Genomic DNA, 57,671 nt, shown 5'->3' with positions numbered 1-57,671 from the left:
AATTATACCTTCCTAGCACTTTGGATCATATCAATCGCTTTGATTATTTCTTTGTCTATCAAACAAGCTACACAATTTGCGTTTGAAGGAAAATCAGTAAAAAAAGAAGTTTTGCAACTGAATCCGACCGATACTTTACAGATAAAATTCAAATACAACGAAAGTTTTGCAAATGATATTCACGACTATGACAACTACAGATTGGTTCAGGATTCTACCAATACAGAGATGATTTTTTCAAGCGATGTAAGAATCAGAATCATGAAAACGGATGAAAAGCAACCTTACATTCAAATTGTAAAAGAAGCCGATGGGGAATCATTGTCAGCTGCAAAGCAATCAGCAGAAAAAATTCAATACGGTTATAAATTACAAGGGAATCAATTAATTTTAGACAATTATTTATTGACCGAAGCATCAAACAAATTCCGTAATCAGGAAGTAGAAATCAACTTATATTTGCCAGTAGGCATATTGTTTAAAGCAGATGAAGCTTTTAGAGACCGAGACAATTCAGACGATGAGTTTTTTAATTTGCACCATAGTTCTGCTGATTATCTTTACAGAGTCGATAGTTCAAAGGTAAAATGTCTAACTTGTCCTGCTGATGAAAATGAATTTCAAGATGTAGAAAATGAAGATCTTGAAACTACTTCTGATACCATCAAAAAAGTAATATTGGAAGTAAACGGAAAAGAAATTATCCGAACCGAAACCGTAACATCCAAAAAGAAAGGATTAAGAATTGATGAAAATGGCGTAATCATTAAAAACAAATAATCATGAAACAAAGCATTTCAACTTGGACAAAAGCAACCTTAGTACTTGCAACTGTATTTTTATTTACTTCTTGTCGTCACAACATTAGTTTTGGAAATGGCAGAGAAGGAAGCGGAAACATCGTTGAGCAAACGCGAAACATAACAGAGGATTTTAAATTCATTGAAGTAAGTACGGGAATTGAAGTTATTGTAGAACAATCCGACACAAAATCGGTTGTGGTAGAAGCCGATGATAATTTGCAGGAACTCATCATTACAAAAGTTGAAAATGGTGTTTTATATGTAAACTCAAGCGAAGGATATAATTCAACTGAAACTCCAAAAATTAAAGTAAAGATGCCTGTCATTGCCGGGCTTTCAACAACCAGCGGTTCTACTATAAAGAGCAAGAACAAATTGGTTACCGAAAACATTGCCGTAAAATCAAGCAGTGGCAGTCAAATAGACATAGAGGTTGAAGCCGATCACATCACAATTGAAACCACCAGCGGAAGCACTGCCGAAGTTTCTGGAAAAGCAATTAAACTGGAAACTTCATCGTCAAGCGGTAGTAGCTTGGATGCTTCTGATTTGTTGGCGAATGACGTCATATCGCAATCGACAAGCGGAAGTAGCACGACTGTCAGTCCAATTTTAACTCTTGACGGAAAAGCATCAAGCGGTAGTTCGATCGTTTACAAAAACACACCTAAAACACTAACCAAAGAAGAAACTTCGGGTGGAGGTGTTTCTAAAGAATAATTTAATCAAACATCAGCCGTGGCTGATGTTTTTTTTTATATTTGTGGCTAAATCCAATACAAAACATGAAAAAAATTGCTTTTATAGTTGTCGCCGTTTTCATTTCTACTTTGACTTTTAGCCAGAAAAAAGAACGGGTCAAAGGTTCTAAGATTGTTACCATCGCACAAAAAGAAGTACAAGATTTTACGGCTATAGAAGTGCAAGATAATTTGGAAATCTTCTTGATCAAAGGCGATAAAAATGGCGTTGAGCTAGAAGCCGATGACAATCTTCACGATGCAATTGATTTAAAATACAACGGCGGAACGCTCATTCTTTCCTCTGCACAAGATATTTTAGGGTTTAAAAAATTTACAATCAGAGTCATCTATACAGATGAATTGAAAACTGTTGAAGCCAAGAACAAAGCAAAGATACACGGTCCTGAAGAAATCAATTTAGAAGAAGTGACTTTTAAAAGTTTCGAAAATTCGAAAATGTTTCTTAATGTAAATGTAAAAGCTCTTACAATTGTTGGTAATGATAAATCTGAAATTCAGTTGAATGCAAAATCAGAATCCGTAAAAATTGAATTGAGCAAGAATTCCGAAATGAAAGCCTTGATTTCATCAACAGAAATAAAGTTTGATATGTATCAAAAATCAAAAGCAACGATTGAAGGCGACGTTATAGATTTGAAACTTCGTTTTGACAACAATTCGAATTTTATAGGAAAGAACCTGAATGCTAAAAACTGTGAGCTTGTTGCCGAAGGTTATTCGAATGCAACACTTTTAGTCGAAACATCCTTAAACTTGGATGCTACGGGAAGCTCGGAAATCTATTTGTATGGAGAACCTAAAATAGAATTAGCGAAATTTACAGATAATGCGACACTTTACAAGAAGAGTTTGAAATAAAAATCCCTATTATTAGGGATTTTTTTTATACTTTAATATCCGAATTTTACCCTATTAACCTTAAACAAAAACAATCATGAAAATTTATCAATCTTGTGGAGAGCTAAAAATTGATTCTTCATATAACGAAAAAATTTTAACCCCAAGAGTCATGCTTCCAAATTTAAAGCACAACGGAAGTTACGAATTCACTGGTGTATATAATATTTCTAATGGCAAACATTATGGTGTTTTAGGTGTTCTTAAAATCAATGGCGAACCAAACATTGACCTAAGAGAATACAAAACTGATAAAATAGAATTAACCCAAATCGGAGGAGATATCGACTTAAATCGTTTTTCCAGTTTTAATGGAGGTTTAAATTTTTCTAATTTAGATATTAATAAAAAAGTAACTTTTGTCTGTTATCATGATGATAACTTTGATTACAACAATCCAGATGATTATGCAATTCTTATATATTTTCAAAAAAAGATTGATGATACTGATAACCATTTACAATATGAAAAGACAAAAATCGATTCTAAAATGTGGAAAATACCAGATCCAAAAATAGGAAATGGTGGTGTTTTAACTGTAGATGGATGTCGCTTTTAATGGTCAAATATTTGAAAATTGCATTTCAAGCAGCAATATTTTGTATTGCTGCTTTTTCTTATGCTCAAAATGCTCCTTTAAACAAATTTGAAAAACTCGTCAACGAAAAGAAAGTTTTAGAATCAAGTTTGGCACTTTCTAAAATAAATAAAAACAGCCTTGATCCTGCTGAAATAGCGAAATATAATTATCTGAAAGCCAATTATTACCTGCTTGAAAACAAAGACAATTTGGCCTTCAGCCACTATATCATTTCAAAACAACAATATAAAAAACTCGACAGCCTCGATAAAGTTGCCCAAATCAATATTGATGTGGTGTCGCTTTTGGTATCCATCGAAAAAAACGAGATCAACCACGAAGTTTATTTGAATGAATACCTTGATTATGCCCGTAAAAAGAACAATCCCACTTATTTGAGCCAGGCCTATATGCAAATTGGCAAATCGCTCTATGTCTCTAATACGCAAACTGCACTCGATTATTTCAAGAAAGCACTTTCTGAAAATTTAAAAACGAATGATGAAGTATATACCGCAAGGATCTATCAGAATATTGGGGCAACCTATGCCAGCGACAATATAAACAAACTCGATTCGGCATTATACGTATATGAAAAAGCTTTGAGGATTTATAAACAAAAAAATCTCACCGAATACATTTTTTACATTTATACCAATAAAGGTGTAGCCTACAGCAAAAAGAAAGACTACAATAAAGCTTTTGACTTTTTTTTCAAGGCCGATTCCATCACATTAGGAGCTTTCAGTACAAAGAAGAAAATAGCACTTTACGGTTACATCGCAGATACTTATGAAAAAAAAGGCGATTACAAAAATGCCTTGATATACATGAATCGGCTGAATGCCTACAAGGAAATCCTCAACGAGAACGAACAGAAAAAAGCAATCAAGGAAATTGACACCAAATATAAAACACAGGAAAAGGAAATTGAAAACCTCAACCTGAAAAATAAATTGCAAACCAATCGGATTATTGTCTATTCAATAGTTGGGCTCCTACTTGTGACCTTGACCATCGGAATCTTGGCACTTAAAAACATCTCCAAGAAGAAAAAAATTGCCGAACAGGAGAAGCAAATTGAAACCCAAAAGCTTGAAAAAACATTAAAAGAACAGGAACTTCATGATATTGATTTGATATTAGAAAGTCAGGAAAAAGAACGACAACAGATTGCAAATGAACTGCATGACGATTTGGGAAGTATGCTAGCGACCTTAAAATTGAATTTTCAAAACCTGAAACGCAACGAAAATTCAGCCAAAAGTGAAATTAACCTCTACGAAAAAACCGATGATTTGATTGAAGAAGCTTATCAAAAAGTTCGAAACATCTCGCATCTAAAAAATCTTGGCGTGGTGGGAAGTCAAGGTTTGCTCGTTGCAGTTAAAAAAATGGCAGAGAAAATGAGTGTCCTCGAACGCTTGAAGATCAACGTAATTCCTTTCGGCTTGACCGAAAGACTAGACAATCAAACCGAAGTTTCGCTTTTTAGGATGATACAGGAATTGTGCACCAACATCATCAAGCATTCAGGAGCAAAGGAAGTCAACATCTATCTGACACAGCACAATCCAAAAGAAATCAACATCATTATTGAAGATAACGGAACTGGTTTTGACCCTAAAAAAACAACCCAAAATGCGGGAATCGGACTCAAAAGCATCGAGAAAAAAGTAGAGCAAATGGGTGGCACTTTCACCATCGACTCGATTCTCACAAAAGGAACAACAATCATTATAGACCTACCCTTATGATAACAGTAATTATCGCCGAAGACCATCAGGCATTGATAGACGGCATCAAACTTTCGATTGAATATGAAAACGACATTCAGGTTATTGGAGAAGCCAACGACGGCGAAATGCTGGTAGAACTGGTCCGAAAAAAACAACCAAATGTGGTCATCACCGATATAAGGATGCCAAAATCCGATGGCATTTCGGCAACCAAAATCATTAAAAAGGAGTTTCCCCTGATAAAAGTAATCGCATTTAGCATGTTCGATCAGGCTGAAGCAGTCGATCAGATGAAAAAAGCAGGAGCTTCTGGCTATATCATGAAAAATTCTTCGCTAAAAAAAGTATTAGAAGCGATACGGATTGTAGCCCAAAATGGTGTTTTTTATGATGATGCCATTACCTCTATAGACAGCCATACCAAGGAAGAAATTGTTTTAAGCACCCGCGAAAAGGAAATTCTTCGGCTAATTGGCGAAGGAAAATCTTCCCTCGAAATTTCAGAAATGTTATTCATAGGAAAAACCACGGTGGACACCCATCGAAAAAACATCCTCCGAAAACTCAACATCCATGGAAAAACAGATCTTATCCGATTTGCAGTTGAACGAAAGTATGATTTCTAAAGTAGATTTTCAGGTTAAAAAAAGTGTAATTGCTAAATTTAAAATCGTACTTTTGAATCGGAAAACCCCTCCTAAATTTCGATTCTATGAACAAAAGCTTTACCCTTTTTTATGCAGATGATGATGCCGATGATCTTGATTTTTTTAGAGATGTCACAACTGCTATCGATAAAAATATCGAGCTTTTTACACACGAAAACGGAAACCAATTGCTTGTTGCAGTCCGGAATCCTCCGCCTTCTCCACACATCATTTTCTTGGATTTGAACATGCCCGGAAAAGATGGTTTTGAGGTTTTAAAAGAATTGAAAAGTTCGGATGAATACAAAAATATTCCCGTTGTGATATTCTCAACTTCAAACGACAAGAACAATATTTTAAGGACACGGGAACTTGGAGCCAATCTTTATATTACAAAGCCCAATTCATTTGCCAAATTTCAAAAATCCATCGAGCATACTTTGAGCATCAATTGGGAAGCATTCAATCCAACGTTAGAAAATTTCTGCTATAGCTGTTAGAGTATTTGCTGGGTTTGTTTCACCGGCAATTCAATCATGAAAGTCGCACCCTTCCCTATTTCGCCTTCGGCAATGATGGTTCCGTGATGGCGTTCCACGATTTTCTTGCACAAAGCCAGTCCCAAACCTGTCCCTTCATATTTGTCCTTGGTATTGAGTCGGGTAAAGGCGTCAAAAATTCTATGGCAGTAATCAGGATCAATACCAATACCATTATCGGCAACAATAATCTTGATGAAATCGGTCTTGTCTTTCTTAATCATCGAGGATGAAATCGTTATAACAGAAGCTACATCCGCCTTGGCAAATTTCAAGGAATTATTGATCAAATTATAAAACAATTGATACAACAAAACCGAGGCACCTTGAAGCTTTGGAAGTTTTTCCCTTATTATGATGGCATTTTTCTGACTCATTATAATTTCAAGATCGGTTTCAATATGGTCGATGGCGGTATTCAAGTTGACATTTTCTATAGGCCTTTCGGCAGAATTGATAGTAGAATAGGCCAAAACACCCTCTACCATCGAGAACATCCTGTCGGTAGCATTTTGCACTTTTGCCAAATAGGTCATGCCTCGTTCCGGAAGAATTTCGGCATAATCACTCTCAATCATATTGGTAAAAATCTTGATTTTCCGGATGGGTTCCTTTAAATCATGGCTTGCCACATGGGCAAATTGTAACAAATCGTCGTTGGAGCGTTGAAGTTGGATGGTTCTTTCGTGTACTTGTCGGGTAAGTTCTTCGGCAAAGCGTTTCTGCTCGGTAATATCCTGTATCACACCCAATAAAGTAACAGGCAGATTATTTTCGTCGTGTATAATTTTACCCTTTATCTTCACCCAATGCACGGAATTGTCTGGCTTGATGATTCTGGTTTCATAATGGAGATTTCCCGTTTTTAGAGAATCTGCATGAGCCATTTCCCTAATATGTAGATCGTCGGGATGAATAAAATCTATCAGTTTTTGGCGTGTTACTTCGCCTTTTATCCCCCAAATTTCATTGAACCGAACACTTGTATTGATTTCATTCGTATTCATATCAACCTCATAAGGACCCAAATCTGCTGATTCAATTGCCAGACGGGCTTTTTCCTGAGCTTCTTCAATTTCTTTCCGGTTTAAAACCTGTTCCGTAGCATCAATCACTAAAGCCATAACTCCAGTAATGTTGCCATGATCGTCCCTAAAAGCTTCATATACAAAATCGATGTAAAGCGTTTCCAGACTGCCATCACGAGGAACCGTTACCGGAACTTCCAAAGCCCGATGGGTTTCTCCAGTGGTATAAACCTTGTTCAGCAAATCTTCAAAACCTTGATCCTTCACCTCCGGAAGACCCTCAAAAATAGGTTTTCCGAGGACTTTATCAGAAGAGGTTCCCCAAAAATCCAACATCATGTCATTGGCAATTTCTACGGTAAAATCGGCACCTTTAAAAATACACATTGCCACTGGAGCTTGAAGGATTACATTCCGCAAATTCTGTTCGCTTTTTTCAAGTTTATGCTTCGCGATATTGAGTTCGGTAACATCGGCAGCCGTGTTCATCACGCCATACACTTTTCCTTCTGCATCAAAAAGTGGTGTGAAACTGTAGTTGAAATAATAGGCTTTTCTTTTTCCGTTAACAATCAGATTAATCTTAGTATTCTTTGCATGAAAGGCAATTCCAGTATCATAAACGCTTTTAAGTTGTTCGAATACCTTTTGGTTTTCCAGTTCAGGCAAAACTTCCGAATACAGTTTCCCTGCAATATCATTCCCTTTTCCCCAAATATCCATAATCGACTGGTTGACCAATTGGATCCTCATTTCAGGACCAACATAAACACCAATCGGGAAAGGAGCACTTTCTACAACGCTTCTCATTTTTCGCTGGCTTTGCTCGATTCGCTGTTGGGCTACAATTTTTTCAGTAACATCAACCGCCGTCGATAAAACGCCATAAACTTGGCCTTCATTATTAAGCATTGGCTTGTACCACAAATCATAATAATACTGGGTTAACGCTCCATTTATGTTATATTTAACTGGAGTTCCTTTCATGGTAACAGGATTTCCAGTTGTATAAACTTCCTCTAAAACCTGAAGGAAAACCTGACTTTCAAGTTCTGGAATTACCTCTTTTAAAGGTTTTCCAATTATAGATTTATCCTTATTCCAGTTTTTCAGCACAACATCATTGGCAAGTTCTATTCTCATTTCTTTTCCGGTCAGGAATATGATCCTTACTGGAGATTCATCAATCAGGAGATGGAGTCGGTTTTTACTGTTTTCCAACTCAACCCTGCTTCTATATTGTTCGGTAACGTCCTGCAAGGTCCCGTTGAATCTATAAGGAGTTTTTGCTTCATCAAACCAAGCTTTGCCCTTGGCCCTAACCACTCTTTTTATTTTTGTTTCTGGGTTCACTATCGTATATTCAATATCATAATTACCACCCGACTCATATTCTAAAGCGTCCTTTATGGCTTTCGTGACCCTTTCCTTGTCGGAATCTATCATTACATCGATGGCGGAAGTAAGCTCTATTTCGGCAAATGGCGGTAGCCCAAACCAATCCTTGAGCCGTTCATTTCCAAAAAAAGTATTGGTTTTCGGGTTATAATCCCATGTTCCCAACTCTGTAGCTTCAACCGCAAATCGCAATAAATTTTCGCTGTCCTTCAGTTTTTGGAGATTCTTTACTTTATCGGTCGTTTCTGTACAGGCCACAAAAACACCCCCAACTTTTCCGGTTTCAATCTTTACAGGACTATAACTGTAGGTCCAATAAACATCCTCCAATTTTCCGTTTCTATAAATAGGAAGCAATTGATCCTCACTCCAAGTTGCCTTTCCTCCTGCCATGACTTCATCAATTTGTGGCTTGATTTTATTCCATATTTCCGGCCAAACTTCTTCAGCCGATTTTCCAATGGCAAAAGGATGCTTTCCATCATTTCCAAGACTAGGCCTGTAAGCATCGTTATAGAAACAAATACAATCATCTCCCCAAAAAAGAAACATGGGGAAATTTGAATTCAAGATGATACTCAAGGTCGTCAGCAAACTTTGAGGCCAACTGTCTATTGGTCCGATTGAAGTTGAAGACCAGTCATGGGATCGAATGATACTGCCCATTTCTCCGCCATCTGATAAAAAATCTGAAGTTTTCATGTATGGAAATTAGAGTTGAAAGTTAATAATTTTTGATTATAAAAATCTGCCGAAATGTTATAATATTTAACAGCTTTGTTTTTGTTAATTTTATGATGTTGGAAATGTATCTAGAATTTATTTCGATTAAATCTTGACATCTTCACCTATTACAATATGATTGATTTGTTTATATAAATTGAATTCTTATGGCAAAGAAGAAATCCATAAATTCGGAAAAAGAAAATTTTTTATTTCCGAAAACACCAACAGGAATTGATGGTCTTGATGAAATTACAGAAGGTGGTTTTCCAAAAGGAAGGCCTACTTTGGTATGTGGTGGAGCAGGATGCGGAAAAACACTCATGGCGATGCAATTTCTCTTTAAAGGAGCTACAGACTTTGATGAAAATGGTGTTTTTATGTCGTTTGAAGAACCTTCCAAAGACCTTTCCTTAAACGTAAAATCATTGGGATTTGATTTGGAGAAATTAAAATCAGATAAAAAACTTGTTGTTGATTATGTAAGAGTAGAACGTTCCGAAATAGAAGAAGCTGGCGAATATGACTTGGATGGATTGTTTGTGAGGTTGTCCTATGCGATTGATAAAGTAAATGCAAAAAGAGTGGTCCTCGACACCATTGAATCCTTGTTTTCAGGTTTAGACAATCAGGCAATTTTAAGGGCCGAGTTAAGAAGACTGTTTCATTGGCTGAAAGAAAAAGGTGTTACGGCAGTTATAACCGGCGAACGTGGCGAGGCAACTTTAACACGCCAAGGTTTAGAAGAATATGTTTCGGATTGTGTTATCCTTCTCGATCACAGGGTAATCCAGCAGGTTTCTACTCGAAGGTTGAGGATTATAAAATACAGAGGTTCCACCCACGGAACGAACGAATATCCTTTCCTTATTGATGAGGATGGAATTTCGGTTTTGCCTATCACTTCATTGAAATTAAACAATGATGTTTCTTCAGACATAGTTTCAACCGGAGTTCCTGGCTTGGACGAAATGTTTTCGGGCGGAGGAATTTATCGTGGTAGCAACATTTTAGTTTCGGGAACGGCAGGAACAGCAAAAACAACCGTGGCCTCTTATTTTGCCCATAAACAGTGTTCAAAAAAAGAAAAGACTTTGTATTTTGCTTTCGAGGAATCACCACAGCAACTCATCAGGAACATGCAATCGATAGGAATCAATTTGGAACAATTCATCAAAAATGGAATTTTGCAGATACATTCTTCCCGACCTTCCTTAAACGGATTAGAATTGCATCTGCTGAAATTAAAAAAATTAATTAGGGATTTCCAACCAACAACTGTCATCATTGATCCCATCAGTAATTTAATCAGTGTTGGTAGTGATCACGAAGTCCGTTCAATGTTGGTGCGATTGATTGATATGCTGAAATTAAATAACATAACAGCTCTGTTTACTTCTTTAAACAAACACGAATTGATTACAAGACCAGAATTGGCCGAAGATTCGGTTACCTCATTGGTGGATACTTGGATAACCGTCCGTGATTTGGAAGGAATGGGAGAAAGAAACCGGGGAATCTTTATCGTGAAATCCAGAGGAATGGGACATTCCAATCAGGTTAGAGAATTCATCATCACCGGAAAAGGAATAGAACTGCTCGAAATTGAGCTTGGACCAAATGGAATTTTAACGGGTACTGCTCGAAAATCCAACGCTCTAAATAAAAAGGTTTCGCAACTGAAACTTCAAAATGAATTAGATAGAAAAGACCGAGAGATAACCAGGATGCAACAAGTTCTTGACGCAAATATTGCTTCCTTGAAAAACAAGTTTGAATCGGCTGTGGAGGAATTGAGCATACTTAAATCTACCGAAGATTTGTATCTAAAGGCTTCCGCAGATAACGCTAAAAAATGAAACCATGAAAAAGGCACCAGCAGAATGGCAATTGATGCTTTATATAGCAGGTCAGACGCCAAAATCGATAAAGGCTTTGAATAATATTAAAAAATATGCCGAGGAGCACCTTGCGGGAAAATACTCTATTGAAATTATAGATCTACTGGTGAATCCTCAATTGGCAGAAGGCGATCAGATCTTGGCCGTTCCAACATTGGTTAGGAAATTTCCCGAACCAATTCGCAAGATAATTGGCGACCTCTCGAATGAAGAACGCGTGCTTGTTGGACTCAACATCAAACCTTTAAAATAATTTAAAGTGATAGAAAGCCAAGGTTTTGACCTCCAGTCAGAAAAACACAAGTTTCTCCTGTTTGTTTCGGGCATGTCTGTAAAATCCAGCTATGCCATCGAAAACATCAGGAAAATCTGTGACCATTATCTCCAAGATTGTTCCGAAATTGAAATAATAGACATCAATAGGGAACAACAATTGGCAATTGACTATCAGATAATTGCCATCCCTACCTTGATTAAGATAAATCCAAAACCTGTTAAAGTAATATTAGGCGATTTATCGGATATAGAAAAAGTAGTACGTTTACTCGAAATTGAATCCTAGACATTGAAAGACACCATCAAAAATATAAAAGATCTTCTTTCCGAAAACGAGGAATTAAAGAACAAGCTTTTCGAGGCCAATAGTATCATTGAAGCCATCCGAGAAGGCGAAGTGGATGCTCTTGTGGTTACCAAAGATGGCAAACCAAGGGTTTATTCCATAGAAAGTGCCGATTATACCTATAGAATATTAATTGAAAAATTTGGCGAAGGAGCCTTGAGTATTTCCGAAGACGGACTTATTTTATACTGCAACGATTATTTTTCAAAGCTTATAGATACTCCTTCCAATAAGATAACGGGGACTTTTTTTGATACTTATGTAGAAAGTCCGGATGAATTTGAGCTCTTGAAATCGGCTCTTGTAAACGGCCCAAGTAAGGGCGAAATTGTTTTAAAAGTAAACGGCAAAAAAGTACCCGTTTATGTTTCCCTGACCGACTTGCATCCAAATGTTCCTGCAATTGGGGTTGTCGTTACTGATTTGACCGAAAAAAGAAAACACGAGGAAGCACTGGTTCAATACCAGCAAAAACTGGAACTTAAAGTAAACGAGCTGAACCTCACCAATACTAATTTGGAACAATTCATTCACGTGATTTCCCACGATTTGAAAGAACCTATGCGAAAAATCATTAGCTATACTTCGCATCTAACGGATTCTAAATCAGATTTGTTTACAGATAGTGAATTGAACAATCTCAAAGTAATTAAATCTTCAGTCTTGCGACTCAATTCTCTTGTTGATGATTTGGTGAAATATGCCTTCATAGCAACAAAAGCCGAAGATTTTGATATTGATTTGGATGCGATTATTAAGGAAGTTCTCGACGATCTTGAGTTATTAATCAAAGAATATGATGCTGAAATTATTCTGGATACTTTGCCTAAAATTTCAGGTTCGAAGGTTCAGATGCGTCAACTGTTTTCGAATCTTATCTCCAATGCAATCAAGTACAGCAAGAAGGATGTAAAGCCCAAAATTGTCATCACTTCAGAAATTTTCACCACAACAGTCAATTTGCAGGAAAATGAATTTTATAAAATAACCGTGCAGGACAACGGGATTGGCATGGATAAGATGCACCTGGACAAGATATTCACTATGTTTTTAAGACTTCACATGCGAAACGAATATTCCGGGAACGGGATTGGCCTAGCCATTTGCAAAAAGATCATGGAAAACCATAACGGAAAAATTGAGGTTGAAAGTTCAAAAGAAGGTAGTATCTTTAAACTTTTTTTCCCTATAATCAAGCAATAGATGGCGCTACTAGAAAATTTACATATAATCATCGCTGAAGATGATATTGATGATGGAGAAATAATTGAACAAAGTTTTTTAAAACATCCTTCATTCAACAAAATAAGCATTGTGAAAAATGGGAAGGAACTGTTGGAGTTTTTAAAAACTGCTAATCATAAACCAGATGTCATTTTAACCGACATCAATATGCCAATTATAAATGGCATTGAAGCATTGGCTGAAATTTCTAATGATTTAGAATTGAACCATATAACAACTTTTGCCTATTCTACTTCCATCAACCCTATTTATGAATCAAAATGCTTGCAGTATGGTGTCAAGGGTTTCCTTATAAAACCTTTTGTCTTGGAAGAATTTGATGAAATTCCGCATAAAATCATAAACACAATCAACAGCTTATCTGAATAATTCTACTCAATAATCCACAACAAAACTGGTTTTTGGGTTTGCTGTAATTTAGCATCCAAAAATTCCATAAACGCATCTGAAACAGCAGGACAACCCCAACTTAACGGACTATAATCAGGAAAAATTTCCTGATTACTTACAGCGTTCCAGGAATGCAAGACCACAACTCTTTCCTGGGCATTTGAATTGCTGGATTCCAATCCGTGAAGCCAGTATTTCACCTTGATTCCCCACGAACTGTAATCCCTTTTCCCAATTTTAAATTTGCCTTTTGAGGAACAATGACTGTTATTTCTATTGCTGAATTTCACCTTTTCCCATTTGGTCAGATTGGTATCAAATTGGTCACAACTTCCATGCGTTGCGAGGTTTTGATTGCTGATTGTATTGGTTTTAAAATCATAAACAAAGAAACGATTCTTGCCCGAATGAATGCTCAAATCAACCAAAAAATAATAGTCTTCATTGAAATTTTGAGCTTTGCAATAGGCTTTTGCTTCATTATGAAATTTCAGATAATCCCTTTTTTCAACTGCTTCATCGGGTTTATCTGGTTTATCTGATTCATCTTGTTTATCACTGAATGAATTACAGCCTAAAAAAATCAAGCCAAAGAGAAGAATGGTCTTTTGAAACATTTCATAAAAGTATAAAGTTGGATAAAATATTTTTGCTTTCTGATATAACTATAATCGTGTTAAAAAAAGTATGACTAGCATCAAAAAAATTAAAATTATCACTTTCATCATCATTAAGAAACAACAAAATCCTATCTTTGCCGGCTTTTTAAAATTGAAAAATGACACAGAATAATATATTAAAGGGAGTGGTTTTGGTTGGTCTTGGTGCTACGAGCTATGGAATGCTGGCCACTTTTGTGAAAATGGCCTATGGCGAAGGCTTTACAACAGCCGAGGTAACCTCTTCTCAATTTTTTTTTGGTATAATCGGAATACTGATCATCAATGCTTTTCAAAGAAAAAGAAACAACAATACTGCAATAAAAGCTTCCCGCAAAAACATCACACAATTGATGGTTGCCGGAACCTCAACCGGATTGACAAGTATTTTTTATTATTTGGCAGTGAAGTTTGACATTCCAGTTTCCATCGCAATCGTCCTTTTGATGCAAACGGTTTGGATGGGAGTCTTGCTCGAAATGTTTTTGGAGAAAAAACTGCCTTCTTTAATCAAGGTTATAGCCGTGGTAATTGTCTTGGTTGGAACTGCACTTGCTACTAATTTAATCAATTCAGAAGCGACCCTAAATCCGTTAGGAATATTCTTTGGAATGTTGGCTGCCGCTTCTTTCACCACTACAATGTTTACTGCAAATAGTGTCGCAACCGAGATTTCTTCGGCTCAAAGAAGCTTGTATATGCTTTTGGGAGGAGGAATTGTAGTTTTGCTTTTTGCATTAATAACACAGATACTTCCCAACCAATCTGAAGCCATGTCCGACGTTTTAGGTGCATTTTCAACTGCTCAAGATTTCAATTATGCGATATTTTTAAAGTGGGGAATTGTCCTTTCGCTTTTCGGAACCATCATTCCGCCAATGCTTCTGAATGCTGGATTTCCTCATACAGGAATCGGTTTGGGAAGTATTGTTTCGTCACTGGAGCTTCCGGTTTCAGTACTGATGGCCTACTTCCTTTTGAACGAAAAAGTAGTTTTAGTTCAATGGATTGGAATAATCCTGATACTATTTGCAATCATAATTATGAATATCAAGTTTAAATCGAATAAAGTATAATTATTTTCGAATATAACTTTAAACCTTTGAACTGTTATAATTTAAATATATATTAGCCGTATTAAAGTTTAAAAAAAATGATTCTACCATTGCCTTGGCACCTGTATTTGATGGCACTGCTGTATATTATGGCGGGTTTGAATCATTTTAGGAAACCAAGGATGTACCTGAAAATAATTCCGCCCTATTTTCCAAAACCAGAATTATTAAATAAAATTTCTGGTTTTGCCGAAATACTTCTTGGTATTCTTTTATGTTTTCCGCTTTTTACTAAATTTGCAGTTGCTGGAATAATTGCCCTTTTGATTGCAGTTTTCCCAGCCAATTTATATATGTACCAAAACTCAAAAGCGGGTTTTGGACTACCGAAGTATATACTCCTTTTAAGGCTACCCCTCCAAGCACTTCTAATGATTTGGGCCTGTTTATATATATGCTTAGAATGAAAATTTTAAACCATTTATTACGTAAACACTTTTATCATGAAAAAATTATTAGCAGAATTTTTCGGGACTTTTTGGCTCGTTTTTGGAGGTTGCGGAAGTGCTATCTTTGCAGCTGGAATTCCAAATGTAGGAATTGGATTCGCTGGAGTTGCTCTAGCTTTCGGACTTACGGTTTTAACGATGGCTTATGCTGTCGGACACATTTCAGGCGGTCATTTTAATCCAGCCGTTTCCTTTGGACTCTGGGCTGGCGGAAGATTTCCTGCAAAGGATCTTGTTACTTATATTCTCGCACAAACTATTGGAGCAATAGTGGCAGGTTCCGCTTTGTATTTTATAGCTTCTGGAAACAGCGATTTCTTTATAGACAATACCCAAGCTGGAGCATTTGCTTCAAACGGATACGGTGCTTTTTCTCCAAATGGCTACTCTTTGGAAACTGCTTTTGCAACTGAATTTTTGCTGACCCTATTTTTCCTTTTGATTATTCTTGGAGCTACAGATAAATTTGCAAACGGAAAATTTGCAGGAGTGGCAATTGGTCTAGGGCTAACTTTAATACACCTGATAAGTATTCCTATTACAAATACATCGGTAAATCCAGCCAGATCTACTTCTCAAGCACTTATTGCAATGGGAGAACCATTGACACAACTTTGGATGTTTTGGACAGCACCTATTTTAGGAGCTATTGCTGCAGGATTTATCTATAAAACATTGTTGCAGAAAAAAGAAACAGCCTAATTCGCTCATTTCTATAAATAATAAAAGAGAAAAACTATAAATTCAACTTATGGTTTTTCTCTTTATTTTTGTTGGATGAACTCACTTTTTCCTCAAGATAAGATTATTTTCGATTTGCCCGATGCGGAAATCATTTATTATCCTTCGTTTTTTGATGCAGTTGAAACGGAAAATATCTTCAAAGAATTATTAGATACAATCCCGTGGCAACAGGATGAGATAAAGGTGTATGGAAAAACACACCTTCAACCTCGTTTAACAGCTTTGTTTGGGAATGATGGCAAATCCTACTCCTACTCGAATATCACCATGCAACCCTATCCTTGGAATATCTTACTCCAAAAAATAAAGTTCAAGATTGAAGAAGAAGTCGAGGCCAATTTCTCCACCGTTTTATTGAACCTTTATCGTGACGGAAAAGACAGCAACGGCTGGCATGCTGATGATGAAAAGGAATTAGGACAAAACCCCATCATTGCATCAGTAAGTTTTGGAGCCGAAAGATATTTCCATTTGAAACATAAACACATAAATAATTTAAAGCAAAAAATCCTTCTTGAAAGCGGAAGCCTTTTACTTATGAAAGGAACTACACAGCATTTTTGGTTACACCAGATTCTGAAAACCTCCAAACCTATTTCGCCTCGAATCAACCTCACTTTCCGTACAATCAAATAATGTTTTGCTTATATTTGATAAACTTTGTTTCAAATGGAAACCATTATCAACTATTTCTCCACAATTCCATCCTTACACCGAGGACTCATTCTTGCAGGTGGAATTGCATTTTTCTGGCTGTTGGAAAGCGTCAAACCATTGTTTGATTTTGATTATAAGAAATGGAACCATGCCGGAATCAACATCTTTTTTACCATCACCACCATCATTGTCAATTTTGTAATGGCTTTTATCTTATTGATGACAGCAGATTGGACCGTTCAAAATAAATTCGGAATCCTGCAATGGTTGCCTGAAATCAACATTTGGGTTTATACCATCATTGGATTACTTTTGCTTGATTTGATTGGAGCCTATCTAGCCCATCTGGTGCAGCATAAAACCAAATGGATGTGGCGTTTCCATCTCATTCACCATACCGATACTTGGATAGACACTACATCGGCAAACCGTCATCATCCGGGTGAAAGCGTCATCCGTTTTGTGTTTACCACGCTTGGTGTTTTGGTTGTTGGTAGTCCGATGTGGCTTGTTTTTCTATACCAATCTATGTCGGTGGTGTTTTCGCAATTCAACCATGCCAATATTTCTTTGCCTAAAAAACTGGATACTTTTATAAGTTATATTATCGTTTCCCCCGATATGCACAAAGTTCACCATCATTACATTTTGCCTTACACCGATTCCAATTATGGGAATATCTTCTCGATTTGGGACAGAATTTTCGGAACTTTCACCGTCTTACCCAACCATAAAATCATCTATGGAGTAGATACCCACATGGATCCAGAACAAAACAATAAGCTAAAAAACCTGTTGAAAATACCTTTTCAAAATCCTAAAAAACTTAATTAATAGAATTTTCATTAAAATATTTTCAGGCAGTCGATAAAGTGATTACTTTTTTTATTAATATTGAATAAGAATTTAACCCCTAAAAATTTATCTGAATTAATTTTCAAGTAATGAAGAAGAGTAAACGAATTGAATTAACCTGGGAACAAAACGAAAAGCTGATAACATTGGCTTTAGAAGAAAGAAATCCCTTTGAGATAATAAAGAAAGAATTTGGATTTGCCGAAAAAGAGGTGATCGAAATCATGAAGAAGAAGCTCACTGCCGATAAGTTCGAGCTATGGAAAAAGAAAGCCATGGCTAGCAAACCGAAACCAAAACCACCAAAAATAGACGACTTCGATGATGATTTAGATGGGAAATACTACATCAAAAACAAATTCGACTAAACCGACCAAGCTCCATTTTAGGGGCTTTTTTTATACCTAAAACTTAAACTATTTTAAATTTTTTAAATAAAAATATTAATATTATTTATTTTATATTAAATATTGTTTATTTTTGAATCAAATTAGTTTATAAATGAATCCAAAACTTCCCATCAATTGTCCGAGTTGCGAAAATGCACTTTCAGTTTCACAGCTCACTTGCAGTAATTGCCATACTTCGGTTTCGGGCAATTATGCCTTGCCTTTGTTACTTCAAATTCCAGAGGAAGAACAAAACTTTATCCTTCAATTTTTCCTATCCAGCGGAAGCCTCAAAGAAATGGCCGTTCAGATGGGAAAAAGTTATCCGACAGTGAGAAACAAACTCGACGACATCATCGAAAAAATCAACCAACTCAAAAACCAAAACAAATGAAAACACTGCTCTTTAATCCGTTTGAGAAATATGCGGAAAACAAATTATTACTGTTTGGAATATTCATTACCCTTGCCGGAAGCTATCTAGGCTATCTTTTCCAAGGAAGATTTGACGGCGTTATCGATTTGCATTTTGTTCCATCAACTACCCTTTTTGAACCTTTGGCAGACAACCTGATCAACATTTTTTCATTGTTTCTGTTGCTATTTTTGCTTGGAAAATACATCAATCCTAAAACGCGAGTAATTGACACCCTAACTCCTGTAATGATTGCAAGATTGCCATTTTACTTGTTGACTTTTTTTAATTATCAGAATTATATTTCAGGAATAACCGAAAAACTAATAGCTTCAATCGATTTGCAAAACACGCCAACCGATTTGAATATAGCCACTTCTGACTTAATTATTACGCTATTGTTTTCAGGAATTAGCATTTTGTTTCTCGTTTGGTTTGTCATCTTGCTTTTCAACGGTTTCAAGGTTGCCACCAATTCAAGGGGAATCAAAAACAACTTGCTATTTGCTGGAGCCATTATCCTGGCCGAAATACTTTCAAAAATCATTTTCACCTTCTTAAACTAAATCTTATGAAAAAAATTTTCTCAACCTTCTTTTTATTAGTTTCTATTGTCTGTTTTTCTCAAGACATAACCGGAAAATGGTTTGGTGCCATTGATGTTCAAGGAACAAAACTGAACTTTTCTTTCAATATTTCTAAAACAGGCGAAACCTATACCGCAACAATGGATATTGTGGAACAAAAAGTAGAAGGTATTCCAATAAATACGGTAACTTTTCAAAACCCGAACTTGAAAATGGGAATCGAAATGGCCGGAATAGAATACAACGGAACTTTGAATGCTTCAAACGAAATCGTCGGTAACTTTAACCAAGGAGGAATTGCTTATCCGTTAAATCTAAGCAAGACTAAAACCGAAACAAGAAAACCCCAAGAACCAACGGAATTCAATTATTATGTAGAAAATGTGACCTTTCAAAACAAGAAAGACAACATTTCTTTGGGCGGAACTTTGACTTTGCCAAGCAAGGACGGTAAGTTCCCAGTAGTGGTGCTCATCAGCGGAAGCGGTGCCCAAAACCGAGATTCAGAGCTTCTCGGACACAAGCCTTTTCTGGTAATTGCCGATTATCTGACCAAAAGAGGAATCGGAGTCCTTCGCTTTGACGACCGTGGTGTTGGGGAATCAAAAGGCGACAGGAACATTGCCACTACAAAAGATTTTGCCACAGATGTTATGGCAGCAGTTGAATATTTGAAAACCCGAAAAGAAATCAATACCAAAAAAATAGGCTTAATTGGCCATAGCGAAGGCGGAATTATCGCTCCGATGGTTGCTGCAAATTCCAAAGACATCAGCTATATCGTATTGTTGGCCGGAACGGGGATTCCTGGCGACGAACTTTTAATGCAGCAGACATATTTAGTAGGCAAATCAACAGGAATGAGTGAGGAAGAACTACAAGAAACAAGCGTTACCAATTCAAAAGTCTACAACATTCTTAAAACCGAAAAGAATCTGGATGCAGCAAAAAAACAACTGGCTGCCGTACTTCAAGCAGAATTCGACGATCTTCCCTCGGATCAAAAACCTTCCCAAAACGAAATTGATGCGGTAGTGGCACAACAACTTGCCGTGATTGCATCGCCTTGGTTTCAGTATTTTATTACCTACAATCCTTCGCTGATTTTGAAAGACGTGAAATGTCCTGTTTTGGTGCTGAATGGCGAAAAAGATGTTCAAGTTCCATCAAAAGTAAATACCCAAGCCATAAAAAATGCACTGGAAAAAGGAGGCAACAAAAAAGTTACCGTAGTAGAATTTCCAAATATGAACCATCTTTTCCAAGAATGCGTAACTTGTTCGGTTGACGAATATGAAAAAATCGAGCAGACTTTTTCTCCAATCGCTTTAAAACAAATTGGAGATTGGATTGCGGTTCAGGTGAAATAATAAGATGCTAGAACAAGCTTTCTTCTCAACAAGTGTTATTTTTATAAACGAAAATCCCTTTCAATCGAAAGGGATTTTGTCTTACTACTTAATTCTACTATCTTAATACTATTTACTCAAATACATTTTTCTTCTAGAATACAACTCATAGAACTGGTCGTCCTTCAAGTCGTCGATAAACAAGATGCTTTCTCCTGTTGATTTCATTTCTGGTCCTAATGCTTTGTTTACTCCTGCAAATTTACTGAAAGAGAAAACCGGTTGCTTGATGGCATATCCTTTCAATTGTGGGTTGAAGTTGAAGTCGGTTACTTTGTTTTCCCCTAACATCACTTTTGTAGCATAGTTTACGTAAGGTTCTCCGTATGCTTTCGCGATGAACGGAACGGTTCTTGATGCTCTTGGGTTGGCTTCTATGATGTAGACCGTATCGTCTTTTATGGCAAACTGGATGTTGATCAAACCAACAGTTCTTAAAGCTAAAGCAATTTTCTTCGTATGATCTTTAATCTGCTGCATCACAAATTCTCCCAAGTTGAAAGGTGGCAATGTGGCATTACTATCTCCAGAATGCACCCCACAAGGCTCGATGTGCTCCATGATTCCGATGATGTATACGTTTTCGCCATCACAAATTGCATCGGCTTCCGCTTCGATAGCACCATCCAAATAATGATCGAGCAATAATTTATTTCCTGGAATTGATTTCAACAAATCAATTACGTGTTCTTCTAATTCTTGTTTGTTGATGACAATCTTCATTCCTTGTCCACCCAAAACATACGAAGGACGAACCAACAACGGGAAGTCTAAAGTATCAGCTAAAACTGAAGCTTCGTCTGCACTTTCGGCTATTCCGAATTTAGGGAAAGGTATATTCAATTCGGTCAACAATTCAGAGAAACGACCTCTGTCCTCGGCTAAATCCAAAGCATCGAAGCTAGTTCCTAGAATCTTGATGCCGTATTTTGAAAGCTTTTCAGCCAATTTCAAGGCGGTTTGTCCACCTAACTGCACGATTACGCCTTCTGGTTTTTCGTGGCGGATGATATCGTAGATATGTTCCCAGAAAACAGGCTCGAAGTATAATTTATCAGCCGTATCAAAATCAGTAGAAACTGTTTCGGGGTTACAGTTAATCATGATGGTTTCGTAGCCACATTCTTTTGCCGCCAAAACACCGTGAACACAAGAGTAATCAAACTCAATCCCCTGCCCGATTCTGTTTGGTCCAGAACCTAGAACGACTACTTTCTTTTTATCGGTTACGATACTTTCATTGTGAACGTATTTCTTACCGTCGGCAGTTTCAATTTCAGCTTCAAAAGTGGAATAATAATAAGGTGTTTGTGCTTTGAATTCTGCTGCACAAGTATCCACCAATTTATAGACACGCTTGATGTCCATGTCCTCACGCAACTTATACACTTGACTTTCCAAACAACCCAACATGTGTGCGATTTGCCGGTCGCCATATCCTTTTTGCTTTGCCTCAAGTACCAATTCCTTTGGCAAAGTATCTATTTTGTAGCTGGAAATTTCTTTTTCCAAAGCATATAATTCTTCGTATTGTTTCAAGAACCACATGTCAATCTTGGTGATTTCGTGGATCCTACTCAACGGAATTCCCATTTGAATCGCATCATAAATCACGAAAACACGGTCCCAACTTGCATAGGTCAGTTTTTCGATGATTTGCTCGTAATTTTTATAACCTTTTCCGTCAGCACCTAGTCCGTTTCTTTTGATTTCCAAAGATTGGGTAGCTTTGTGCAAAGCTTCTTGGAACGAACGTCCGATTCCCATTACCTCTCCAACGGATTTCATTTGAAGTCCTAAAGTTCTGTCGGCTCCTTCAAATTTATCGAAATTCCAACGAGGGATTTTCACGATAACATAATCCAAAGTTGGTTCAAAAAGTGCTGAAGTCGATTTTGTAATTTGATTTTGAAGTTCATCCAAATGATAACCCAAAGCCAATTTGGATGCAATTTTCGCAATCGGATAACCTGTAGCTTTTGATGCTAAAGCAGATGAACGAGATACACGAGGGTTGATTTCAATTGCTACAATGTCTTCTTTTTCGTCAGGCGAAACGGCAAATTGCACGTTACAACCTCCTGCGAAGTTTCCGATGCTTCTCATCATCAAGATTGCCATGTCACGCATCTTTTGAAACGTCGTGTCGGAAAGCGTCATTGCTGGAGCAACCGTGATGGAATCTCCAGTGTGGATTCCCATCGGGTCCATATTTTCAATCGAACAGATAATGACAACATTATCGTTCTGATCCCTTAAAAGTTCCAATTCATATTCTTTCCAACCTAATAAAGCCTTATCAATCAAGACTTCGTGAATTGGCGACATTTCTAAACCATAAGTTAGTTTTTCGTCAAATTCTTCTTTAGAATGAACAAAAGCAGCTCCAGTTCCGCCCAAAGTAAAAGAAGGACGGATTACCAACGGAAAACCAAACTCTTGGGCGATTTCTTTTCCTTTTAGGAAAGAAGTGGCCGTTTTTGCTGGTGCTGTTGGCACATTGATTCTTTCAAGCAATTGTTTGAACTGTTCTCTGTCTTCGGTAATATTGATGGCATTGATATCCACACCAATTAATCTCACGCCAAAATCTTCCCAGATTCCTTTTTCATCCGCTTCAAGACACAGGTTCAAGGCCGTTTGTCCACCCATTGTTGGCAAAACAGCATCAATTTGTGGATGTTCTTTTAAGATTTCGATGATTGATTTCGTCGTCAATGGCTTCAGATACACGTGATCTGCCATTGATGGATCGGTCATGATCGTTGCAGGATTCGAATTAATCAGAATTACTTCGATCCCTTCTTCCCTGATGGAACGAGCAGATTGAGAACCTGCATAATCAAATTCACAGGCCTGACCAATAACAATTGGACCTGATCCTATAATTAAAACCGATTTGATGGAGTTGTCTTTTGGCATGTTGCTTTTTGTTTAAGGTTTAAAGTTTCAAGTTGTGGGGTAAAACTTTAAAAAGTAGTTAGGTTTTATTCTTAAATTATCGCTGTCTGTGGTAACGTTAAACGTTAAACTTCAAACAAATAACTTTATTTAATGAAAAGGTATAAAAAAAGGCGGTACTAAAATAAGTAACGCCTTTATTTATTTTTCAATAAACATTATTTTTTGTGTCTTGGTTCGCAAGATACAGTCAGTTTATGTCTTCCTTTAGCTCTTCTACGAGCTAGAACTTTTCTTCCGTTCGGAGATTCCATTCTGTCCATAAATCCGTGTTTATTTCTTCTTTTTCTTTTCGATGGTTGAAATGTCCTTTTGCTCATTGCTTTGTATCTTTAAAAATCGTGATTTAATTTCTATGTAATTGTTTCTGAGATAATGTTCCCTAAAAACCGAGTGCAAATATACAAAGGTTTTTTTTTCTGACAAGTAGTTTTATAAAAATATTTTTAATTGATTTTATTACCTTTGCAAACTCATATAAAAAACTAATTATGTTTCACAAAAATATTAAACTCATTTTAGCCGGACTTATTATTGCTACTGGTATTTGGCAATTTACAGAAAGTAATATCGGGAATGGAATTTTCCTTTTGTTATTGTCTTTAATTTTCATTTTTCTATACTTTAAAAATGAGTTTATCCTTTTGGCTTTCCTAAAATTAAGAAAACAAGATTTTCCAGGTGCTCAAAAATGGCTGGCCTATATCAAAAATCCTGAAGCTTCATTGGTTAGAAAACAACAAGGCTACTTTCAATACCTTCACGGATTGATGCTTTCGCAAACCAATATCATGCAAGCGGAAAAGCATTTTAAGAAAGCTTTGGAACTTGGTTTATCAATGGATACCGATAAAGCGATTGCAAAATTAAACCTTGCTGGTGTAGCGATGACGAGAAGAAGAAAATTGGAAGCAACTAATCTTTTGAACGAAGCTAAAAAATTAGACAAGCAAGGACTGTTGAAAGACCAAATCAAGATGATGAAGGAACAGATGAAGAAAATCTAGTGTTTAGTGTTCAGTCGCAGTTTTCAGTTAAAAAAGAAAGCTTTCAGTTTCCTGAAAGCTTTTCTTTTTAATATCCACTCAATGGAATTTCAATCTCGTATTTCTTTTTAGAAGCATTTGTTAATTTTTTATCCCTCAACCACGGATTGTGAATCTTCAAAATCTTATAGTTGATGCCTTGTTCTTTTGCGAAAGCCGCCAGATCCGTCACGGAAGAATCAACAACCACTTTCTTGGTTGGAATTCCTTGATACAATTCTTCTGGAGCTACATTAAAATCATAAAGTGATGGATTTTTCATAATTTCCTTCAAAGCCAGAATCCTGAACACATAACGATGCGTTTCATCGGTCAGCAATAAATCATAATAATTAGAAACGCCTTGGCTTGTTATTTGCTTGTTCACGCCAGCCAAACCACCATTATACGATGCCGCAGCCAATGTCCATGTGCCTAATCTAGATTTTGCATCCAGCAAATAACGGCAAGCCGCTTCGGTGGATTTTTCCAAATGATAGCGTTCGTCCACTTCATCGTTTACTTCCATTCCTCTTTCTTTTGCTGTGGCAGGCATGAATTGCCAGAAACCTTTTGCTCCAGCAGAAGACGTTGCATTCATCAGGGCACTTTCGGCTACAGCCAAGTATTTAAAATCGTCTGGAACGCCGTGTTTTTGCAAAATGGGTTCTATAATTGGGAAAAATCTATTGGCTCTTTTTATAATCAAAAGTGTGGATGCATGAAGATTAGAATTTACCAACAATTCCCTATCAAATCTTTCTAAGACGTCCGACACTTCTAGAGGTGTAGTTTCGCCAGCAAAATCTACGCTTGCCGGAAAATATCTTTTAGTAGTTTTAGTAGTTTCCACGTTTTTGATTTCTCCCGAAACCGCGTGAATCAAAGCGCCACTTGTTATTACAATTGCCGCTATTATTCCTGTTCTTTTTATCCAGTTCATTTTCTTTTCGTTTTTATTGTTATTTGTAAATCTATCTAATTCTATTTGCTATTCCAAAATTATTTTGGGTAAATTTTCGTTGAGCCATTTGAATTTGCTCAAGATCATAATGTGAGTGCCTCCTTTAATAGTTATGCAGTTTTGTATGTTTTTTATCGGAAAAACTTCGTCCATATCTCCATGAATGTGAACCACTTTTGTGTCAATTTCTGTTCTTTCCCACATAATCATTTGCTCGATTGCCCAATCCAGATAGACTTTTTCCCGCATCGATAAATATTTTTCATACAACTTCAATCGTTGCTGGATGGCAGTTCCAAAAGAAAACTTCGACAAAACCTCAACATTTTTCATCAAACCCGTTGGAACAAGTTTGTAGGCCTTCGTTGATTTTGCAAATTTCATCCTCAAAGGAACTTCCACATTGCACTTCACACTGGAAATGATGATCACTTTCCTTAACTTCAGAAATTGTGCCATTTCCTGAACCAAGACACCTCCAAACGAAACACCAACCAAAACTGCATTTTCGTGCGTTACAAGCGAAGCCATTCTTTTGGCATATTCCTTTAAAGTTTCGTTCGGAATTGGCATTTCCCAATCCAGCAAATGCATTTCGAAGGTGTCTTCCGGCAATTCTATTCGTTCGAAAATCAAGGAACTTGCAGCAAGTCCGGGCATAAAATAAACGTGAATCTTTTGCATCAAAATTGTTTTAACGGTATGATAACAGCAACCTCTGTGATTTATTACGAAATTTGTATAAAATTACTTTTTTTCTTGGATAGAACTTCATCCATACTTTTAATTTATCAATAAATTATGACTACACAATTATACAAATCCAACGAAAGAGGAAAGGCTAATTTCGGTTGGCTGGATGCTAATTTTTCTTTTTCTTTTGGAAATTATTTCAACAAAGATAAGGTTCAATTTGGAATGCTTCGGGTTTTAAATGACGACACGATTGCAGCAGGAATGGGGTTCAGAACTCATCCTCACGAGAATATGGAAATCATCACCATTCCACTTGAAGGCGGATTGAAACACCGTGACAATATGGGGAATGAAGGCATTATTGGCTTTGGTGAAGTTCAGGTTATGAGTGCCGGAACTGGAATTTTACATTCTGAAATGAATGCAAGTGATGAAGAAAGAGCCAAAACGTTACAGCTTTGGGTGTTTCCTGAAACGCAAGATGTTGAACCAAGATATGACCAAAAATCATTTGATTTGGCCAGCAAAATCAATACCTTTGTAACCGTTGTTTCACCAAGAGATAAAAATGACGGAAACGCACTTTGGGTGCATCAGCAGACTTTTTTCAGTCTTGGGATTTTTGAAAGCGGAACATCCGTAAATTACAAGGTCAACATTGCTAAAAATGGCGTTTACCTTTTTCTTATTGAAGGGGAAATTGAAGTTGACAATCAAGTTTTGAACAAAAGAGATGCAATGGGAATTACCGATTTTGAGAATTTTGAAATTACAATAAAACAGCAAGCAAAAATACTTTTAGTAGAAGTACCAATGACACACGAATAATTATGGAGATGCAAACTATGGAAATTAAAGACAATACTTTCTCAAGACAATTTGAGACGCTGGTGGACGGAAAGTTGATTTCGTTGGAATACTCGTTCCAAGAGAAGAAAATTTTCCTAACGCGGTTGAATGTTCCTGAAAATTTTGAAAACGAGGAATTTATTACTGATTTTCTAAAAAACATTATGGCCATTGCCGAAGAACGAAAATTAAAAGTGGTTCCGATTTTACCTAAAATCGCCGCTTTTTTCAGGAAAAACCCAGTTTACAAAGAACTACTTCCTCCGGGAATTAAAATCTAAATCTAATTTCAAAAAGCTTTTACTTGATTGTAAAAGCTTTTTTCTTTTAGGAGAAATTCTTACTTTTACCTAATGCCATCAGAAGAAACCACCCAAAAAGTCATTCATTTTTTTGAAAATATCGAAAAATACTATGGCTCCAAAACCGAAATCACCGAAGCCTTGTGTAGCGAAACCGATAATTTTGATACACAATTAACAACTTGGAATTTATCCGAGTTTACCTTGATCCGTTCGGCTTATCGAAATGCTGGTGCGAGATTCATGATGGAAGGTGAAAAAATGTATTATGAAATTTCGGCCAAAATAATTGTGAATTTCAAACAGCCCGGACGAAATTCATTTGAATTTATCGAACAATATAGTGAGAGCGTTTTTAGGATTACTAAGATTAAGTTTCATTATAAATATTGAGTTTTTTGATTCTCAAAAAGCAATTTCCAAAATACAATTTCCAAATAACAAATAAGCTCCAAAAACAAAAATCCAAACCTTGGCGATATGTAAAGATTTGGAATTTCATCCCGAAACTTCGGGATCAGAGAATTGAAATTTATTTGTTATTTGAAAATTGTATTTTGGAATTTCACGCAAAAGCCTTCAAAAACTCCATCCTTACACTTCCATCTTCATCAATTCTCGTAAGGTTTATTTCGTGTAAAGTATTCACCAATTCAGGATTCCAAGGTGTTTTTACTTTTACGTAGTTTTCTGTAAATCCATGGATATAGCCTTCCTTGTTTTCGCCTTCAAAAAGAACGGTTCGGTTGGTTCCTATTTGGCTTTCATAAAAAGCACGACGTTTTTTAACCGAAAGTCCACGAAGCATCTTGCTCCTTTTGGCTCTAACATTTCCTGGAACTACTCCATCCATTGTGGCAGCTTCTGTATTTTCCCTTTCGGAATACGTAAAAACGTGCAGATAGGAAATATCCAAATCGTTCAAGAAATGATAGGTTTCAAGAAAATGCTCGTCGGTTTCGCCTGGAAATCCAACGATAACATCAACACCAATGCAAGCGTGAGGCATCACTTCTCTGATTTTATTTACCCTTTCGGTATAAACTTCTCGCAAATAACGACGTTTCATTTTCTTCAGAATATCGTTGCTTCCTGATTGTAGTGGAATATGAAAATGTGGTACAAATGTTCGGCTTTTTGAAACGAATTCGATGGTTTCGTTTTTCAGTAAATTGGGTTCGATTGAAGAAATTCTCAAACGTTCAATTCCTTCTACTTCATCCAGTTTCTGAACAAGCTCGTAGAAAGTATGCTCGTGTTTTTTATTTCCGAATTCGCCTTTTCCGTAATCGCCAATGTTGACACCGGTTAAGACAATCTCCTTTATATTTTGTTGTGAGATTTCCTTTGCATTTTGCAATACATTTTCTAGAGTATCACTTCTGGAAATCCCACGTGCTAACGGAATTGTGCAATAGGTACATTTATAATCACAACCATCTTGCACTTTCAAAAACGCTCTGGTTCTGTCGCCAATGGAATAACTTCCTACATAAAAATCGGCTTCCGAAATTTCGCAGGAATGAACTTCGCCCATATCATTCTTGGACAAATCGTTGATGTAATCGGTAATTTTGAATTTTTCAGTAGCTCCCAAAACCAAATCCACTCCGTCAACCGCAGCCAATTCTTCCGGTTTTAGTTGTGCATAACACCCAACAGCGGCAACAAAAGCTTTATCGTTCAACTTCATTGCTTTTTTTACTACTTGCTTGAATTGCTTGTCGGCATTTTCGGTAACCGAACAGGTATTGATGACATAAATATCAGCAACTTCCTCAAAATCAACACGATCAAAACCTTCGTCTTGAAAATTTCTGGCAATTGTAGAGGTTTCAGAAAAATTCAGCTTGCACCCCAAAGTATAAAAAGCGACTTTCTTTTTGTTTTCCATAATAAAGCTTAATTAATGAAATCGTTGTCAAAAAATTAAGGTTGCAAATTTACATACAATTTTTAAGATAGAAAATGAATCTTGGTTTTAAATACAATCCGCTGAAGTATTGACATTAAACAAATTACACTTTCGTGGAAGTTTTGCTATTTATGTTTATGCCAAACGGGAAAGATACTCGTAAAAGGAAACATCTTTGTCGATTTCCATTTTTCTAAAAATTCTTTCCTTTCGTTTTCGGCAGGCTTCCTGGGTGATATTGAAAATGGTACCGATTTCTTTGAGACTCAAATTCATATACACATAACAAATAAATCGGGTGTCATTGGAAGACAGATTCGGATGTTTTTCTTTTAAAGCGGATAACAAACCTTGGTTAACCTCTTCAAAATGAACAATAAAAGTATCCCATTCTGCATCGGTTTTCAAATGATCCTTCAAGGTCTTGATGTGGGTTTTTAGTTTTATATTTTGCGAAACTTCTGGAAGTCCTGACAATGAATCAACGATTTCTTCAATCATTTCATTTCTTCCGGAAAGATATAAGGCTCTTGCCGAAAGCTTCCTGTTTTTCTGTTCAATTTCATTTTTCAAGGTTTCCTGCTCCAGAAGCGCTTCGTTTTCTATTTCCTTTACGTGTTTTTCTAAAAGAAGATTCTCGTTCTTTTCCTTCTCCAATTCAAGTGCTATGATTTTTTGTTCCCTTTCGGCTATGATTTTCTTCTGCTCTTGTTTGATCGACCTGTTTCTGTATGTTCTATAAACGCCAAAAAGCAAAACCACAAAAATCAGGATTGCTGCAATAAATATTTTCCTTTCGAGATTTGATTTCTCTAATTGGGAATTTAAATCGTTTTTGTAATTCTGGATTTCAAATCTAACCTTATTGGTTTCATAGAGTTTGGCATTGTTTATTTTGGCTAATGAATCTCTAATTTTAAGTACCTCATTCTTTGATTCAAAGGCATTCTTAAAATCATTAATTTCAACATATGCTTCAGAAAGAGAATCATATAAATCTAACCTTCGTTCTAATTCTTTGGTGTCTTTGAGTGCTAATTTTATATAGAATATGGATTTTTCATAATTTTTTTCAACCCAATAAACATGTGCCATTTTAAAAAGTATTGAAGCCTTGTTTTCTTTGTCGCTGTCATTTTTAGTTTTCGCATACAGTTCTACTAATTTTTGTTTTGCCTGATCCAGTTTTCCTTCAAAAATTAGACATTCAGCAAATGTAATTTCTGCAGCTATAACGTATTTTTGATTATTTTTATCTTCTCTAAGTATCGTTAAGGCTTCTTCAATATATACTTTTCCTTCTTTATATTTTTTTACGCTGTTTTCGGTCTTTGCTAAATTAATAGCATATAGAGCTACTTTTATAGAATTGCCTTCTTGTTTTGCAATGTGATATGCCTTTAAATAATACTCCTTGGCTTTTGCAAAGTTTCTTTCCATTGCATATAGCACTGCAATATTGTTTAGCACAACCATTTCCCGAGTTGGATCAAGGTGCTTTATCGCAACCGTGTAGGCATCCAAATAATGATTCAGTGCTTCAACATATTCTGACAAATTCACATAGATAATCCCCATGCTATTTTTAGTTTCGAATAGCTCTACGTAATAACCATTTTTTTCGGCAATCAGTTCCGTTTTTGTAAAATATTCTAAAGCGACTGAATAATTTCCTCTATCCATAGCAACATAGCCTGAATCAAGTGTTTTTTTACATTGATCAAGTGTTTGTCCTACCACAGTCAAATTAGAGATTAGACAAAAAAACAGGGTGAAAAATAACGATTTTATATTCATAATTATTTTTACTTGTCCATAAATACAAAATCCTCAAACATTCATCTTTATAAATGTTTGAAAAATTTCTAAATATTTTATTTCACAAATACGAAGCTAATCTATAACATAAATTTTAAAAAAACGTATATTAAATTATCCTTTAACAATAGAAAATTATATGGTTTAAAAGATTGACTTATAAACTTTTCATTTCTATTTCCATTTTATATTAACTTTACGAGATAATTTTTGTCCAAAAATATATTGAATGAAAAAACTCATTTGTTTTATCTCCCTTCTTGCACTTTTTAGTTCTTGTTCTGATTCCAAAAAAGAAAATCAAGATCATTTGGTTTTTCGTTACAATGAAGATGGAAACATTACCTCTCTTGATCCTGCATTTTCTAAAATTCAAACCAATATTTGGGCTTGCAATCATCTTTTTAACGGGTTGGTTCAATTGGACGACAGCCTGAATGTCAAGCCGGATTTGGCAAAATCATGGAAAATTTCTGAAGATGGAACAACTTATACCTTCATTTTAAGGAATGATGTTTATTTTCATAAAAGCGTCTATTTTGGAAAAGACAGCACCAGAACTGCAAATGCCAACGATTTTGAATATAGTTTTAATCGATTATTAGACGAAAAAATAGCCTCTCCCGGAAGATGGATTTTGCAGAATGTTGAAAAATTTTCAGCTTTAAATGATACTGTTTTCGAAATAAAACTGATAAAACCGTTTCCTGCTTTTTTAGGATTATTGACCATGAAATATGCTTCGGTTGTTCCGAAAGAGGTTGTTGAAGCTAAAGAAAATGATTTCCGGTCAAGTCCAATTGGAACTGGTCCTTTCCAGTTTAAACTTTGGGAAGAAAATGTGAAATTGGTCCTACGCAAAAATCCACTCTATTTTGAAAAAGATGAAGACGGAAATCAATTGCCTTATCTAGAAGCTGTTGCAATTACATTTTTACCAGATAAGCAAAGTGGGTTTCTGCAATTTGTTCAAGGAAAATTGGATTTTATTTCAGGATTGGATCCTTCCTATAAAGATGAAATTTTGACACAAAAAGGCGATTTGCAGGAGAAGTATAAAAACGATGTCAACTTGATAACTGGACCTTATTTGAACACCGAATATTTAGGTTTCAGGATGGATGGAAATGACAAAACGGTTCAGGACAAACGTATTCGCCAAGCGATGAATTATGGTTTTGACAGAGCAAAAATGATTATGTATTTGCGAAACGGCATGGGAACTCCAGCTACAAGCGGTATGATTCCGAATGGCTTGCCGAGTTTCAACAATTTCAAAGGGTATGATTATGATGTTGAAAAGGCGAAAAGCCTAGTTCAGTCTTACAAGAAAGCTACTGGAAACAAAAATCCGCAGGTTTTTTTGAGCACCAATCCTTCCTATATTGATATTGCAGAATTTTTACAGCGGGAATGGCAGAAAATTGGCTTGGATGTTCAGGTGGACATCAATCCGCCATCGACATTGAAACAGGCAATTTCTACGGGAAAAGTTTCGTTTTTTAGAGGAAGTTGGATTGCCGATTATCCGGATGGGGAGAATTATCTGTCGCTTTTTTACAGCAAGAACTTTGCTCCAAACGGTCCTGATTATACGCATTTTAAAAATGAGGAATTCGATAGATTATATGAACAGGCATTCAAGGAAACGGATGTTGCAAAACGATATGCGTTGTATCAGAAAATGGATGCTTTAGTGATGGAAGAAGCTCCTGTGATTCCTTTGTTTTATGACAAGGTTGCTCGTTTTACAAGAAAAAATGTGAACGGTTTAGGGATAAATCCGTTGAATATGTTGGATTTGAGACGCGTGAAGAAAGACAAAGAATAGCGACAATATTGGTCCCGAGCGATTCTAAAGTTCAAAGGGATTTTCCTCTAGCCCTGATGTTAGGGAAAAGCCTTTGTTGGCGGGGTTCGCCAACAAAGCTTTGGAAAGACAGCAGGAAAATGGATTACAAATACAAAAATGTGATTCGCTCCTTAACGAAACATAAAAGGGATTAATTTTCTTTGGCTTGTTGGTTTTATGGTAATTTTTAGTAAATTAGTCTTCTCAAAAAATTAAAATATTTCAGAAAAAATGAAAGATAAAATCATTATTGCCTGTTTGCTTTTTATGTCGAGCTTTTTTATGAATGCTCAAGGAAAAGTTCAGGTTAGAACGCTACCAAAAGAAGGAACCGAGTTTTTGGCGACACATTTTAAGGACCAGAAAATAAAGAGCATCTTTAAGGTTCCGGTGGACAAAAAACATAAATATGAAGTTACTTTAGAGAATGGAACCGAAATTGAACTTACCGACAGGGGAAGATGGCAGGAGGTTGAAGGAAACAATAATCCTGTTCCGTACAGCTATTTGAAACCAGCAACGGTTACGTATATAAAAACAAACTACGGAAACCGCAAGGTTGTTGAAGTAGAGAATGGTCCGAGGTTTATTTTTGTAAAACTAGACGATGGAGTGAAATTGCAGTTTGAAGCGGAAGGGAAATTCAATAGAATTTATACGGAGGATTAAAACCGGATTTCATAAAAATATAAAAGGCTGTTTCTTTGTTGAAACAGCCTTTTTTAATTATTCTTTTCTCCACTTTTTAGTTTCTTCGAAAACGTGTTCTAGGATTCGGCTTTCCTTTTCATCGAATTCAACGTTTCGTCTTAGCATTACTAATCGTGCGGTTTCAAAGGCTTTTTTTGTGATGTAGGTTGTGAATCCTGAGGCTCCTCCCCAAGAGAAACTTGGAACGAAGTTGCGAGGAAATCCGCTTCCGAAAATATTTGAGCTTACTCCTACTACCGTTCCGGTGTTGAACATCGTGTTGATGCCACATTTGCTATGGTCGCCCATCATCAAACCGCAGAATTGAAGGCCGGTTTTAGCAAAACCTTCGGTTTCGTAGCTCCACAATTTCACTTCCTCATAGTTGTTTTTCAGGTTCGAATTGTTACTGTCGGCTCCGATATTGCACCATTCTCCTAAAACTGAATTTCCAAGAAATCCATCGTGTCCTTTGTTGGAATATCCAAAAAGAACTGAATTGCTTACCTCTCCTCCAATAACTGAATGAGGCCCAACGGTTGTGGCTCCATAGACTTTTGTAGCAAGTTTTACTCTTCCTGATTCGCATAAAGCAAAAGGACCTCGGATTACGGAACCTTCCATGATTTCGGCATTTTTACCGATATAGATTGGACCTGTTGAAGCATTCAAGGTTACGAATTCAAGCTTTGCTCCTTCTTCTATGAAAATATTTTCTGGTGCTATTACGTTTACGGTTTTAGGAATTGGCTGTGATTTTCTGTCTTCGGTCAATAATTCAAAATCTTCTCGAAGTGCGGCATCATTCTTTTGAAAAATATCCCAAGTGTGTTCGATTGTGATGCAATCGTCGTTGTATTCTATAACATCATAGGTATCGAAATCTACTTCTTCTTGTGAATCTTGCGTGAAAAAAGCGATTACTTCTTCTCCTTTAAAAACAGCTTGATTGGGTTCTAGATTTGAAACCAATTCGGCTAAAACGTCATTTGGCAAGAAAGAAGCATTGATCATTACATTTTCTTCCAACTCTACCATTGGAAATTTTTCAGACAAATATTCTTCTGTCAAACTTGTAGTGGTTGAACCCAGATATTTTTCCCACTTTTCACGGATGGTTAAAATCCCGACACGAATATCGGCAACTGGACGCGTGAAAGTAAATGGAAGTAAGGCGTTTCTAACCGTTCCGTCAAAAAGTATATAGTTCATTTTAGAAGTTTAAAATTTAACGTTCAAAGTTACAAAGTTTTGGGCAGGATAAAAATAAAAAAAAGCCCTCCAAACTGGAAGGCTTTCTATATTGTAAAACGGTTAAATAATTACTTAACGTGTTTTGCGTATTTAGTTTTGAACTTGTCAATACGTCCTGCAGTATCGATAAGTTTAGATTTACCTGTGTAAAAAGGGTGAGAAGTTCTAGAAATCTCCATTTTTACAACTGGATATTCTACACCTTCGTGTACGATTGTTTCTTTAGTATCAGCAGTAGATTTTGTAATAAAAACCTCTTCGTTTGACATGTCTTTAAACGCTACTAATCTGTAATTCTCTGGGTGAATTCCTTTTTTCATCTTAAATCTCTTTTTATTTGTTGGTTATAATTCGCTTTGAAGCTTTTCTTTTTTGACCGAAAAGGTATAAACTCCTTATAACTTTTTGTTTTTACTTTATTATTTTGAGTTTGCAAATTTACAATTATTTTTCAATAAACAAATCTTTAGCTTCTTTTTTTTAAAAGATTATCTCAAATGATTTTCTACTATGTAAATGCGGAATTAGTATATTTGTAGATTATTTTGAAAATACTTCAATGACAGACATTATTAAAAAAACGGGATTCAGCATCGGCCTAATCTTAGGAGTCCTTCTAATCCTACTTTCCAGTTATATTTATTTTCTAGATCTCGCCTTGCTGACAAATGTTTGGGCTGGTGTTTCTACATTAGCCTTGACTGTTATATTCGGAATCATTTCGATTGTAGTTGTCAAAGGAAAACTAGATGGATTCATTACTTTCAAGGAGGCTTTCTCAGGATATTTTATTACAATTCTAACAGGAAGCCTAATATCGTGCTTTTACCTGATTCTACTTTATAACTTCTTCCTTTCAGCCGAAACAAAAGAAGCCATTATTATAGCAATGCGTGATTTTGACGTCAGTTTATTGGAGCAAAACCTGATGCCTCAAGAAAATATTGACAAAACTTTAGAAGTCTATAAAACCTTCAACCCGTTTTCTATTTCAACTGTTTTAACCTCTTTCATCAAATACCTTTTAAGAGATTGCCTTATCGGATTTTTAGTCGCCTTAATTTTTAGGAATAAGAGAACATTATAATATGAATCTATCCATAGTAATACCACTTCTAAATGAAGAAGAATCGTTGCAGGAACTCCATAATTGGATTGTTTCGGTAATGAAAACAAATAATTACACCTATGAAGTTATTTTTATTGATGACGGAAGTACTGATAATTCATGGCAAATAATAGAACGTCTTTCATCTGAAAATCCAAGTGTAAAAGGTGTTCGCTTCCTAAAAAACTTCGGGAAATCTCAAGCTTTACACGCTGGTTTTGCTCGTGCAAAAGGCGATGTTGTCATCACAATGGATGCCGATTTGCAGGACAATCCTGAAGAAATTCCAGAATTGTACAATATGATCATCAACCAGAAATTCGATTTGGTTTCCGGTTGGAAAAAGAAACGCTATGATTCGGTTTTTGCAAAAAATCTACCTTCAAAATTATTCAATTGGGCAGCTAGAAAAACATCTGATGTTGAACTGAATGACTTCAACTGCGGATTAAAAGCTTACAAAAATATTGTCGTGAAAAACATCGAAGTTTCCGGCGAAATGCACCGTTATATTCCTGTTTTGGCAAAAAATGCAGGTTTCGGAAAAATAGGCGAGAAAGTTGTGAAGCATCAAGCCCGAAAATACGGTGAAACCAAATTCGGAATGGATCGTTTCATCAATGGTTTCTTGGATTTAATCACGATTTGGTTCCTTTCAAGATTCGGAAAAAGACCAATGCACCTGTTTGGAGCTTTAGGCTCTGGAATGTTCATCATCGGCTTTTTTGCCGCATTGTTTATAGGTGTCAATAAATTAATTCGTTTATACAACGATTATCCTACAATGAAAGTAACGGAGAATCCTTGGTTTTTTATATCTTTAACTACTATGGTTTTAGGAACCCAACTATTCTTGGCGGGATTCCTAGGCGAAATCATTTTAAAGACCAAAAGCAATGAAGGACGATATAAGATATCAAAAGAAGTAAATTTATAAATCAATTTTAATACAAGTGGATTTAGACATTATTAAAAATAAAATTTACGAAATTAGAGGTCAAAAAGTAATGCTTGATTTTGATTTGGCCTTGTTATATCAAACTGAAACAAGAATTTTAAAACAGTCGGTGCGAAGAAATAGTAATAGATTTCCAAGTGATTTTATGTTTCAATTATCAGAAGCAGAAATCAACCAAATGGTATCACAATCTGTGATACCCTCAAAAAGTAATTTGGGTGGAGCTTTTCCTTTTGCTTTTACAGAACAAGGAGTAGCAATGCTTTCAAGTGTTTTGAACAGCAACAAAGCTATTGAAATTAACATTTCAATAATTAGGGCTTTTGTGACTATCAGACAATTTACATTAACTTACAATGAATTAAAGGGAAGAATTGAAGAAATAGAAAATCAGTTTCCTGATATTTACAAAGCATTAAATTATTTGGTAGATAAAGATGCCAATAAGAATAATGATACGGATAGAACAAAAATCGGATATAAAAAATAAGATTTATAATCGTTTAAAATTTATTAGAAATGCACATCGAAAAACACATTTTAGACCAAGTAAACGAATGGCTTACGCCAACATTTGATAACGACACACAGGAGAAAATCAAGGAAATGATGACTTCCTCTCCAAAAGAATTAGAGGAAAGTTTTTATAAGAATCTTGAATTCGGAACTGGCGGAATGCGTGGTGTAATGGGGGTTGGAACAAACCGCATCAACAAATATACGTTAGGAAAAAACACGCAAGGACTTTCTAATTATATGCACCAAGTCTTTCCTGGAAAGAAATTGAAGGTGGTAATTGCTTACGATTGTCGCCACAACAGCAATTCATTAGCAAAAGTGGTTGCCGATGTTTTTTCTGCAAATGACATCCAGGTGTACTTATTTTCAGACTTACGTCCTACTCCAGAATTGTCTTTTGCCTTGAAACATTTAGGTTGTCAGGCAGGAATCGTACTTACTGCCTCACATAATCCACCAGAATACAACGGTTATAAAGTGTATTGGGAAGATGGCGGACAATTGGTTCCACCTCAAGATGGCGAAATCATCAAGCTTATCGAAGATTTGAAATACGATGAAATCAGGTTTCAAGCCAATGAAAATCTAATCAAATATATCGATAAGGAAATTGATGATGCCTTCGTAAAATCATCCATCGAAAATGCAAGTTTTGATACTTCGGCTTCCGCCAAAGACAATCTGAACATCGTTTTCACTTCCTTACATGGAACTTCTATAAAATCTGTACCGCAAACTTTGGAACAAGCAGGTTATAAAAACGTGCATATCGTTCCGGAACAAGCAGAGCCAAATGGCGATTTCCCAACGGTTAAATCTCCAAATCCTGAAGAACCGGAAGCTTTAACGATGGCTTTGGCTTTGGCCGATAAATTAAATGCTGATATCGTTATTGGAACCGATCCTGATTGCGACAGATTAGGTGTTGCCGTTAGAAACAATGAAGGAAAAATGACGTTGCTAAACGGAAATCAGACAATGGTTTTGATGACCGCTTTTTTATTGGAACAATGGAAAAAACAGGGCAAAATCAACGGGAAACAATTCGTTGGTTCCACAATCGTTTCAACTCCGATGATGCTTGCTTTGGCAGATGGTTATGGTGTTGAATGCAAGGTTGGATTGACAGGTTTTAAATGGATTGCAAAAATGATCAAGGATTTTCCTGAATTGCAATTTATTGGAGGTGGCGAGGAAAGCTTCGGGTTTATGGTTGGCGATGCAGTTCGCGACAAGGATGCCGTTGCCGCTACATTATTGATTTGCGAAGTTGCCGCTCAAGCAAAAGCCAATGGAAGTTCTGTTTATAAAGAATTACAAAACCTTTACGTAGATTTTGGATTTTACAAAGAACATTTGGTTTCCTTGACTAAAAAGGGAATTGAAGGTTTGGCCGAAATCGGTCAGATGATGATTGATTTACGCTTGAATCCTTTGAAAGAAATTGCAGGACAACGAGTGGTAATGGTGGAAGATTATAAAAATTCAACCGCCCAAAATCTTTTTACAGGTGAAGTTGAAACAATGAGTATTCCAAAATCGGATGTGTTGATTTACTACACCGAAGACGGATCAAAAATCGCTGCACGACCAAGCGGAACTGAACCAAAGATAAAATTCTATGTGAGTGTGAATGCTCCACTTGACAAAGTTGAAAATTTCAGTAAAGTGGAAGCTGAATTGGATTCTAAAATTAAAAATATAATTGTTGCTTTAGGAGTATAATAATGGACAAAAGCATCATTAACGACAACCCTAACCTATTAAACTCAATTATTGGTTTAATAGATACAACGCGTCATAATGTTGCCAAAACCGTAAATCAAGAATTAACTTTTTTGTATTGGAATATCGGCAAATACATCAACCAAGCAATTTTAAATAATACTAGAGCCGATTATGGCAAAAAGATAATTCCTTATTTGAGCATTGAACTTACACATCTTTATGGAACGGGTTTTAGCAAACGAAATCTTCAGGGTTTTATCAAATTAAGTGCTGTTTTCGAAGATGTTACAATTTTGCAGACACTGTCTGCAAAATTGAGTTGGTCTCATTTATACAATCTTATTTATATTGAAAACCCCATAAAAAGAGAATTCTATATCCAAATGGCAATTCATGAAAGATGGAGTGTCAGAACCTTACAGGAACGAATGGATAGTTTGCTTTTTGAACGAACCGCTATCAGCAAAAAACCTGAAGAAACGATTGTTCAAGAGTTGAAGACGCTAGAAGCTGACAAAAAAATAAGTCCTGATCTAGCTTTTCGAGACCCTTACTTTTTAGATTTTTTGGGACTTCGTGACACTTATTCTGAAAAAGATTTAGAAAGTACGATTTTGGCACAACTTCAATATTTTATTACTGAAATGGGAAGCGAATTTGCTTTCCTTGCACGTCAAAAAAGAATTACGATTGATAATGAAGATTTTTATATCGATTTGCTTTTCTACCACAGAGGATTAAAGCGCTTGGTGGCTATCGATCTAAAAATAGGAAAATTCAAAGCTGGATACAAAAGCCAAATGGAATTGTATCTGAAATGGCTAGAACATAATGAACAAAAAGAAGGAGAACATCAGCCGATTGGACTAATTCTTTGCAGTGAAAAATCGCCAGAACAAATCAATTATTTGATGCTCGACAATGACGAGCATATAAAAGTAGCAGAATATCTAACCCAATTACCCGATAAAAAACTATTGCTGGAAAAATTAGAAAAAGCCATTGCAATAGCAGAAAACAATACCCGAAAATAATGGATGACAATATAAAAAAAATTATTCCCTTTGCTAGAAAATATGATTTTCATATCGCATGGAACATCATTCACAATGTCCTTTATGCTTTATTTGGCTCAATAGGAATGCTAATGATTTTCCCTGTTTTGAAAGTGCTTTTCGGAAAGGAAGATAAAGTTACTAAATTACCTGAATACAAAGGTTTGGTTCATATTGATGATTATTTAAATGATACTCTCTTTTATTATGTAAGCCACTTTTCCGAAACTTATGGGGCTAATTACGCCTTGCTTTTAACAGTTTCATTGGTTGTAATAACTTTTTTATTCAAAAATTTATTTGGATACTTAGGCTTACAACATCTTACAAAGATAAAAACGGGTGTACTCCGTGATTTACGTGAAAAAATGTTCAAAAAAATCATTGAACTTCCGGTTCCTTATTATTCAGAAAAACGAAAAGGAGATGTAATGGCCAGAATGCTGGGTGATGTCAACGAAGTTCAAAATTCCTTCTTTATGATTTTAGAACTAATTGTAAAAGAACCTCTTACCATTTTATTTTCTTTAATTTTTATGATAAATATAAGCTGGAAACTGACTTTGTTTGTTTTTGTTTTTATTCCAATATCCGGATTTATCATTTCTAAAATAGGAAAATCATTAAAAGGAAAATCAACCAGAGCTCAACAAGAAAACGGATTCCTAATTTCTGTTGTTGAAGAAACTCTAACAGGTTTAAAAGTTGTAAAAGGTTACAATGCCGAAAATTTCTTTTCGAACACTTTCAATGGCTCAATTAATAGACTTTATACATTATCCAATAGCATCGGAAAGAAAAACAACTTGGCATCTCCAATGTCAGAATTCTTGGGAATAATTGTAATTTCTATCTTGCTTTTTTATGGCGGGAATTTAGTTTTGGTTGATAAATCTTTGGACGGTTCTTTGTTTATAGCCTACATAGGTCTGGCTTATAACATCTTGACTCCAGCAAAAGCAATTTCTAAAGCATCTTATCAGGTTAAAAATGGTTTGGCCGCAGCCGAAAGGGTTTTTGAAGTTTTAGAAGTAGAAAATACTATTCAAGATAAAGTTGATGCGGTTGAATTGCAGGATTTTAAAAATGAAATACACTTAAAAAACATCAATTTTTCTTATGGCGAAGAACCCGTTTTAAAGAATTTCTCGTTGACAATTCCGAAAGGAAAAACGGTAGCCTTAGTTGGACAATCCGGAAGTGGAAAAAGCACAATTGCCAATCTCTTGACCCGTTTTTATGATGTAAACAATGGCGAAATCCTCATTGATAATCATAATATAAAAGATGTTACAATGAAATCCTTGCGTGATTTGACTGGTTTAGTAACACAAGACAGTATTATGTTTAACGGCACCATCAAGGACAATATCCGACTTGGAAATCTAGATGCAACAGATGAAGAAGTCATCAATGCACTAAAAATTGCCAATGCCTACGAATTTGTAAAAGACCTCCCAAAAGGGATAGAAACCAATATCGGCGACAGCGGAAACAAACTTTCTGGCGGACAAAAACAGCGTCTTTCTATTGCGAGAGCGGTCTTGAAAAATCCTCCAATTATGATTTTGGATGAAGCAACTTCAGCTTTGGATACTGAAAGCGAACGATTGGTTCAGGATGCTTTGGAGAACATGATGCAAAACAGAACTTCGGTTGTAATCGCTCACAGACTTTCAACCATTCAAAAAGCCGATAAGATTGTGGTAATGCAAAAAGGCAAAATTGTAGAGCAAGGAACTCATGATGAACTTCTGGCTTTAAAAGGGACGTATTCTAAATTGGTTATGATGCAAAGCTTCGAATAACCTAAATTTTTTATTTTCTTAATTCAATCTTTAACTGGTTTTGACATTTTTATAAGTAATTTTAGAATATGTATATAGCCGACAAAAATATCAAACTCCCTGAAGATCCCAACACCATTGTTTGGAAATACTTGGACTTGTCAAAATTTGTCGATTTATTGCTCTATCGGAAATTGTTCATGTCGCGTTCTGATAAGTTTGAAGACCAATATGAAGGCACTTTCAGCGAACCGACTTTCGAGGAAATCAAGAAACTATCCATCAATAATCCCGGATTTTTAGAATATTATAAAACCCATCGCAAAAATGTGGTCATCAGCAGTTGGCATATCAACGAATATGAATCGTTTGCCATGTGGCAGATTTTTACCCAAAAAAGCGAAGGTTTGGCGATTCAATCAACTTTAGGAAGGATTCAAAATGCTTTGAATGCTGATATTGAATATGAACAACACATTGGCGAAGTAAATTATATCGACTACAAAAAAGAATATATTCCGTTTGACAACACCTTTTTTCCGTTTCTTTTCAAACGGAAAAGTTTTCAATATGAACGGGAAATCCGAATCATTTCCGATTTGACTTCCCATAATTTAGAAATCGACAACGGTCTAAAAATTGACGTGGATATTTGCAATCTTATCGAAAAAATTTATATTCATCCAAAATCCGAAAACTGGTACAAAAAGCTCGTCATTGATTTGGTAGAAAGACTTGGTTTCGATTTTACCATTGAAAAATCAGATCTTGAAAGTGATATCTTGATTTAATTTTCAGTGGATTGCATTTCAATTGAAGTATTTTTTTAAATTTACCTCAACCAAATCTGCAAGATGAAACTAGAATTCTACAAGCCTAAAAATAAATTACTCCATCCTTACATGGAAGGCTATTATTTCCTGACCAAAAAGGAAAGTGAACCAACCGTAGAATACCTTACGTTTCCTAATAATTTCAGCATCATATCGGTTTATCAAAACACGGAAATTGAATTTTTAGAGAACAAAGTCGTCATCAATGGAAAGAAAAATAAAGAATTTTCATCGGATTTAATCTGTCATTATAAAAAACCCATCAATGTGGTTTGCAAAGGCGAACTCAATGAAGTGACCTTCTACTTTAAGCCTTTGGGATTGAATGCGTTTCTGAACAAACCTTTATGTAATTTCACGAATGAATTCTTCTCGAACTTCATTCCGTTTGAAGATTACACACCCGAAATGATGTCGATTTTGGAAGAAAAAGAGATGGAAAATAAAAGAGATTTGATTGAAAAATATTGGCTTTCGAAATTGATAGATTTCAAACATCCATTTCTACATCAAGTTATTGATGATTTGACGAATGAAAGTAATGATTATTCGGTTGCAGAATTAGCCGACAAATACAAAACGAGCCGACAAAATTTGAGCAAGCATTTTGAAACACATCTTTGCAAAACACCATCTGATTTCAAGAAAATCCAACGTTTTAGAGAAGCGTTGAAATCAAAAATTGATAAAAAATCAGGCGAAAACCTTACCTCATTGAGCAATGATTTGTTGTTTTATGACCAATCGCATCTCATCAAAGATTTCAAATCACTAACTGGAATGACTCCTAAAGCCTTCTTCAAAAATATTTCCTCTCAAGAAGACGGAAAAATAAATTGGCTTTTCACGCAATAGATTACATTTTTACAATTTTAATCTAAAATATTGGCTTACATTTGTTAAAACAAAAACATAATCAAGATGATTTCAGTAATAATTAAGTTGATTTCGCTATTAGTTTCTATGGTAGTTAGTCTTTTTGAGTACTTTTTCTAGAACTTAGCAAATCGCAGTATGTTTTCTTAAACTGGTTTATAGCTTTCCAGTTTCCATTCTTTGGTAGATAAATCTACATAATAGTAAAGAATCACATCGTTTTTATCGAACTGACCATTTTTGTTGGTGTCTTCTATCGTCCTGAAATAAAGACGATTTTTCGATTCTACCAAATTCCAATCAATCAATTCCTGCATGTCGGGAGAAAGTTTCGTGAAATCTTTTCCGCTAATATCACTGATGTACAATGATTTTATATCACTAACATCTAGCTTGTTATCTTTATTGGTATCCATATCTGCAACAGCATATACCAAAAGTTGGTGTTTGGTTTTATCAAAAATCGTATTCAAGTAACTGGCTGTTTGAATCACCATCTTCTTATCCGTCAACGGTCGGATTTCAGTTGAATCTATGTGTTGGAATTTTAAATTTTGAAGAAAACCGGTAATTTCAAATCGGTTGTAATTTGAAATTGAAAAGCTAACCTTATCTGTATTCGACGAACCGTAGCTTGATTTTGCCCTTCCTTCATAAACCCTGTAATCGCCAATGGGGTGAATCAAATATTTTGTTCCTTCCATTTGGATCGGCAAATCGGCTATTTCGATTTGAGAAGAATCTATAGGTTGAGGTTTTGCAACTGTTGTGGAATCTGTTTTTTCGTAGGTAACTTTTGGTGTCACCACTTCCTCTTTACAGCTTGATAATGCTACAACAAAGAATCCAGCCAGAAGTATATGTAAGTTTTTCATAGTCATCAAAATTCAATTCAAATATAGTGATTTTTAAAACTTCCTTTTAGAATTAACTTATTTATAACCTCGCCGTCAATTTCAAATTGAAGACTCTAGTGGTCAAATAATTCGGAACTCCGTATTGATTTTTAGAATAAACATCACGAACCCAAGTGTTTGTAATGGCATTTTGATTATCAAATAAATTGAATATTTCAAATCCAAAAGATAAATCTTTAAAGTTTTTTAGCCAATGCCCATCGGGTCTTTTTGCATTATTTTCGGTCAAAACATAGGAGAACCCAACATCTGCCCGACGGTAATCACGCAAACGCGACTGATAGACATAAGGATCAGCATAAGAGGGTGAACCTCCTGGCAAACCTGTATTATAAACCAAATTCAAATATAATTTTACACTTGGAATATTTGGCATATAATCCTGAAACAAGATCCCGAACTTCAATCTTTGATCGGTTGGTCGGGCTATAAAACCTTTATTATCAATATTTTCTTCGGTTTTCATATAACCAAAACTCAACCACGATTCGGTTCCTGGAACAAACTCACCGTTCATTCTCAAATCCAAACCTTGAGCAAAAGCCGTTGCATTGTTTTGAGCTCTGTATCGAATTCTAACGTTCTCCAAAGTATAGGGATTCACGTCAGTTAATGATTTATAATAGGCTTCTGAAACCAATTTAAACGGTCGATTCCACATTTTGAAACTATAATCGTTGCTCAAAACGATATGAAAAGATTGTTGTGCTTTTACATCAGGATTAACCGCTCCGTTCATGTCTCTCAACTCACGGTAAAATGGTGGCTGATGATATAAACCTCCGGAAACCCTGAAAACCATATCCTTTTCCCAATTTGGCTTTATGGCAATGGAAGCTCTCGGACTAAATGTTGTTTGGCTTTTACCGTCTAAATTATCGCCTGAAACCTGCCAATTGTGTGCTCTAACTCCAGCATTGTACCAAATTTCGTGCTCACCAATTTCGTCCTTCCTACTCCATTGCAAATAGCCCGAAAGTCGGTCGATTTTTACATAATTTGTTGCTCTAACGTTTTGATACGGAACCAAAGGACCAACATAAGGATTGTAAGGTTGGTCGTTTTCAGGCAAATTCAAAATTGGCGGATTAATTTTAAAACCAGCAGAATCAATAACTTCCCATTCTACGATTCGATCTCGAATGTCTTCTCTTGTATATTTAAAACCCCATTCGATGTTATTTTTTTCTTTTTGATGAATTCCCTTTACTTCTGCATTAAAGATCAAGGCATCCAAATCGTTTCGTGCATGATTGAGCTGAGAACCAATTCCCTCCGAAAAATCGACACTCCCTAAATCATCCGAACCAATATTGGTGTTCACTTCCCCCAAACGGTATTGGGCAAAAATGTCAAAATATTCTTGTTCTGTCGTATGATAGGCCGAACCGATAAATTTCAAGGTAAAATTTTCTGTGGCTTGAAAAACCGATTTAAAAGCTCCGAAATACGTCTTGTATTCATCTTCTTCAATTCCGTCGTATAGCACCAACAATGCAATTGGATTGTCGATTGTTCCAAAATTCGTCTGACGGCTCAAAGGTTCATAACTGTATTTATTCTGCGAAATATTCCCCAGAAAACTCCATTGCCATTTTGTGGAAGGTGTGTATGTAAAATACGTTTGAACATCGGCAAAAGTAGGTCTGAAATTACTTTCGGTTTCTTGGCTGTTTACCAAAAGACTGTTGTCGCGGTAACGAACTCCTGTGATGTTGGTCCATTTTTGGTTGGGAGAAACACCTTCAACCGTGAGACTTCCGCCAAGGAAACTCGCTTCGGCCGAAGCTCCAAACTTGGTTGGAATCCTATAAGTAATATCCAAAACCGATGATAATTTATCGCCATATTTTGCCTGAAAACCTCCAGCCGAGAAGTCAACATTTTCAACCATATCCGTGTTGGTAAAACTCAAACCTTCTTGTTGCCCTGAACGAATTAAAAAAGGTCGATAGACTTCAATTTCATTTACATAGACAAGATTTTCATCATAATTTCCACCTCTAACATTATATTGACTACTCAATTCATTGTTTCCGCTTACACCTGCAAAAGTTTTCAGAATACTCTCGACACCAGGATTTGCAGAAGGATTTTTTCGGATGGTTGCCGGGTCGATGTTTTCAAGTCCTTGAGAACGTTTTCTATTTTTTGTATTGATGACAACATCGCTCAATTGTTCCGCATTTGTTTTCAAGACCGGATTGAATTCGAAGTTTTCATTCGTCTTTAAATTAACAACTTGTGAAGCTTGCTTCAAAGTAATATGGCTGAAGGAAATCCTGACATCCTCATTTGCAGGAACATTCAGCATATAATAGCCGTTTTTATCAGAAGATGTAAAACCATTCGAAAAAGTGATGTTTACATTTTCTACAGGTTTGCCGCTTTCATCCAAAACAACCCCTTGAATTCGGGCCGTTTGTGCAAAAGCACTGAAACTGAAGATAAAGAAAAAAAGAATCAGAAAGGTATATTGTGTTTTCAAGAGGACGTTTTATTATTGTTTTTGACTTCTAAAAAAATGAGTTTCAAAGATAGTAGAATTTCCAACATTATCAGAAACAACGACTTTTAAATCGTTCCTGCCTTCATTGATAAATCGCTCATCAAATTCATGTGTCAGCGTTTTGGTTTTATAATCATATTCAAACAAAATCCACTTTCCGTTGAGATATCCATTATAGCTTTTAATCCCCGATAGATTGTCGCTAATGGTCAGTTTTAAATTGTTTTGCTTGCTGAGCCATTTTCCTTCTGGAATATTTACTTGAGAAATTTTTGGAGGAGTCGTGTCTTTCGCTAATGCAAATTGCCCCAAATTTTTTGTGTAGGAAGTGAAAACGCTGTCTTTAATCTTTGTAAAATTAAAGCTCAAACTTTTGCCGGAAACCGAAGCGATAAACATTTTCTCCTTTTCTTCGGGAGAGAAACTGCTATTTTCAATCGTAACAGTAAAATTTTTATGAACAGGGACAGAATCATCATGAAAGGTTAACGTTTCGTTTTGCACATCAAAATTCAGATAAAAATCGTCATAGAAAGTTCCGGCTGGAACAAAAACCGACATATTGTCTTTCTTATAAATATTATCATTGTTGGCTTTCAAGAAATAATCGGTTTTCTTGACATTACTGGCGATTGTTGGAGCAATTGGCGAATATTGAATTGGAACATTGACCACTACTTTGTTATTGTTGAAATCGGAAACTTCAATCCTGTAATTGTTTGTGAGGTTTGGTTTTACTTCAATCACACCAAATTTCTCATTGGTTTTAATCAAACTCAACGGATAAGGATTAACCATAAACAAACGCTGAATCCTCACTCCCATTTTCTTAAATCTATAAAAATCGAGCAAGGCATTGATGTACCGACTTTCGTCGAAAGCAAACGTATTGAACTCATATCCAAAATGAGGATTTCCGTTTAGATAGGATTGCACTTTGAAAAGTCCGTTTTTATTGTAATTGAAATCGAAGGTATCATAAGCACTGATTCCAAAACCTACTTTTCCATTAACCAACACTTTCTCTGAAACATAACTTCCATCCGCTTGAAGCGAAATATTTAAAGTGATGGGTTGCAACGATTGATTTACAGTTGAATTTTCTCCAACAGGATATGCCATCAAAGTCGTAACAACTGGTTTTTTGGTATCCTTTATCAAAGCGTCAAACCCAAAAAGCAACGGATTAACAGGTTTTTCAGATTCGGTCTCTCTAATTTCAAAATGAAGATGTGGCCCACCCGAACCACCAGAATTTCCAGAAAAAGCAATGATTTCGCCTTGTTTTATTAGCAATTCTTCGGGCTTGAGAAACATTTCGATTTCGTAGGTTTCTTCCTTGTAATGATTGTCGCGAATGAAAGCTTCAATCGTTGGCGAAGCTTTTTTCAAATGACCATACACGGTTGTAAAACCATTTGGATGCGTGATATAAATTGCCTTTCCATAACCAAAAGTAGAAATCTTGATTCTTGACACGTAGCCATCTGCGGAAGCATAAACATTGAGTCCTTCTTTTTGTTGGGTTTTAAAATCCAAACCTGTATGAAAGTGATTGCTTCGCAATTCTCCAAAGGAACCTGAAAGTGAAAGCGGAATATCTAAAGGCGATTTGAAGTAATCTTTAGGATAATTAACTTGAGAAAAAACCGGCATGGCTAGTAGTAAAAAAAGCAATCTGAAAGTCATAGTAAACATTTTTGCTAATATAAAAAAAAGTCGCAATCTAAAATAAAAATCACATCATTTATAACTGGCTATTTTTCAAATTATTATAGCAAATGATAAGAAAATTTATAAAAAACAATTAAAAATATTGTATAATAAAATAGGAATACTAACTTTGTGAGATTAAGTAATGAATATTGCATCAATGAGTGAAATTGCGGAAATTGTTGATACTCTTGAAAATAGGCTTTCGAAACTTTTTACTAAATTGGACAATTTAGAGAGGACTTCGAAGGAGCTAGAACAGGAATTACAAAAATCTGCAACGATCATACAAAATCAATCCCGTGAGATTGAAACCTTGAAAGGAAAGTATGAAACACTCAAGATGGCCAATTCGTTGCTTGGCAGTGAAGATAATAAAAGAGATACAAAGCTTAAGATAAATTCATTAATTCGTGAAATTGATTACTGTATTGCACAGTTGTCTGACTAGTAAATATGGACGAAAAGCTTAAAATTAAAATATCAATTGCCGATAGAGTCTATCCGTTAACGGTGGATATGTCGCAGGAAGAAGGATTGAGAAGTGCTTCGAAAAAAATTGATATAATGATTAAGCAATTCGAAGAAAACTATGCTGTTCGGGACAAACAGGATGTTCTAGCCATGTGTGCTTTGCAATTTGCCTCTCAACTGGAGCAAAAGCAAATTGACAAATCGACAGACAACACGGAAACCAATGAAAGATTACAGAAGATAAATAATTTATTAGCACAATATCTCGACAAATAAACGTTCTTTAACATAGACTAAAATACTGCCTACATTAGTTCATATTTGGTAAACTCAACACTAACAATTTAGAATGAGCAAATCATCGTTACTATAGCAAGCCGTTTAAGTACGGAAGCTTGAACAACGAGTTAGCTCAAAACTTGTCCTTACGAGTTTATACAATCAATCTAATGTAGGCTTTTTTTATATACAAAAACAAAAACAAAATGGACAGTACACTAATTATAGTTATAGTAGGAATTGTGGGTCTTGCGGGAGGTTTTCTTATCGCAAAGATGATGGAAAAAAGCAATGTTTCCAACTTAATTAAGAATGCAAAAAAAGAAGCCACATCGATCTTAAAAGATGCAAACCTTGAAGCCGAAAACATCAAAAAAGACAAGATCCTTCAGGCAAAAGAAAAATTTATTGAGCTAAAAGCAGAACACGAACAAGTAATTCTTGGAAGAGATAAAAAAGTTGCAGAGGTTGAAAAAAGAGTTCGCGACAAAGAATCTTTAGTTTCGAATGAATTGGCTAAAGCCAAAAAGATCAACGATGATTTTGAAGCTAAAACCAAAGAATATCTTTCTAAAATAGAGATGCTTGACAGGAAGCAGCTTGAAGTTGATAAAATGCACAAAAGTCAGCTGGAGCAATTGGAAGTTATCTCTGGACTTTCGGCGGAAGAAGCTAAAAATCAATTGGTTGAAGGTTTAAAAGCAGAAGCCAAAAGCAGTGCAATGTCTTATTTGCAAGATACTCTGGAAGAAGCAAAACTTACCGCTCAACAAGAAGCCAAGAAAATCATCATCAACACAATACAAAGAGTTGGGACGGAAGAAGCAGTGGAAAATTGCGTTTCGGTTTTCAACATTGAATCAGATGATGTTAAAGGTAGAATCATTGGTCGTGAAGGTAGAAATATCCGTGCTTTGGAAGCTGCAACTGGTGTAGAAATTATAGTTGACGATACTCCAGAAGCGATTATCCTTTCTTGTTTTGATCCTGTTAGAAGAGAAATTGCTCGTTTGGCTCTACATAAATTGGTTACTGATGGAAGGATTCACCCAGCGAGAATTGAAGAAGTTGTGGCCAAAACTACAAAACAAATTGACGATGAAATCATTGAAGTTGGAAAAAGAACCGTTATTGATTTAGGCATCCACGGTTTGCATCCTGAATTGATCAAAGTAGTCGGTAGAATGAAATACCGTTCTTCTTACGGACAAAATTTATTGCAACACTCACGTGAGGTTTCTAAACTTTGCGGTATCATGGCAGCTGAATTAGGATTAAACGTAAAATTAGCCAAAAGAGCAGGTTTATTACACGATATTGGTAAAGTTCCGGACACAGAAAGCGATTTGCCTCACGCATTATTAGGTATGCAATGGGCTGAAAAATATGGAGAAAAAGAAGAAGTTTGCAACGCCATTGGAGCTCACCACGACGAGATTGAAATGAAATCATTGCTTTCGCCAATTGTTCAGGTTTGTGATGCGATTTCAGGTGCTAGACCAGGTGCTAGACGTCAGGTTTTGGATTCTTACATCCAACGTTTGAAAGACTTGGAAGAAATTGCATTCGGATTCCATGGTGTGAAAAATGCCTATGCGATTCAAGCCGGTAGAGAACTACGTGTTATCGTAGAAAGTGAAAAAGTTTCAGACGATAATGCTTCTACTCTATCATTTGATATTTCGCAGAAAATTCAAACCGAAATGACATATCCTGGTCAGGTTAAGGTTACTGTTATCAGGGAAACTAGAGCAGTGAATATTGCTAAATAACAAAACTAATTATATAAAAAAAAACGCCTCAATCGAGGCGTTTTTTTTATGCCTTTAATTTAAAAATATCTTGCAGATATCAGCTTCGTTTATTGGTTTGAGGAAATAATCGGAGATTTCATTTTCATAGACTTTAGCCCTATTTACATCTAAAACATCATTCGAAGAAGTTATGAGGTAAATTGGCATCTGCAGATTAAAATCGGCTTTAAGCTTCTTATACTCTTCAAGAAATTGCCATCCGTCCATAATTGGCATGTTTATGTCTAGCATTATCACATCTGGAATATTATTAGTGCTGATTTTCTCCTTGAGAATTTCCAATGCATCCAACCCATTTTCGCAAAAACATGGACATATTGAAATCTCATTTTTACTCAGCAGATTCTTCAAAATAAAGTGATAAATCTTGTCATCATCAACCACAAACACTTTCTTATAATTCTTCATTAAAATAAATTTTAAAACACGAACCTACGTTCACTTTACTTTCCACTTTTATTCTCCCCCCCATTGCTTCAATTTGATTCTTCGACATAAACAACCCAATTCCTCTTGAATTTGGGTGCCTGTGAAACGTTTTATACATACCAAAAAGTGCATCTCCGTTTTTTTCCAAATCAATTCCTAGTCCGTTATCGGATATCGAAAGGACTTTAACGCCATTTGCAGACTCTAAATGATAATGTATTTTTGGTATTCTTTCCGGATGAGAATATTTTACGGCATTTGTCGAAAAATTCAATAAAATACTTTCCAAATAAGCCGGATTGAAATAAACTGTTGCATCATCTGGAATATTAATTTGAATATCAACTTTGTGTTTTATAAATTCATCATTCAACAAATTAATCATCTTTCTTAAATATTGAGACAAATTAAGATGCTCTCTAATGGGCTTTAAATCTGAATGAATATCAACCAATTCCTTAAGATTTTCTATCGTCTCAGTTAGATCATTAGAGTTGGTTCGCATATAAAGAAGACTTTCGTCCTTTATATCCTGATCGGTTTCGGATTCAATTATATCCAAAAGCATCTTGAAATTTCCCGCATGCGATCTCAAATTATGCGATACAATATGTGCAAAATTCAGCAATCGTTTGTTCTGTTCACTTAATATTTCAAGTGTTCTTTTGAGTTCATGTTCCTTTTCAATCTGCCTTGAAATATCAGAATGCATCCCAATAACCCTCAAAGGTGTTCCTAAAGAATCTCGCTCAATAACTTTTCCCTTGCTTAAAATCCATCTGTAAGTTCCATCATTAGTCAGAACTCTTTGAAGGTTTTTATAGAAAGGCGTCTTATTTTCAAAATGATATTTGATGTCTTTTTGATATTTTTCGATATCATCCGGATGAATTCTATTGTCCCATTTATCAATTGAAAGCATGGCATCTTTTTCTTCGAAACCCAACATTTTCATGGATTGAGACGAAAAAAATACTTGATTTGTTGCCACATTAAGATCCCAAATTCCCTCTGAAGTAGCTTGCAAGGCAAACTCATATCGTTCTTCTGAAATTTTTAATTTTAATTCCTGCTTTACATTTTCGGTATTATCGCTAACGCGTCCGTAAAACACAAAATCATCCCCGTGTTTTTCTATTGTGGCATTAACCCTATACCATCTTAATCCTTTTGTTGGGAGGTTGCATCTGAAATCAAAAAACCAGGTTTCAAAATTCAGTTTTGCTTTTTGAATGGAATCCAGAAAAGTATTAAAGTCTTCAGGAATAATTTTTTTCTGAAGAACTTCGATAGTGTTTTGCTCTATTTCGGCTTCCGTTAGTTCAAAATGACTTATGACAGATTCACTCAAAAACGGAAACTTTATGATTCCATTATTGGTAATTGTCATTTGAAAAATTAAATCAGGAATTTGAGACAAGAGCTTGTCATAGAAAACTATCTTCTCTTTCCGTCTAAATGAATCCGGGAATTTATCTAATTTCATGTATTTAATTGGGGCTGAACATTTTGAAAAGACGAAATACTCGTATTAAACGGGTGCAAATTTACGCAAAATTTACATAGGAATCATTTTCTTGGATGAAATGCATTGACAATCTCCGACAAATGTTTCCTATCCATGTGGACATAAATTTCTGTGGTTGTGATTGATTCGTGACCAAGCATCAATTGTATGGAACGCAAATCGGCTCCATTTTCGAGAAGATGTGTTGCAAAGGAATGTCGCAAAGTGTGTGGACTTATGACTTTGTTAAGGTTTATTTTTACAGCCAAATCCTTAATTATGGTGAAAATCATTGCTCGTGTGAGTTGCTTTCCTCTTCGGTTGAGAAACAAAGTGTCTTCATGACCTTTTTGAATGTTGAGATGATTCCTGACCGTATTTCTATAAATTTGGATGTATTTTTCTGTCAATTTTCCAATAGGAACAAACCTTTGCTTGTTTCCTTTTCCTGTAACTTTTAGAAATCCTTCCTCAAAAAACAAATCAGAAATTTTCAACTCGGTTAGTTCTGAAACGCGAAGCCCACAACCGTATAGGGTTTCGAGCATTGCCCGGTTTCGTTCGCCTTCGTTGGAACTCAAATCGATGGCTCCAATCAACCTGTCGATATCTTCGATCGATAAAGTATCAGGCAATTTTCTTCCTATTCTGGGAGTTTCAATTAATTCTAGAGGATTTTCTGTTCTGTAATCTTCAAAAATCAGGTAGCTGAAAAAACTTTTCAATCCGGAAATTATTCTCGCTTGGGATCTTGGATTTACCTGCTTTGAAATTTCGTAAATGAATTGCTGTAGTGTTTCTTCGCTGATTTTTATGGGCGAAATTTCTATTTGATTTTCATCCAAGAAATTACAAAGCCGCTCAATATCAAAAGAATAATTATCGATTGTGTTTTGCGATAATCCTCTTTCGATTTTTAAATAGGATTGATAACTTTTGATGAATGATTTCCAGCTCATGTGGCAAATTACGAGAATTATTGGCAATAAAAAAACCTTTCTGTTCAAAGAAAGGCTTTCTGACATTTCTATAAAAACCACTACAATTCTTATTGCCTTTGATAAACCGAAGCATAAAACCCATCTTCAAATTCTTCTTCATAAACGGTCATTCTAGTATTGTTTTCTGAGAAAAGGACTTTATACTCTTCTGTCATATCGTCAAGCGAAAGTTTATAGATATTTGCTGCACCCATTTTTTGCCATTGTCCCTCATAAATTTCAGTATCAAAACCACAATACATATAGGTAAACTTAAAAGTTCCATTAGAGTTGAATAGCATAAATTCGTCATCGCAAGGTTCATTTTCTGATAGTTCAAATCCTGTTTCATCGAGATCACCGATATATTTCCAATTACCCACAATAACATTACCACCCCCACCTGTGTCTGAACCACTGTCATCCGAACCACATGAAACAATCGTCAAACAGACAATCGTTAGCATAAAAAATAATTTAATTGTTTTCATTTGTTTTGATTTTAAGTTATTGAAACAAAGTTACTTTTACTTAAAACCAATAAAAATACCTAACAGTAGTGATTTTTGAGCATAAAAAAACCACGCTAATTGCGTGGTTTAACTATGGGTCGTTATAAAAATATTAGAACTTAAATCCTAATGAGATTTGAAAGACACTGTTTTTTCCTTCTAGACCTTCTTCATCTTTTCCTAATTCACTCAAGCCTAAATTGTATCTTACTTCCGCAAAAATTTTATTAGTAAAATCATAACCTGCTCCAAAATTTAGACCAAAATCTAATTTATTAAGATTGTCTTTAGCATCCACTTCCAATGCTATTGACTCTACTTCTACTTTATCTTTTGCACCTACTAAAAATCCTATTTGAGGTCCAGCTTGCAGATTAAAACCATTCGCAACATAATATTTTGCCATCACTGGAATGTTCAGGTAATCATATTTTGCAGTAGCTTTAATGGTATAGTTTTCAAAACCATCAGACTCAGTATACTCAAGTTTTGTTCCTTGTTGAGAATAAAGCAATTCGGGCTGAATTGAAAATTTTTCGCTAATTTTAAATTCGACGAAACCTCCAAGATGAAAGCCTACTTTTGATTCTAAATCTTCTTCTACATCGCCAACTATTGTAGCAATATTAAGACCTGCTTTTGCTCCATAATTAATTTCTTGAGCATTTACTAATCCGAAAGTTAAAACCGTAAAAACTGATAGAATAATTTTTTTCATTTTATTTGTTTTTATTAATTAGGTAACAAATATATACGAATTTTCTTTATACCAATCTCATTAGTCGAAAAAAAATCTCACTAAATCCTGATTTAAACGAAGCATTTGATTGCATATTTGCCAACAAAATGTCCTTAAAATAATCCACCAAATTGAAAAAACAAACACCTGAAACAACTATTAATTATAATTTTAGGATATAAAAAAACCACGCAAATTGCGTGGTTTTAAATCTATTAAAGTTGAATTAGAATTTGTAAACAACTCCAAAGCTAATAGCTCTCAAATCGGCACCTAAACCAAATGTACTAGTTTTTTCTGCTCCATCTCCACCATTATCGTTAGAAGTATATCCTAAACCTGCCCAAGTTGCCTCGATAGCCCAATCATTAGATACGAAATAGCTCAAACCTAGTCCAACGTTAATACCAATTTCGTTTGCTTTAAAATCTGCACCTGGCAAATTATTTTTAATTGAGCTATAGTCTAAACCTGCTTGACCGAACAAAGAAAATTGAGAAGCTGGAGTAAAATAATATCTTCCAAATGCTCCAACTGTAAATGCTGAATTATCTACAGTATCAACACCAGCAACTTCTGCTTTGCTAGTTCCAAAGCCTAGTTTTCCACCAATGGCAATATTATCAGTCACAAAGTAACCGAATCTTGGCTCGATTTCAAATCCTGAAGATTTAGCTTCACCTGTTTTGGTAGATTCAATTGATAAAGCTCCTGAAATAAACATTGACCCTTTAGAGAATCCACCATTTCCATTTCCTTCCTGTGCGTTAGCAAAACCGAATGTCATTACGGCTAATGCTGATAAAATAACTTTTTTCATGTTTTTTGTTTTAAAATTGTTTATTCAAATTTATATTAATTTACGGTTGAGATTGAATTGAATTATTTCAGTTATCAACAAAGTTATCAACAATCAAATGTTTTTAAAAACTTCCTTATGCCTTAATACATAAAGCATTTACAATATAATACAATAAAAATGGCTTAAAAAAAGAATAAACTCATTTATAAAATGTTAATAAAATATAGGGGGAAAATTATTGTGTTAATAAAAAAGAGAGCTTTAAATTTTAATACCTTTTAATATAATTTTAATAATTTGTAAGAACTTATTTAGATAATTTTACATAAACTAAAACCCCTAGACATTATGAAAAAGTTATTTATTATGGCAATCCTATTTGTTGCCGGTTCAACGAGCATGAATGCTCAAGGAATAGATTTCGGAGTTAAAGCAGGAGCTAATTTTGCTAAGCTAGACGGAGAAGGATTTGAAGGAGACAACCTGACAAGCTTTCACGTTGGTGGATTGGTAGAAATCAACGTGTTTGAAAATTTCTCTGTACAACCTGAATTACTTTATTCTTCACAAGGAACAAAAGTAGACGGTGTTGGCGATTTTAAACTGGACTATATTTCAGTTCCTGTATTGGCTAAATTCTATTTGATTTCTGATAAATTGAGCCTTGAAGCCGGTCCACAGTTTTCATTTCTAATAAATGATAGTTCTCCAAGCGTAGAAGATCAATTAGAAACAAAATCATTTGACTTTGCCGCACTTGGAGGCTTGGCATTTGACATTACAAATAACGTATTCGTGCAAGCCCGATATGTTGCAGGTTTGACTGACACTTCAAAAGATGCTAAAATTACCAATCAAGTAATTCAGCTTTCTGTTGGATTGAAATTCTAATTCAATAAAAAATATTTAAGAAGCCGTTTCAAAATTTGGAACGGCTTTTTTGTTGCATAAAACTTCAATTTTACTATTTTTACTAAAAAACAAAAATGCAACTCATCATCATCAACGGTCCGAATCTTAACTTATTAGGAAAAAGAGAACCTGAAATTTATGGCAATCAAACTTTTGAAGATTATCTTCAACAATTGCGATTGAAATTTCCAAACGTAGATTTGCACCATTTTCAAAGCAATATTGAAGGTGAAATCATCAGCAAAATACAAGAAACAGGTTTTTCATTTGATGGAATCATTTTAAATGCAGCCGCTTATACTCATACTTCAGTTGGAATTGGAGATGCCGTAAAAGCAA

General features: G+C 35.5%; 59 protein-coding genes (2 of these 59 only partly in view). 40 read left to right on the top strand and 19 right to left on the bottom strand.

The genetic code is table 11. The features are described 5' to 3' along the window. From J2X31_RS09810 to J2X31_RS09780, 7 genes are all read left to right on the top strand, one after another. Positions 1-780 carry the 3' end of a PspC domain-containing protein gene (locus tag J2X31_RS09810; protein ID WP_310026392.1) on the top strand. It extends 963 nt beyond the left edge of the window, so 780 of the gene's 1,743 nt are visible here — the last part of the coding sequence; its start codon lies beyond the left edge, outside the window; its stop codon occupies positions 778-780. 2 nt (positions 781-782) lie between these two features. Continuing rightward, positions 783-1,523 (top strand): head GIN domain-containing protein, encoded by a 741-nt coding sequence (locus J2X31_RS09805; RefSeq protein ID WP_310026390.1) that lies wholly within the window; start codon positions 783-785, stop codon positions 1,521-1,523. 65 nt (positions 1,524-1,588) lie between these two features. Next, positions 1,589-2,425 (top strand): GIN domain-containing protein, encoded by an 837-nt coding sequence (locus J2X31_RS09800; protein ID WP_310026389.1) that lies wholly within the window; start codon positions 1,589-1,591, stop codon positions 2,423-2,425. Between the two features lie 76 nt (positions 2,426-2,501). Then, positions 2,502-3,023 (top strand): hypothetical protein, encoded by a 522-nt coding sequence (locus tag J2X31_RS09795; RefSeq protein ID WP_310026386.1) that lies wholly within the window; start codon positions 2,502-2,504, stop codon positions 3,021-3,023. Further along, positions 3,011-4,801, top strand: coding sequence for a tetratricopeptide repeat-containing sensor histidine kinase (locus J2X31_RS09790; protein ID WP_310026385.1), 1,791 nt, complete (start codon positions 3,011-3,013; stop codon positions 4,799-4,801). Before J2X31_RS09795 ends, J2X31_RS09790 begins: the two co-directional genes overlap by 13 nt. After that, complete coding sequence (locus J2X31_RS09785) at positions 4,798-5,409, top strand: response regulator transcription factor (protein WP_310026383.1); 612 nt, start codon at positions 4,798-4,800, stop codon at positions 5,407-5,409. Before J2X31_RS09790 ends, J2X31_RS09785 begins: the two co-directional genes overlap by 4 nt. Positions 5,410-5,495: 86 nt before the next feature. Next, positions 5,496-5,930, top strand: a complete 435-nt coding sequence (locus J2X31_RS09780; protein WP_310026381.1) for a response regulator — start codon at positions 5,496-5,498, stop codon at positions 5,928-5,930. Here the strand turns inward: J2X31_RS09780 and J2X31_RS09775 are convergent. Continuing rightward, on the bottom strand, positions 5,927-9,097 hold the full coding sequence (locus J2X31_RS09775) for a PAS domain-containing protein (RefSeq protein ID WP_310026380.1): 3,171 nt from the start codon (positions 9,095-9,097) through the stop codon (positions 5,927-5,929). The two genes, J2X31_RS09780 and J2X31_RS09775, sit on opposite strands and share 4 nt — an antisense overlap. Positions 9,098-9,285: 188 nt before the next feature. Here J2X31_RS09775 and kaiC point away from each other — a divergent pair, with 188 nt between their 5' ends. Genes kaiC through J2X31_RS09750 form a run of 5 tightly spaced genes read left to right on the top strand, consistent with a single transcriptional unit; the run spans position 9,286 to position 13,255 of the window. Then, positions 9,286-10,977, top strand: coding sequence for a circadian clock protein KaiC (gene kaiC, locus J2X31_RS09770; RefSeq protein ID WP_310026378.1), 1,692 nt, complete (start codon positions 9,286-9,288; stop codon positions 10,975-10,977). Between the two features lie 4 nt (positions 10,978-10,981). After that, complete coding sequence (locus tag J2X31_RS09765; protein WP_310026376.1) at positions 10,982-11,272, top strand: circadian clock KaiB family protein; 291 nt, start codon at positions 10,982-10,984, stop codon at positions 11,270-11,272. Positions 11,273-11,278: 6 nt separating this feature from the next. Further along, positions 11,279-11,581: a circadian clock KaiB family protein gene (locus tag J2X31_RS09760; RefSeq protein WP_310026375.1), complete on the top strand. Its 303-nt coding sequence runs from the start codon at positions 11,279-11,281 to the stop codon at positions 11,579-11,581. A 3-nt stretch (positions 11,582-11,584) separates the two neighbouring features. Continuing rightward, positions 11,585-12,844: a PAS domain-containing sensor histidine kinase gene (locus J2X31_RS09755; protein WP_310026374.1), complete on the top strand. Its 1,260-nt coding sequence runs from the start codon at positions 11,585-11,587 to the stop codon at positions 12,842-12,844. Further along, positions 12,845-13,255, top strand: coding sequence for a response regulator (locus tag J2X31_RS09750; RefSeq protein WP_310026373.1), 411 nt, complete (start codon positions 12,845-12,847; stop codon positions 13,253-13,255). It abuts the gene before it with no gap. 2 nt (positions 13,256-13,257) lie between these two features. Here the strand turns inward: J2X31_RS09750 and J2X31_RS09745 are convergent, their stop codons facing one another. Then, the gene (locus J2X31_RS09745; RefSeq protein WP_310026372.1) at positions 13,258-13,893 is read right to left on the bottom strand and encodes a murein L,D-transpeptidase catalytic domain-containing protein; all 636 of its coding nucleotides are present in this window, start codon (positions 13,891-13,893) and stop codon (positions 13,258-13,260) included. Between the two features lie 161 nt (positions 13,894-14,054). Here J2X31_RS09745 and J2X31_RS09740 point away from each other — a divergent pair, with 161 nt between their 5' ends. From J2X31_RS09740 to J2X31_RS09700, 9 genes are all read left to right on the top strand, one after another. Then, positions 14,055-15,011, top strand: a complete 957-nt coding sequence (locus tag J2X31_RS09740; RefSeq protein ID WP_310026370.1) for an EamA family transporter — start codon at positions 14,055-14,057, stop codon at positions 15,009-15,011. A 77-nt stretch (positions 15,012-15,088) separates the two neighbouring features. Then, positions 15,089-15,457, top strand: coding sequence for a DoxX family protein (locus J2X31_RS09735; RefSeq protein ID WP_310026369.1), 369 nt, complete (start codon positions 15,089-15,091; stop codon positions 15,455-15,457). A 36-nt stretch (positions 15,458-15,493) separates the two neighbouring features. After that, entirely contained in the window at positions 15,494-16,201 is a 708-nt protein-coding gene (gene aqpZ, locus J2X31_RS09730; protein WP_310026368.1) for an aquaporin Z, read from the top strand. Between the two features lie 75 nt (positions 16,202-16,276). Beyond that, a complete protein-coding gene (locus J2X31_RS09725) occupies positions 16,277-16,879 on the top strand; it encodes an alpha-ketoglutarate-dependent dioxygenase AlkB family protein (protein ID WP_310026367.1) in 603 nt (200 codons plus the stop codon). Between the two features lie 33 nt (positions 16,880-16,912). After that, entirely contained in the window at positions 16,913-17,734 is an 822-nt protein-coding gene (locus tag J2X31_RS09720; protein ID WP_310026366.1) for a sterol desaturase family protein, read from the top strand. Positions 17,735-17,844: 110 nt separating this feature from the next. Next, positions 17,845-18,123 carry a DUF2805 domain-containing protein gene (locus J2X31_RS09715; protein WP_310026364.1) on the top strand — a complete coding sequence of 93 codons (279 nt, stop codon included), beginning with the start codon at positions 17,845-17,847 and terminating at the stop codon, positions 18,121-18,123. Positions 18,124-18,256: 133 nt separating this feature from the next. Next, positions 18,257-18,538, top strand: coding sequence for a DUF2089 family protein (locus J2X31_RS09710; RefSeq protein WP_310026362.1), 282 nt, complete (start codon positions 18,257-18,259; stop codon positions 18,536-18,538). Continuing rightward, positions 18,535-19,125 (top strand): hypothetical protein, encoded by a 591-nt coding sequence (locus J2X31_RS09705; RefSeq protein WP_310026361.1) that lies wholly within the window; start codon positions 18,535-18,537, stop codon positions 19,123-19,125. Before J2X31_RS09710 ends, J2X31_RS09705 begins: the two co-directional genes overlap by 4 nt. A gap of 5 nt (positions 19,126-19,130) precedes the next feature. Then, positions 19,131-20,516, top strand: coding sequence for an alpha/beta hydrolase family protein (locus J2X31_RS09700; protein ID WP_310026360.1), 1,386 nt, complete (start codon positions 19,131-19,133; stop codon positions 20,514-20,516). Positions 20,517-20,624: 108 nt separating this feature from the next. Here the strand turns inward: J2X31_RS09700 and carB are convergent, their stop codons facing one another. Next, on the bottom strand, positions 20,625-23,477 hold the full coding sequence (carB, locus tag J2X31_RS09695; protein ID WP_310026358.1) for a carbamoyl-phosphate synthase large subunit: 2,853 nt from the start codon (positions 23,475-23,477) through the stop codon (positions 20,625-20,627). Between the two features lie 197 nt (positions 23,478-23,674). Next, positions 23,675-23,836, bottom strand: a complete 162-nt coding sequence (gene rpmH, locus J2X31_RS09690) for a 50S ribosomal protein L34 (protein ID WP_026978255.1) — start codon at positions 23,834-23,836, stop codon at positions 23,675-23,677. 171 nt (positions 23,837-24,007) lie between these two features. Here rpmH and J2X31_RS09685 point away from each other — a divergent pair, with 171 nt between their 5' ends. Then, entirely contained in the window at positions 24,008-24,523 is a 516-nt protein-coding gene (locus tag J2X31_RS09685; protein WP_310026356.1) for a DUF2892 domain-containing protein, read from the top strand. A 67-nt stretch (positions 24,524-24,590) separates the two neighbouring features. On the opposite strand, the gene J2X31_RS09680 is transcribed toward J2X31_RS09685, so the two are convergent. Further along, positions 24,591-25,484: a lytic transglycosylase domain-containing protein gene (locus J2X31_RS09680; protein WP_310026355.1), complete on the bottom strand. Its 894-nt coding sequence runs from the start codon at positions 25,482-25,484 to the stop codon at positions 24,591-24,593. A 48-nt stretch (positions 25,485-25,532) separates the two neighbouring features. Then, complete coding sequence (locus tag J2X31_RS09675; protein ID WP_310026353.1) at positions 25,533-26,189, bottom strand: alpha/beta hydrolase; 657 nt, start codon at positions 26,187-26,189, stop codon at positions 25,533-25,535. Positions 26,190-26,306: 117 nt separating this feature from the next. Between J2X31_RS09675 and J2X31_RS09670 the strand changes: the two genes are divergently transcribed. The 3 genes from J2X31_RS09670 to J2X31_RS09660 all read left to right on the top strand — a co-directional run bounded on the left by J2X31_RS09670 (position 26,307) and on the right by J2X31_RS09660 (position 27,745). Beyond that, positions 26,307-27,029 (top strand): pirin family protein, encoded by a 723-nt coding sequence (locus J2X31_RS09670; protein WP_310026352.1) that lies wholly within the window; start codon positions 26,307-26,309, stop codon positions 27,027-27,029. A 17-nt stretch (positions 27,030-27,046) separates the two neighbouring features. Continuing rightward, positions 27,047-27,331, top strand: coding sequence for a GNAT family N-acetyltransferase (locus J2X31_RS09665; RefSeq protein WP_310026350.1), 285 nt, complete (start codon positions 27,047-27,049; stop codon positions 27,329-27,331). Between the two features lie 72 nt (positions 27,332-27,403). Further along, complete coding sequence (locus tag J2X31_RS09660) at positions 27,404-27,745, top strand: hypothetical protein (RefSeq protein WP_310026349.1); 342 nt, start codon at positions 27,404-27,406, stop codon at positions 27,743-27,745. A gap of 172 nt (positions 27,746-27,917) precedes the next feature. Here the strand turns inward: J2X31_RS09660 and mtaB are convergent, their stop codons facing one another. Further along, positions 27,918-29,246, bottom strand: coding sequence for a tRNA (N(6)-L-threonylcarbamoyladenosine(37)-C(2))-methylthiotransferase MtaB (gene mtaB, locus J2X31_RS09655; RefSeq protein WP_310026348.1), 1,329 nt, complete (start codon positions 29,244-29,246; stop codon positions 27,918-27,920). A gap of 156 nt (positions 29,247-29,402) precedes the next feature. Next, entirely contained in the window at positions 29,403-31,007 is a 1,605-nt protein-coding gene (locus tag J2X31_RS09650) for a tetratricopeptide repeat protein (protein WP_310026347.1), read from the bottom strand. Between the two features lie 307 nt (positions 31,008-31,314). Between J2X31_RS09650 and J2X31_RS09645 the strand changes: the two genes are divergently transcribed. Together J2X31_RS09645 and J2X31_RS09640 are read left to right on the top strand one after the other, a co-directional pair. Beyond that, positions 31,315-32,916, top strand: a complete 1,602-nt coding sequence (locus J2X31_RS09645) for an ABC transporter substrate-binding protein (protein ID WP_310026346.1) — start codon at positions 31,315-31,317, stop codon at positions 32,914-32,916. 252 nt (positions 32,917-33,168) lie between these two features. Next, positions 33,169-33,606, top strand: a complete 438-nt coding sequence (locus J2X31_RS09640) for a PepSY-like domain-containing protein (RefSeq protein ID WP_310026345.1) — start codon at positions 33,169-33,171, stop codon at positions 33,604-33,606. Between the two features lie 57 nt (positions 33,607-33,663). On the opposite strand, the gene J2X31_RS09635 is transcribed toward J2X31_RS09640, so the two are convergent. Together J2X31_RS09635 and J2X31_RS09630 are read right to left on the bottom strand one after the other, a co-directional pair. After that, on the bottom strand, positions 33,664-34,839 hold the full coding sequence (locus J2X31_RS09635; RefSeq protein WP_310026344.1) for a GlmU family protein: 1,176 nt from the start codon (positions 34,837-34,839) through the stop codon (positions 33,664-33,666). Between the two features lie 110 nt (positions 34,840-34,949). Further along, the gene (locus J2X31_RS09630) at positions 34,950-35,201 is read right to left on the bottom strand and encodes a type B 50S ribosomal protein L31 (RefSeq protein ID WP_026705204.1); all 252 of its coding nucleotides are present in this window, start codon (positions 35,199-35,201) and stop codon (positions 34,950-34,952) included. Between the two features lie 239 nt (positions 35,202-35,440). On the opposite strand from J2X31_RS09630, the gene J2X31_RS09625 reads away from it, so the two are divergent. From J2X31_RS09625 to J2X31_RS09590, 8 genes are all read left to right on the top strand, one after another. After that, positions 35,441-35,968: a DUF4199 domain-containing protein gene (locus J2X31_RS09625; protein WP_310026341.1), complete on the top strand. Its 528-nt coding sequence runs from the start codon at positions 35,441-35,443 to the stop codon at positions 35,966-35,968. 1 nt (position 35,969) lies between these two features. Then, positions 35,970-36,926, top strand: a complete 957-nt coding sequence (locus tag J2X31_RS09620) for a glycosyltransferase family 2 protein (protein WP_310026339.1) — start codon at positions 35,970-35,972, stop codon at positions 36,924-36,926. Between the two features lie 16 nt (positions 36,927-36,942). Beyond that, positions 36,943-37,437 (top strand): ORF6N domain-containing protein, encoded by a 495-nt coding sequence (locus J2X31_RS09615; protein WP_310026338.1) that lies wholly within the window; start codon positions 36,943-36,945, stop codon positions 37,435-37,437. A 29-nt stretch (positions 37,438-37,466) separates the two neighbouring features. Further along, positions 37,467-39,191, top strand: a complete 1,725-nt coding sequence (locus J2X31_RS09610) for a phospho-sugar mutase (protein ID WP_310026337.1) — start codon at positions 37,467-37,469, stop codon at positions 39,189-39,191. A 2-nt stretch (positions 39,192-39,193) separates the two neighbouring features. Beyond that, the gene (locus tag J2X31_RS09605) at positions 39,194-40,228 is read left to right on the top strand and encodes a PDDEXK nuclease domain-containing protein (RefSeq protein WP_310026336.1); all 1,035 of its coding nucleotides are present in this window, start codon (positions 39,194-39,196) and stop codon (positions 40,226-40,228) included. Continuing rightward, positions 40,228-42,057 carry an ABC transporter ATP-binding protein gene (locus tag J2X31_RS09600; RefSeq protein ID WP_310026334.1) on the top strand — a complete coding sequence of 610 codons (1,830 nt, stop codon included), beginning with the start codon at positions 40,228-40,230 and terminating at the stop codon, positions 42,055-42,057. Before J2X31_RS09605 ends, J2X31_RS09600 begins: the two co-directional genes overlap by 1 nt. A 68-nt stretch (positions 42,058-42,125) precedes the next feature. After that, positions 42,126-42,827: a hypothetical protein gene (locus J2X31_RS09595; RefSeq protein WP_310026333.1), complete on the top strand. Its 702-nt coding sequence runs from the start codon at positions 42,126-42,128 to the stop codon at positions 42,825-42,827. A gap of 63 nt (positions 42,828-42,890) precedes the next feature. Beyond that, positions 42,891-43,724 (top strand): helix-turn-helix domain-containing protein, encoded by an 834-nt coding sequence (locus tag J2X31_RS09590; RefSeq protein WP_310026331.1) that lies wholly within the window; start codon positions 42,891-42,893, stop codon positions 43,722-43,724. Between the two features lie 167 nt (positions 43,725-43,891). Here the strand turns inward: J2X31_RS09590 and J2X31_RS09585 are convergent, their stop codons facing one another. The 3 genes from J2X31_RS09585 to J2X31_RS09575 all read right to left on the bottom strand — a co-directional run bounded on the left by J2X31_RS09585 (position 43,892) and on the right by J2X31_RS09575 (position 48,860). Beyond that, positions 43,892-44,620, bottom strand: coding sequence for a CREC-EF hand family protein (locus tag J2X31_RS09585; RefSeq protein ID WP_310026330.1), 729 nt, complete (start codon positions 44,618-44,620; stop codon positions 43,892-43,894). A 61-nt stretch (positions 44,621-44,681) separates the two neighbouring features. Then, the gene (locus J2X31_RS09580) at positions 44,682-47,150 is read right to left on the bottom strand and encodes a TonB-dependent receptor (protein WP_310026328.1); all 2,469 of its coding nucleotides are present in this window, start codon (positions 47,148-47,150) and stop codon (positions 44,682-44,684) included. Between the two features lie 12 nt (positions 47,151-47,162). Continuing rightward, complete coding sequence (locus J2X31_RS09575) at positions 47,163-48,860, bottom strand: M23 family metallopeptidase (protein ID WP_310026327.1); 1,698 nt, start codon at positions 48,858-48,860, stop codon at positions 47,163-47,165. Between the two features lie 184 nt (positions 48,861-49,044). Between J2X31_RS09575 and J2X31_RS09570 the strand changes: the two genes are divergently transcribed. The 3 genes from J2X31_RS09570 (at position 49,045) to rny (ending at position 51,409) form a co-directional block, all read left to right on the top strand. Beyond that, entirely contained in the window at positions 49,045-49,335 is a 291-nt protein-coding gene (locus tag J2X31_RS09570; RefSeq protein ID WP_310026326.1) for a coiled-coil domain-containing protein, read from the top strand. A 5-nt stretch (positions 49,336-49,340) separates the two neighbouring features. Beyond that, a complete protein-coding gene (locus tag J2X31_RS09565) occupies positions 49,341-49,634 on the top strand; it encodes a cell division protein ZapA (protein ID WP_310026325.1) in 294 nt (97 codons plus the stop codon). Positions 49,635-49,843: 209 nt separating this feature from the next. Continuing rightward, a complete protein-coding gene (rny, locus tag J2X31_RS09555) occupies positions 49,844-51,409 on the top strand; it encodes a ribonuclease Y (protein ID WP_310026323.1) in 1,566 nt (521 codons plus the stop codon). 54 nt (positions 51,410-51,463) lie between these two features. On the opposite strand, the gene J2X31_RS09550 is transcribed toward rny, so the two are convergent. The 6 genes from J2X31_RS09550 to J2X31_RS09525 form a co-directional block, all read right to left on the bottom strand. Further along, positions 51,464-51,859 carry a response regulator gene (locus J2X31_RS09550; RefSeq protein WP_310026322.1) on the bottom strand — a complete coding sequence of 132 codons (396 nt, stop codon included), beginning with the start codon at positions 51,857-51,859 and terminating at the stop codon, positions 51,464-51,466. After that, positions 51,846-53,366 (bottom strand): sensor histidine kinase, encoded by a 1,521-nt coding sequence (locus J2X31_RS09545; RefSeq protein ID WP_310026320.1) that lies wholly within the window; start codon positions 53,364-53,366, stop codon positions 51,846-51,848. The genes J2X31_RS09550 and J2X31_RS09545 overlap by 14 nt, the downstream gene beginning before the upstream one ends. 83 nt (positions 53,367-53,449) lie before the next feature. After that, positions 53,450-54,346, bottom strand: coding sequence for a site-specific tyrosine recombinase XerD (gene xerD, locus J2X31_RS09540; RefSeq protein WP_310026472.1), 897 nt, complete (start codon positions 54,344-54,346; stop codon positions 53,450-53,452). An 89-nt stretch (positions 54,347-54,435) separates the two neighbouring features. Continuing rightward, a complete protein-coding gene (locus J2X31_RS09535) occupies positions 54,436-54,858 on the bottom strand; it encodes a hypothetical protein (RefSeq protein ID WP_310026319.1) in 423 nt (140 codons plus the stop codon). A 133-nt stretch (positions 54,859-54,991) separates the two neighbouring features. After that, on the bottom strand, positions 54,992-55,597 hold the full coding sequence (locus J2X31_RS09530) for a porin family protein (RefSeq protein WP_310026318.1): 606 nt from the start codon (positions 55,595-55,597) through the stop codon (positions 54,992-54,994). 247 nt (positions 55,598-55,844) lie between these two features. After that, positions 55,845-56,438, bottom strand: coding sequence for a porin family protein (locus J2X31_RS09525; protein WP_310026317.1), 594 nt, complete (start codon positions 56,436-56,438; stop codon positions 55,845-55,847). 330 nt (positions 56,439-56,768) lie between these two features. On the opposite strand from J2X31_RS09525, the gene J2X31_RS09520 reads away from it, so the two are divergent. Both J2X31_RS09520 and aroQ read left to right on the top strand, forming a co-directional pair. Then, complete coding sequence (locus J2X31_RS09520; RefSeq protein WP_310026316.1) at positions 56,769-57,311, top strand: porin family protein; 543 nt, start codon at positions 56,769-56,771, stop codon at positions 57,309-57,311. A 95-nt stretch (positions 57,312-57,406) separates the two neighbouring features. After that, a protein-coding gene (gene aroQ / locus J2X31_RS09515) for a type II 3-dehydroquinate dehydratase (RefSeq protein WP_310026314.1) crosses the window boundary here: on the top strand, positions 57,407-57,671 show its 5' portion. The gene runs 149 nt beyond the window's last position; 265 of the gene's 414 nt are visible here — the first part of the coding sequence; the start codon lies at positions 57,407-57,409; the stop codon falls past the right edge of the window.

The sequence above is a fragment of the Flavobacterium arsenatis genome, assembly GCF_031456785.1.
GTDB classification, from domain to species: Bacteria; Bacteroidota; Bacteroidia; order Flavobacteriales; family Flavobacteriaceae; genus Flavobacterium; species Flavobacterium arsenatis.
The sequence above is the reverse complement of the archived record's forward strand: the minus strand, read 5'-3'. Positions and strand labels throughout refer to the sequence as shown.

What these genes read in the sequence shown, in the direction of transcription:
- J2X31_RS09805 (WP_310026390.1), top strand. Translation starts at nt 783, where the DNA reads ATGAAACAAAGCATTTCAACTTGGACAAAAGCAACCTTAGTACTTGCA.
- J2X31_RS09800 (WP_310026389.1), top strand. Translation starts at nt 1,589, where the DNA reads ATGAAAAAAATTGCTTTTATAGTTGTCGCCGTTTTCATTTCTACTTTG.
- J2X31_RS09795 (WP_310026386.1), top strand. Translation starts at nt 2,502, where the DNA reads ATGAAAATTTATCAATCTTGTGGAGAGCTAAAAATTGATTCTTCATAT.
- J2X31_RS09790 (WP_310026385.1), top strand. Translation starts at nt 3,011, where the DNA reads ATGTCGCTTTTAATGGTCAAATATTTGAAAATTGCATTTCAAGCAGCA.
- J2X31_RS09785 (WP_310026383.1), top strand. Translation starts at nt 4,798, where the DNA reads ATGATAACAGTAATTATCGCCGAAGACCATCAGGCATTGATAGACGGC.
- J2X31_RS09780 (WP_310026381.1), top strand. Translation starts at nt 5,496, where the DNA reads ATGAACAAAAGCTTTACCCTTTTTTATGCAGATGATGATGCCGATGAT.
- J2X31_RS09775 (WP_310026380.1), bottom strand. Translation starts at nt 9,097, where the DNA reads ATGAAAACTTCAGATTTTTTATCAGATGGCGGAGAAATGGGCAGTATC.
- kaiC (WP_310026378.1), top strand. Translation starts at nt 9,286, where the DNA reads ATGGCAAAGAAGAAATCCATAAATTCGGAAAAAGAAAATTTTTTATTT.
- J2X31_RS09765 (WP_310026376.1), top strand. Translation starts at nt 10,982, where the DNA reads ATGAAAAAGGCACCAGCAGAATGGCAATTGATGCTTTATATAGCAGGT.
- J2X31_RS09750 (WP_310026373.1), top strand. Translation starts at nt 12,845, where the DNA reads ATGGCGCTACTAGAAAATTTACATATAATCATCGCTGAAGATGATATT.
- J2X31_RS09745 (WP_310026372.1), bottom strand. Translation starts at nt 13,893, where the DNA reads ATGTTTCAAAAGACCATTCTTCTCTTTGGCTTGATTTTTTTAGGCTGT.
- J2X31_RS09740 (WP_310026370.1), top strand. Translation starts at nt 14,055, where the DNA reads ATGACACAGAATAATATATTAAAGGGAGTGGTTTTGGTTGGTCTTGGT.
- J2X31_RS09735 (WP_310026369.1), top strand. Translation starts at nt 15,089, where the DNA reads ATGATTCTACCATTGCCTTGGCACCTGTATTTGATGGCACTGCTGTAT.
- aqpZ (WP_310026368.1), top strand. Translation starts at nt 15,494, where the DNA reads ATGAAAAAATTATTAGCAGAATTTTTCGGGACTTTTTGGCTCGTTTTT.
- J2X31_RS09725 (WP_310026367.1), top strand. Translation starts at nt 16,277, where the DNA reads ATGAACTCACTTTTTCCTCAAGATAAGATTATTTTCGATTTGCCCGAT.
- J2X31_RS09720 (WP_310026366.1), top strand. Translation starts at nt 16,913, where the DNA reads ATGGAAACCATTATCAACTATTTCTCCACAATTCCATCCTTACACCGA.
- J2X31_RS09715 (WP_310026364.1), top strand. Translation starts at nt 17,845, where the DNA reads ATGAAGAAGAGTAAACGAATTGAATTAACCTGGGAACAAAACGAAAAG.
- J2X31_RS09710 (WP_310026362.1), top strand. Translation starts at nt 18,257, where the DNA reads ATGAATCCAAAACTTCCCATCAATTGTCCGAGTTGCGAAAATGCACTT.
- J2X31_RS09705 (WP_310026361.1), top strand. Translation starts at nt 18,535, where the DNA reads ATGAAAACACTGCTCTTTAATCCGTTTGAGAAATATGCGGAAAACAAA.
- J2X31_RS09700 (WP_310026360.1), top strand. Translation starts at nt 19,131, where the DNA reads ATGAAAAAAATTTTCTCAACCTTCTTTTTATTAGTTTCTATTGTCTGT.
- carB (WP_310026358.1), bottom strand. Translation starts at nt 23,477, where the DNA reads ATGCCAAAAGACAACTCCATCAAATCGGTTTTAATTATAGGATCAGGT.
- rpmH (WP_026978255.1), bottom strand. Translation starts at nt 23,836, where the DNA reads ATGAGCAAAAGGACATTTCAACCATCGAAAAGAAAAAGAAGAAATAAA.
- J2X31_RS09685 (WP_310026356.1), top strand. Translation starts at nt 24,008, where the DNA reads ATGTTTCACAAAAATATTAAACTCATTTTAGCCGGACTTATTATTGCT.
- J2X31_RS09680 (WP_310026355.1), bottom strand. Translation starts at nt 25,484, where the DNA reads ATGAACTGGATAAAAAGAACAGGAATAATAGCGGCAATTGTAATAACA.
- J2X31_RS09675 (WP_310026353.1), bottom strand. Translation starts at nt 26,189, where the DNA reads ATGCAAAAGATTCACGTTTATTTTATGCCCGGACTTGCTGCAAGTTCC.
- J2X31_RS09670 (WP_310026352.1), top strand. Translation starts at nt 26,307, where the DNA reads ATGACTACACAATTATACAAATCCAACGAAAGAGGAAAGGCTAATTTC.
- J2X31_RS09665 (WP_310026350.1), top strand. Translation starts at nt 27,047, where the DNA reads ATGGAAATTAAAGACAATACTTTCTCAAGACAATTTGAGACGCTGGTG.
- J2X31_RS09660 (WP_310026349.1), top strand. Translation starts at nt 27,404, where the DNA reads ATGCCATCAGAAGAAACCACCCAAAAAGTCATTCATTTTTTTGAAAAT.
- mtaB (WP_310026348.1), bottom strand. Translation starts at nt 29,246, where the DNA reads ATGGAAAACAAAAAGAAAGTCGCTTTTTATACTTTGGGGTGCAAGCTG.
- J2X31_RS09645 (WP_310026346.1), top strand. Translation starts at nt 31,315, where the DNA reads ATGAAAAAACTCATTTGTTTTATCTCCCTTCTTGCACTTTTTAGTTCT.
- J2X31_RS09640 (WP_310026345.1), top strand. Translation starts at nt 33,169, where the DNA reads ATGAAAGATAAAATCATTATTGCCTGTTTGCTTTTTATGTCGAGCTTT.
- J2X31_RS09635 (WP_310026344.1), bottom strand. Translation starts at nt 34,839, where the DNA reads ATGAACTATATACTTTTTGACGGAACGGTTAGAAACGCCTTACTTCCA.
- J2X31_RS09630 (WP_026705204.1), bottom strand. Translation starts at nt 35,201, where the DNA reads ATGAAAAAAGGAATTCACCCAGAGAATTACAGATTAGTAGCGTTTAAA.
- J2X31_RS09625 (WP_310026341.1), top strand. Translation starts at nt 35,441, where the DNA reads ATGACAGACATTATTAAAAAAACGGGATTCAGCATCGGCCTAATCTTA.
- J2X31_RS09620 (WP_310026339.1), top strand. Translation starts at nt 35,970, where the DNA reads ATGAATCTATCCATAGTAATACCACTTCTAAATGAAGAAGAATCGTTG.
- J2X31_RS09610 (WP_310026337.1), top strand. Translation starts at nt 37,467, where the DNA reads ATGCACATCGAAAAACACATTTTAGACCAAGTAAACGAATGGCTTACG.
- J2X31_RS09605 (WP_310026336.1), top strand. Translation starts at nt 39,194, where the DNA reads ATGGACAAAAGCATCATTAACGACAACCCTAACCTATTAAACTCAATT.
- J2X31_RS09600 (WP_310026334.1), top strand. Translation starts at nt 40,228, where the DNA reads ATGGATGACAATATAAAAAAAATTATTCCCTTTGCTAGAAAATATGAT.
- J2X31_RS09595 (WP_310026333.1), top strand. Translation starts at nt 42,126, where the DNA reads ATGTATATAGCCGACAAAAATATCAAACTCCCTGAAGATCCCAACACC.
- J2X31_RS09590 (WP_310026331.1), top strand. Translation starts at nt 42,891, where the DNA reads ATGAAACTAGAATTCTACAAGCCTAAAAATAAATTACTCCATCCTTAC.
- J2X31_RS09585 (WP_310026330.1), bottom strand. Translation starts at nt 44,620, where the DNA reads ATGAAAAACTTACATATACTTCTGGCTGGATTCTTTGTTGTAGCATTA.
- J2X31_RS09575 (WP_310026327.1), bottom strand. Translation starts at nt 48,860, where the DNA reads ATGACTTTCAGATTGCTTTTTTTACTACTAGCCATGCCGGTTTTTTCT.
- J2X31_RS09570 (WP_310026326.1), top strand. Translation starts at nt 49,045, where the DNA reads ATGAGTGAAATTGCGGAAATTGTTGATACTCTTGAAAATAGGCTTTCG.
- J2X31_RS09565 (WP_310026325.1), top strand. Translation starts at nt 49,341, where the DNA reads ATGGACGAAAAGCTTAAAATTAAAATATCAATTGCCGATAGAGTCTAT.
- rny (WP_310026323.1), top strand. Translation starts at nt 49,844, where the DNA reads ATGGACAGTACACTAATTATAGTTATAGTAGGAATTGTGGGTCTTGCG.
- J2X31_RS09550 (WP_310026322.1), bottom strand. Translation starts at nt 51,859, where the DNA reads ATGAAGAATTATAAGAAAGTGTTTGTGGTTGATGATGACAAGATTTAT.
- J2X31_RS09545 (WP_310026320.1), bottom strand. Translation starts at nt 53,366, where the DNA reads ATGAAATTAGATAAATTCCCGGATTCATTTAGACGGAAAGAGAAGATA.
- xerD (WP_310026472.1), bottom strand. Translation starts at nt 54,346, where the DNA reads ATGAGCTGGAAATCATTCATCAAAAGTTATCAATCCTATTTAAAAATC.
- J2X31_RS09535 (WP_310026319.1), bottom strand. Translation starts at nt 54,858, where the DNA reads ATGAAAACAATTAAATTATTTTTTATGCTAACGATTGTCTGTTTGACG.
- J2X31_RS09530 (WP_310026318.1), bottom strand. Translation starts at nt 55,597, where the DNA reads ATGAAAAAAATTATTCTATCAGTTTTTACGGTTTTAACTTTCGGATTA.
- J2X31_RS09525 (WP_310026317.1), bottom strand. Translation starts at nt 56,438, where the DNA reads ATGAAAAAAGTTATTTTATCAGCATTAGCCGTAATGACATTCGGTTTT.
- J2X31_RS09520 (WP_310026316.1), top strand. Translation starts at nt 56,769, where the DNA reads ATGAAAAAGTTATTTATTATGGCAATCCTATTTGTTGCCGGTTCAACG.